Source organism: Streptomyces sp. NPDC049954 (genome assembly GCF_040656295.1).
Lineage (GTDB): Bacteria > Actinomycetota > Actinomycetes > Streptomycetales > Streptomycetaceae > Streptomyces.
Window position 1 is genome coordinate 543,029 of record NZ_JBFALS010000004.1, and the last position, 44,925, is coordinate 587,953.

41 protein-coding genes (1 of these 41 running past the window's edge) are annotated in these 44,925 nt (G+C 75.1%); 27 read left to right on the forward strand and 14 right to left on the reverse strand.

Annotation, left to right across the window (positions count from 1 at the left end; genetic code table 11):
* The 6 genes from AB0J21_RS11600 to AB0J21_RS11625 form a co-directional block, all read left to right on the forward strand.
* Positions 1-1,215 carry the end of an SDR family NAD(P)-dependent oxidoreductase gene (locus AB0J21_RS11600; RefSeq protein WP_363145656.1) on the forward strand. Its footprint begins 4,713 nt before the window's first position, so the window shows 1,215 of its 5,928 coding nt (coding positions 4,714-5,928); the start codon falls outside the window, past its left edge; the stop codon is at positions 1,213-1,215.
* 2 nt (positions 1,216-1,217) lie between these two features.
* Positions 1,218-1,691, forward strand: a complete 474-nt coding sequence (locus AB0J21_RS11605; RefSeq protein ID WP_363145657.1) for an acyl-CoA thioesterase — start codon at positions 1,218-1,220, stop codon at positions 1,689-1,691.
* A complete protein-coding gene (locus AB0J21_RS11610; protein WP_363145658.1) occupies positions 1,688-2,236 on the forward strand; it encodes a flavin reductase family protein in 549 nt (182 codons plus the stop codon). Before AB0J21_RS11605 ends, AB0J21_RS11610 begins: the two co-directional genes overlap by 4 nt.
* A gap of 164 nt (positions 2,237-2,400) precedes the next feature.
* A complete protein-coding gene (locus AB0J21_RS11615) occupies positions 2,401-3,396 on the forward strand; it encodes an aldo/keto reductase family protein (protein WP_363145659.1) in 996 nt (331 codons plus the stop codon).
* A gap of 326 nt (positions 3,397-3,722) precedes the next feature.
* A complete protein-coding gene (locus tag AB0J21_RS11620) occupies positions 3,723-4,937 on the forward strand; it encodes a cytochrome P450 (protein WP_363145660.1) in 1,215 nt (404 codons plus the stop codon).
* Between the two features lie 67 nt (positions 4,938-5,004).
* On the forward strand, positions 5,005-5,721 hold the full coding sequence (locus AB0J21_RS11625; protein WP_363145661.1) for a DUF899 domain-containing protein: 717 nt from the start codon (positions 5,005-5,007) through the stop codon (positions 5,719-5,721).
* Positions 5,722-5,790: 69 nt separating this feature from the next.
* Here the strand turns inward: AB0J21_RS11625 and AB0J21_RS11630 are convergent, their stop codons facing one another.
* Positions 5,791-6,669 (reverse strand): NAD-dependent epimerase/dehydratase family protein, encoded by an 879-nt coding sequence (locus tag AB0J21_RS11630; protein WP_363145662.1) that lies wholly within the window; start codon positions 6,667-6,669, stop codon positions 5,791-5,793.
* Positions 6,670-7,078: 409 nt separating this feature from the next.
* Here AB0J21_RS11630 and AB0J21_RS11635 point away from each other — a divergent pair, with 409 nt between their 5' ends.
* Genes AB0J21_RS11635 through AB0J21_RS11645 form a run of 3 tightly spaced genes read left to right on the forward strand, consistent with a single transcriptional unit; the run spans position 7,079 to position 10,428 of the window.
* Positions 7,079-8,077, forward strand: a complete 999-nt coding sequence (locus tag AB0J21_RS11635; RefSeq protein WP_363145663.1) for a DUF1702 family protein — start codon at positions 7,079-7,081, stop codon at positions 8,075-8,077.
* 2 nt (positions 8,078-8,079) lie between these two features.
* Positions 8,080-9,054 carry a DUF1702 family protein gene (locus AB0J21_RS11640; RefSeq protein WP_363145664.1) on the forward strand — a complete coding sequence of 325 codons (975 nt, stop codon included), beginning with the start codon at positions 8,080-8,082 and terminating at the stop codon, positions 9,052-9,054.
* A 3-nt stretch (positions 9,055-9,057) separates the two neighbouring features.
* Positions 9,058-10,428 (forward strand): cytochrome P450, encoded by a 1,371-nt coding sequence (locus tag AB0J21_RS11645; RefSeq protein WP_363145665.1) that lies wholly within the window; start codon positions 9,058-9,060, stop codon positions 10,426-10,428.
* Between the two features lie 25 nt (positions 10,429-10,453).
* Here AB0J21_RS11645 and AB0J21_RS11650 read toward each other — a convergent pair whose 3' ends face one another.
* Entirely contained in the window at positions 10,454-11,836 is a 1,383-nt protein-coding gene (locus AB0J21_RS11650; RefSeq protein ID WP_363145666.1) for an MFS transporter, read from the reverse strand.
* A gap of 433 nt (positions 11,837-12,269) precedes the next feature.
* Between AB0J21_RS11650 and AB0J21_RS11655 the strand changes: the two genes are divergently transcribed.
* On the forward strand, positions 12,270-14,330 hold the full coding sequence (locus AB0J21_RS11655; RefSeq protein WP_363145667.1) for an MMPL family transporter: 2,061 nt from the start codon (positions 12,270-12,272) through the stop codon (positions 14,328-14,330).
* Between the two features lie 142 nt (positions 14,331-14,472).
* Here the strand turns inward: AB0J21_RS11655 and AB0J21_RS11660 are convergent, their stop codons facing one another.
* Complete coding sequence (locus tag AB0J21_RS11660) at positions 14,473-15,681, reverse strand: ricin-type beta-trefoil lectin domain protein (RefSeq protein ID WP_363145668.1); 1,209 nt, start codon at positions 15,679-15,681, stop codon at positions 14,473-14,475.
* A gap of 169 nt (positions 15,682-15,850) precedes the next feature.
* A complete protein-coding gene (locus tag AB0J21_RS11665; RefSeq protein ID WP_363145669.1) occupies positions 15,851-16,468 on the reverse strand; it encodes a TetR/AcrR family transcriptional regulator in 618 nt (205 codons plus the stop codon).
* 211 nt (positions 16,469-16,679) lie between these two features.
* Between AB0J21_RS11665 and AB0J21_RS11670 the strand changes: the two genes are divergently transcribed.
* On the forward strand, positions 16,680-18,971 hold the full coding sequence (locus AB0J21_RS11670) for a glycoside hydrolase family 3 N-terminal domain-containing protein (protein ID WP_363145670.1): 2,292 nt from the start codon (positions 16,680-16,682) through the stop codon (positions 18,969-18,971).
* A 94-nt stretch (positions 18,972-19,065) separates the two neighbouring features.
* Positions 19,066-19,938: a 4'-phosphopantetheinyl transferase superfamily protein gene (locus AB0J21_RS11675; protein ID WP_363145671.1), complete on the forward strand. Its 873-nt coding sequence runs from the start codon at positions 19,066-19,068 to the stop codon at positions 19,936-19,938.
* 31 nt (positions 19,939-19,969) lie between these two features.
* Here AB0J21_RS11675 and AB0J21_RS11680 read toward each other — a convergent pair whose 3' ends face one another.
* The 3 genes from AB0J21_RS11680 to AB0J21_RS11690 form a co-directional block, all read right to left on the reverse strand.
* A complete protein-coding gene (locus AB0J21_RS11680) occupies positions 19,970-20,473 on the reverse strand; it encodes a DUF5949 family protein (RefSeq protein WP_363145672.1) in 504 nt (167 codons plus the stop codon).
* A 354-nt stretch (positions 20,474-20,827) separates the two neighbouring features.
* Positions 20,828-21,268, reverse strand: a complete 441-nt coding sequence (locus tag AB0J21_RS11685) for a hypothetical protein (RefSeq protein ID WP_363145673.1) — start codon at positions 21,266-21,268, stop codon at positions 20,828-20,830.
* 185 nt (positions 21,269-21,453) lie between these two features.
* The gene (locus tag AB0J21_RS11690; RefSeq protein ID WP_363145674.1) at positions 21,454-21,696 is read right to left on the reverse strand and encodes a chaplin; all 243 of its coding nucleotides are present in this window, start codon (positions 21,694-21,696) and stop codon (positions 21,454-21,456) included.
* 474 nt (positions 21,697-22,170) lie between these two features.
* Here AB0J21_RS11690 and AB0J21_RS11695 point away from each other — a divergent pair, with 474 nt between their 5' ends.
* The 9 genes from AB0J21_RS11695 (at position 22,171) to AB0J21_RS11735 (ending at position 33,499) form a co-directional block, all read left to right on the forward strand.
* A complete protein-coding gene (locus tag AB0J21_RS11695) occupies positions 22,171-23,355 on the forward strand; it encodes a DUF3344 domain-containing protein (protein ID WP_363145675.1) in 1,185 nt (394 codons plus the stop codon).
* A 111-nt stretch (positions 23,356-23,466) separates the two neighbouring features.
* Positions 23,467-24,723, forward strand: coding sequence for a glycosyltransferase (locus tag AB0J21_RS11700; RefSeq protein ID WP_363145752.1), 1,257 nt, complete (start codon positions 23,467-23,469; stop codon positions 24,721-24,723).
* Positions 24,720-26,279, forward strand: a complete 1,560-nt coding sequence (locus AB0J21_RS11705; protein WP_363145676.1) for an exopolysaccharide biosynthesis polyprenyl glycosylphosphotransferase — start codon at positions 24,720-24,722, stop codon at positions 26,277-26,279. The genes AB0J21_RS11700 and AB0J21_RS11705 overlap by 4 nt, the downstream gene beginning before the upstream one ends.
* Positions 26,280-26,362: 83 nt before the next feature.
* The gene (locus tag AB0J21_RS11710; RefSeq protein WP_363145753.1) at positions 26,363-27,697 is read left to right on the forward strand and encodes an O-antigen ligase family protein; all 1,335 of its coding nucleotides are present in this window, start codon (positions 26,363-26,365) and stop codon (positions 27,695-27,697) included.
* 41 nt (positions 27,698-27,738) lie between these two features.
* A complete protein-coding gene (locus AB0J21_RS11715; RefSeq protein WP_363145754.1) occupies positions 27,739-29,538 on the forward strand; it encodes a lipid II flippase MurJ in 1,800 nt (599 codons plus the stop codon).
* Entirely contained in the window at positions 29,528-30,298 is a 771-nt protein-coding gene (locus AB0J21_RS11720; RefSeq protein WP_363145677.1) for a polysaccharide deacetylase family protein, read from the forward strand. The genes AB0J21_RS11715 and AB0J21_RS11720 overlap by 11 nt, the downstream gene beginning before the upstream one ends.
* On the forward strand, positions 30,295-31,539 hold the full coding sequence (locus AB0J21_RS11725; protein WP_363145678.1) for a glycosyltransferase: 1,245 nt from the start codon (positions 30,295-30,297) through the stop codon (positions 31,537-31,539). Before AB0J21_RS11720 ends, AB0J21_RS11725 begins: the two co-directional genes overlap by 4 nt.
* Positions 31,536-32,297, forward strand: coding sequence for a lipopolysaccharide biosynthesis protein (locus tag AB0J21_RS11730; protein WP_363145679.1), 762 nt, complete (start codon positions 31,536-31,538; stop codon positions 32,295-32,297). The genes AB0J21_RS11725 and AB0J21_RS11730 overlap by 4 nt, the downstream gene beginning before the upstream one ends.
* Positions 32,294-33,499 carry a GNAT family N-acetyltransferase gene (locus AB0J21_RS11735; RefSeq protein WP_363145680.1) on the forward strand — a complete coding sequence of 402 codons (1,206 nt, stop codon included), beginning with the start codon at positions 32,294-32,296 and terminating at the stop codon, positions 33,497-33,499. Before AB0J21_RS11730 ends, AB0J21_RS11735 begins: the two co-directional genes overlap by 4 nt.
* Positions 33,500-33,555: 56 nt before the next feature.
* Here the strand turns inward: AB0J21_RS11735 and AB0J21_RS11740 are convergent, their stop codons facing one another.
* The gene (locus tag AB0J21_RS11740) at positions 33,556-34,818 is read right to left on the reverse strand and encodes a glycosyl hydrolase (protein ID WP_363145681.1); all 1,263 of its coding nucleotides are present in this window, start codon (positions 34,816-34,818) and stop codon (positions 33,556-33,558) included.
* A 126-nt stretch (positions 34,819-34,944) separates the two neighbouring features.
* Between AB0J21_RS11740 and AB0J21_RS11745 the strand changes: the two genes are divergently transcribed.
* A complete protein-coding gene (locus AB0J21_RS11745; RefSeq protein WP_363145682.1) occupies positions 34,945-36,420 on the forward strand; it encodes an ATP-grasp domain-containing protein in 1,476 nt (491 codons plus the stop codon).
* Positions 36,405-37,688, forward strand: coding sequence for an FAD-dependent oxidoreductase (locus AB0J21_RS11750; protein ID WP_363145683.1), 1,284 nt, complete (start codon positions 36,405-36,407; stop codon positions 37,686-37,688). Before AB0J21_RS11745 ends, AB0J21_RS11750 begins: the two co-directional genes overlap by 16 nt.
* Before the next feature lie 30 nt (positions 37,689-37,718).
* Here the strand turns inward: AB0J21_RS11750 and AB0J21_RS11755 are convergent, their stop codons facing one another.
* From AB0J21_RS11755 to AB0J21_RS11775, 5 genes are all read right to left on the reverse strand, one after another.
* Positions 37,719-38,804 (reverse strand): glycosyltransferase family 39 protein, encoded by a 1,086-nt coding sequence (locus AB0J21_RS11755; protein ID WP_363145684.1) that lies wholly within the window; start codon positions 38,802-38,804, stop codon positions 37,719-37,721.
* A gap of 228 nt (positions 38,805-39,032) precedes the next feature.
* Positions 39,033-39,983: a chaplin gene (locus tag AB0J21_RS11760; RefSeq protein WP_363145685.1), complete on the reverse strand. Its 951-nt coding sequence runs from the start codon at positions 39,981-39,983 to the stop codon at positions 39,033-39,035.
* Between the two features lie 105 nt (positions 39,984-40,088).
* The gene (locus AB0J21_RS11765; RefSeq protein ID WP_363145686.1) at positions 40,089-40,322 is read right to left on the reverse strand and encodes a chaplin; all 234 of its coding nucleotides are present in this window, start codon (positions 40,320-40,322) and stop codon (positions 40,089-40,091) included.
* A gap of 424 nt (positions 40,323-40,746) precedes the next feature.
* On the reverse strand, positions 40,747-41,151 hold the full coding sequence (locus AB0J21_RS11770; protein WP_363145687.1) for a rodlin: 405 nt from the start codon (positions 41,149-41,151) through the stop codon (positions 40,747-40,749).
* Positions 41,152-41,420: 269 nt separating this feature from the next.
* Positions 41,421-41,819 carry a hypothetical protein gene (locus tag AB0J21_RS11775; RefSeq protein ID WP_363145688.1) on the reverse strand — a complete coding sequence of 133 codons (399 nt, stop codon included), beginning with the start codon at positions 41,817-41,819 and terminating at the stop codon, positions 41,421-41,423.
* Positions 41,820-41,877: 58 nt separating this feature from the next.
* Here AB0J21_RS11775 and AB0J21_RS11780 point away from each other — a divergent pair, with 58 nt between their 5' ends.
* Both AB0J21_RS11780 and AB0J21_RS11785 read left to right on the forward strand, forming a co-directional pair.
* Positions 41,878-42,441, forward strand: coding sequence for a hypothetical protein (locus tag AB0J21_RS11780; RefSeq protein WP_363145689.1), 564 nt, complete (start codon positions 41,878-41,880; stop codon positions 42,439-42,441).
* Between the two features lie 115 nt (positions 42,442-42,556).
* Positions 42,557-42,967 (forward strand): rodlin, encoded by a 411-nt coding sequence (locus tag AB0J21_RS11785; RefSeq protein ID WP_363145690.1) that lies wholly within the window; start codon positions 42,557-42,559, stop codon positions 42,965-42,967.
* Between the two features lie 97 nt (positions 42,968-43,064).
* Here AB0J21_RS11785 and AB0J21_RS11790 read toward each other — a convergent pair whose 3' ends face one another.
* Positions 43,065-43,196 carry a hypothetical protein gene (locus AB0J21_RS11790; protein ID WP_363145691.1) on the reverse strand — a complete coding sequence of 44 codons (132 nt, stop codon included), beginning with the start codon at positions 43,194-43,196 and terminating at the stop codon, positions 43,065-43,067.
* A 506-nt stretch (positions 43,197-43,702) separates the two neighbouring features.
* On the opposite strand from AB0J21_RS11790, the gene AB0J21_RS11795 reads away from it, so the two are divergent.
* Both AB0J21_RS11795 and AB0J21_RS11800 read left to right on the forward strand, forming a co-directional pair.
* Positions 43,703-44,110, forward strand: a complete 408-nt coding sequence (locus tag AB0J21_RS11795) for a rodlin (protein ID WP_363145692.1) — start codon at positions 43,703-43,705, stop codon at positions 44,108-44,110.
* A 254-nt stretch (positions 44,111-44,364) separates the two neighbouring features.
* Positions 44,365-44,820: a TerB family tellurite resistance protein gene (locus tag AB0J21_RS11800; RefSeq protein ID WP_363145693.1), complete on the forward strand. Its 456-nt coding sequence runs from the start codon at positions 44,365-44,367 to the stop codon at positions 44,818-44,820.
* The last annotated feature ends 105 nt before the right edge of the window (positions 44,821-44,925 follow it).

A 44,925-nucleotide genomic window follows, 5' to 3' on the forward strand; every position in this document is an offset into this window, starting at 1 on the left:
GTCCGGGTCGCGGTGCTGGCCCGGAACGCCGGAACCGTGGAGGCCGTGATCCGCAGCAGTGAGACCGGCTTCCAGGCCGACCACTTCCGCGCCACGCTCCGCTACGACCGACCGGAGCCGGAGGACACCGGGCCCGCGCCCGTCGCCGACGACGCGCCGCGGCTCCCGCTGGCCCCGGACCGCGACCTCTACGGGCCGGTCCTCTTCCAGGGGCCGCGCTTCCAGCGCCTGGTGGGCTACCGGCGACTGGCCGCCAAGGGCTGCGTCGCGGAGATCGCCGACACGGACGGCCGACCCTGGTTCGCGCGGCACCTGGCCGCCGGGCTCGTCCTGGCCGACCCGGGCACCCGGGACGCCCTGATGCACTCGATCCAGTGCTGCGTGCCGGACGCCACGCTGCTCCCGGTGAGCGTCGAGCGCCTCCACCTGGCCGACCCGGCCGAGGCGCGAGGGCGGGACCAGGTGACGCTGCACGCGGCGGAGCGCTCCCGCACCGGCGACAGCTACGTCTACGACCTCGACGTCCGCGACCGCTCGGGCAGGCTCGTCGAACGCTGGGAGGGGCTGCGGCTCCAGGCGGTGCGCAAGCAGGACGGCACCGGGCCCTGGCAGCCCACCCTGCTCGGCCCGTACCTGGAGCGGCGCGCCGAGCGGCTGCTGCCCGCCCCCGTACGCGTCGTCGTCCGGCCCGACGAGGCGCCCGCGCAGGGGGTGGCCGCCCGCCGCGCGGCGACCGCGCAGGCCGCCGGCTGGGCGCTGGGCCGGGCCACCGAGGTGACCCACGGCCCGGACGGCCGGCCGGAGATCCCGGGCGGCCCGCACGTCTCCGCCTCGCACGGCGCGGGGGTGACCCTGGTGGTCACCGGCGAGGTACCGGTGGCCTGCGACGTGCAGACGGCCGAGCCCCGTTCCGCCGAGGAGTGGCAGGGGCTGCTGGGCGCGGAGGGGTTCGCCCTGGCCCGGCTGATCGCGGCCGAGCAGGAGGAGGAGCTGTCCCTCGCGGCCACCCGGGTGTGGAGCGCGGTCGAGTGCCTGCGCAAGAACGGCCGCGCACTCGCCGGGCTCACCGTCGACAGCACACCTCCGGGCGAGGCGCGCTGGGTGTCGCTGCGCTCGGGCACGGCCCGGATCGCGACCTTCCCGACGGCCCTGCGGACCGTCGCGGAGCCCGTGGTGTTCGCGCTCATGGCACAGGCCGAGGAGAGGAACGACTGACGATGCAGCCCTACTACGAGTACCGCCACCTGGTGGGCTTCGAGGACACCAACCTCGTCGGCAACGTCTACTACGTCAACTACCTGCGCTGGCAGGGGAGGTGCCGGGAGATGTTCCTGCTGGAGCGCGCGCCCGAGGTGCTCGCGGACATCAGGGACGACCTGAAGCTGTTCACCCTCAAGGTGGACTGCGAGTTCTTCGCGGAGATCACGGCCTTCGACGAGTTGTCGGTCCGGATGCGCCTCGACGACCTGACCCAGACCCAGGTGGCCTTCAGCTTCGACTACGTCCGCCTGCGCGAGAACGGGGCCGAGGACCTGGTGGCGAAGGGGCGGCAGCGGATCGCGTGCATGCGCGGGCCGAACACCGACACCCGTCCGACCCGGGTCCCCGAGGCGCTGCGCACCGCGCTCGCGCCCTACGCGGCGGGGGCGGGCGCGCGATCCGCCGGAGCGACGAGCGGGGCGGGAGCATGAGCGCCGAACGGCTGCCGGTGCGCCCCGGCCCCCCGCCCGTCGCCGGCCTGCCGCAGCCCGGTCACGGCCGGGGCGAACTGCGCGCCGTACTGGGCCGTTTCGCCACGGGGGTCACCGTCCTCACCGCGGGCCGGGACACCCCCCGGGGCATGACCGCGAACTCCTTCACCTCGGTCTCGCTGGAGCCGCCGCTGGTCCTGGTGTGCGTCGTGCGCACGGCCTCGATCCACGAGGCCATCCTGGAGGAGGGCGCCTTCGCCGTCTCGATGCTCTCGGGACGGCAGGAGGACCTGGCCAGGCACTTCGCCGACCGCGGCAGGCCCCGGGGCCGGCGCGAGTTCGAGACGGTCGGCACCGTCCCGGGACGGCACACCGGGACCCCGGTCCTGACCGGCGCGCAGGCCTGGCTGGAGTGCGCTCTCGCGGCGGTCTACGACGGCGGCGACCACTCGATCTTCCTGGGCTCGGTGCTCGACACCGGCCGCGAGGAGACCGACGATCCGCTGCTGTACTTCGGCGGCGGATTCCACCGGCTCGCCGTCTGAGACGTACGGCGGGCCGAGGGCGCGGGAGGCCGCCTCCGGGAGGTCTCCCGGAGGCGGCCGTGGCCGGCCGCGGCCCTCGGCTCGCCGTCCGTCCGACCGACCGGGCCCCGCGAGGGGTTTCCGGACACCCCCCAGCCGATCGGCTGAACCGAGAGGACGGAAACATGGAGTACCGCTTCGTCGGCCGCAGTGGCCTGATGGTCAGCGAGCTGGCCTACGGGAACTGGATCACCCACGGATCGCAGATCGAGGCCGAAGCCGCCCGTGCCTGCGTGCGCGCGGCGCTCGACGCCGGCATCACGACCTTCGACACGGCCGACATGTACGCCGACTCCCGCGCGGAGTCGGTACTGGGCGAGGCGCTGCGCGGTGAGCGGCGCGAGGGCCTGGAGATCCTCACCAAGGTCTACTTCCCCACCGGACCGGGCCGCAACGACCGCGGCCTGTCCCGCAAACACGTGCTCGAATCGATCGACAACTCGCTGCGCCGGCTGGGCACCGACTACGTCGACATCTACCAGGCCCACCGGTTCGACCCCCGCACCCCGATCGAGGAGACCATGCGGGCCTTCGCCGACGTGGTGCGCGCGGGCAAGGCGCTGTACATAGGGGTCTCGGAGTGGACGGCCGAGCAGATCCACGCGGGCGCCGCCCTCGCCCGGGAGCTGGGCGTGCCGCTGATCTCCTCGCAGCCGCAGTACAACGCGATCTGGCGGGTCGTCGAGACCGAGGTGGTGCCGGCCGCGACCGAGGAGGGCCTCGGCCAGCTCGCCTGGTCGCCGATGGCCCAGGGGGTGCTCACGGGCAAGTACGAGCCCGGGGGGCGGCGGCCGGACGGCTCCCGGGGGGCCGATCCGGCCAACGACATGTTCATGGGGCACCTGCTCAGGGACGAGGTCCTGGAGCGGGTACGGCTGCTGCGGCCCCTGGCGGCCGAGGCCGGGCTCACGCCCGGCCAGCTGGCCATCGCCTGGGTGCTGCACAACCCGGCCTTCGCCGCGGCGATCGTCGGCGCCTCGCGGCCCGAGCAGGTCACCGAGAACGCCGCCGCCTCGGGCGTGAAGCTGGACGAGGAGCTGCTGCGCCGGGTGGACGAGGCCCTGGCACCGGTCATCGTCCGGGACCCGAAGCTGACGGACAGCCACGAGGAGCGCCCCTGACGAGGTGACGGTGCCGGGACAGCCGTAGCCGTCGAGGCCGGCGCCGTCGGTGGCCGTCCGGCCCCCGGCCAGCAGAACACGCAGGCGAGGAAAGGGATCTCAGCAGGGCCGCACCACGGTCCGGCCGCGCCACGGGCCGGCCCGTGGCGCGGCCCGCACGTGTGCCCGGAGCCCGTCGCGAATCGGGCACGCTGCGAGAAAGCCCACGTCGCGGCCGTTCGTATGGTGACCAGGAGGGCGGGTTCGGCGTCAAGAGCCACGCCCGGGAGCCCACGGCCGCGCGTCGCGCGCCGTCGGCAGCCGTTTCAGTCCGCTGGAGGAGACCCATGGGTAAGTGCCCGATCGTCCTCGACCGCCTGGGCAAGGACATCCACGCCGAGGCGCGCACGCTGCGTGCGCAGGGGCCGGTGGCCCGCGTCGAACTGCCGGGAGGCTATCTCGGCTGGTCGGTGACCGACTACGCGATCGCCAAGCAGATGCTCGTCGACCCGCGTTTCCGGAAGAACGGCAAGCAGTACTGGCCCCCGCTGATGAACGGCGAGGTGTCGAAGGACTGGGAGATGATCACCTGGGTGATGATGGACAACATCAACACCCGCGACGGTGAAGAGCACGACCGGATGCGCCGGCTGATCGGCCACGCCTTCACGCCCCGCCGGGTGGAGGCCTCGCGTCCGCTCATCGAGAAGATCGTCGGGGAGCTCCTCGACGAGCTGGAGGCCACCCCGCCCGGTGAGGCCGTCGACCTCAAGAACCGGTTCGCCTACGCCCTGCCGGCCTGGGTGATCTGCGACATGTTCGGCGTCCCGGTCGAGGCGCGCAAGCGGATGCTCCAGGGCGCGGTGGCCAACAGCAAGACGACGATCACACCGGAGGAGGCGGAGGAGAACCTCAACCAGTGGCACGAGGCCATGGCCGAACTCGTCGCCACCAAGCGTGCCACGCCCGGCGAGGACCTCACGAGCCTGCTGATCAAGGCACGCGAGGAGGACGACGCCCTGACCGATGACGAACTTCTCGGTACACTTCACGTCATGCTGGGGGCGGGATCCGAGACGCTCGGCAACGTCATGTTGCACGCCATCGTCGACCTGCTGACCCACCCCGACCAGTTCGAGCTGGTACGCAGTGGGAAGGCCGATTGGGAGACGGCGTTCGCAGAGACGGTGCGCAAGGACGCCGCGGTCGCCCAACTGCCGTTCCGTTACGCCGCCGAGGACGTCGAGATCGGCGGTGCGCGGATAGAGAAGGGCGACCTGGTGATGATCGCCTTCGCGGGCATCGGCCGAGACCCGAAGCTGCACGGCGAGACCGCGGACGACTACGACATCCTGCGCGAGGACAAGACCAACCTGTCCTTCGGCCACGGACCGCACGCCTGTATCGGCCGTTCGCTGGCCACCCTGCAGGCGATGATCGCCCTGCCGGCGCTGTTCGAGCGGTTCCCCGGCATGGCGCTCGCGACCGCGCCCGAGGACATCCCGCCGCAGGGCACCTTCATCATGAACGGCTACGACACCCTCCCCGTCTACCTGCACTGACGCGCGGCGCCGCCGGCCCTCCGGGCGGGCGGCGCCGGTCCCGAAACGAGAAGAGGACGAAGCGAATATGGCACCCAAGGTGGTTTCTTCCGAGGAATGGCTCGCCGCCCGGCGGCAGCTGCACGAGCAGGAGCAGGCGGAGTTCGCCGCCCGTCAGGAGGTGAACGCCGCGCGTCGGCAGCTGCCGATGCGCCAGATCGACCAGGGCTACGTCTTCGAGGGCCCGGACGGCAAGGTCTCGCTGCTCGACCTGTTCGAGGGCAAGCGCCAACTGGTCACCTACCACTTCATGTTCGACCCGGAGTGGGAGGAGGGCTGCAAGCACTGCTCCTTCGTCGCCGACAACATCGGCGACCTGTCCCACCTGCACGCCCTGGACACCACGATCGCGCTGGTCTCCCGCGCTCCGTACGGCAAGATCGCGCCGTTCAAGGAGCGGATGGGCTGGACCGTTCCGTGGGTCTCCTCCCACGGCACCCGGTTCAACTACGACTTCCACGTCACCCTGGACGAGGACGTCGCGCCCGTCGAGTACGACTACATGGACAAGGCGGCGCTGGAGGAGGACGGCCGCTGGTTCACCGAGGGCGAGGCCGGCGGCATGAGCGTGTTCTGGCGCGCGGACGACGACACCGTCTACCACACCTACTCGGCCTACGGGGACGGGATCGACATCCTGCACGGCACCCTGCTGTACGCCGACATGACCCCGCTGGGCCGGCGCGACGACCTCGGCCGCGACTGGCTGCGCCACCACGACCGCTACGCCGCCGCCGGGTCCTGACACCTCCCGGCGCCGCACCGCGGTGAACGTCCCGCCCGCCGAACCGGCGGGCGGGACGTTCGCGTGCGGTCAGCGCACCGGCCGGGGACCGCGTGCGGCCAGCGCCGCCGCGCACTCCTCACGCAAGTACGCGATGGCTTCGAGGTACTTGGGGCGCCAGCCCAGCTCGCGCCGGGTCCTCTCCGAGCTGACCTCGTGGTCCATCACGTACAGCTCGACGATGTCCGCGATCTCCGCGGGCGGGTTGTCGGTCGTGGGCCGGCACACCGCCGCGCCGCCGCCGGTCGCGGCGGCCAGCTCGTCGACGGTGATGGTCTCGGCGACGCCGTTCCACGCGGTGCCCGGCGCGGCTTTCTCCGCCACCAGCGGGTACAGCTCGGCGAGGTCCGCGACGTGCACCGCGGGCCAGCGGATGCCGCGCCGTTCGTAGTACAGCCCGGCGCCCAGCGCGGCGGCCACCGGCAGCAACTGGTCCGGTACGACACCGCCGTTGTCGCCGTAGATCAGTCCGGGCCGGACGAGGATCCCGCCGCCCGCGCGCACCGCCCGCTCGACCGGCGCGCGCCAGGCCACGCACCGGGGCGGCTCGGGCACGGTGTCCTCGGAGGTGTGGCCGGGGCCGAGGACGTCGGCGCCCGAGGTGTGGATGAGCCGGACGCCGGAGGCGAGGATCGCCTCGACGCCCTCGCGTTCCGCCTCGCCCTCGATCCGGCCGGCGTGCACGACCAGGTCGAAGCCCTCGGCGGCGGTGCGCAGCGAGGCCGGGTCCGCCAGATCGCCGGGCACCGCCGGATAGCGGGGGTCGACCGGCCGTCCGCCGGGGCGTTGCAGGGCCGCGACGTGGTACCCGGCCTCGGCGAAGGACCGGGCGACGTACCGGCCGAGGTATCCGGTGGAGCCGATGACCAGGACGCGCGTGGCGCCGCTCGGCGCAGGGGTGTCAGACATCCGATGGGACTCCGTTCTGTTCTGGGAGACGTTCCTTCGAGCCGAGACGAGACGAGACGAGACGAGACGAGACGAGACGAGACGAGAGGGGAGGCGGCCGGAGGCGGGTTCGGGTGGTCTCCTGTCGGCGCCCGCGGCTCCTCGGACCCGGTGCTGTGCCGGAAGGCCCGCCCGGTCGCGGATCAAGTGATGGTGGCATCCCGCCGCCGGACGGTGACCTTCGAGATTGCCGGGTCCGGTCAACTCTAGGCGCACACAGTTGACTTGAGTGGCCGGCGGATATTCCGTGACGGCGCACTCCGGAAGTGGCCGAGGCCCCCGGGCACGGACCACGATGTCTGGCACAGGTGTCCGGGACGCAGCCGTCCCGGACCACACCGCCCGACCGACCGCCCAGGGAGAGTTGCCCATGGCCACCCCGCTCGGCTCGCTGCGCAGGCTCCTGCTCGCCCCTTCGCTGCACTCGGTCGGCTTCGCCGGCCGGGGGTTCCCGGTCACCCCGACCCCGGCCACCGCGCGGCTGGAGGCGATCCCGCAGTCGGTGGTCGTCGGCTTCGAATGGGGGATCGAGGCGCGGGGTACGGAGGAGATCGAGCGTCGACTGGCCATGGTGGAACCCGAGTTGCGCGGATTCGCGTACGAGGGGGCCGTCATGGCGTTCACCGTGCGCGACGCGGTACGCGGGCACCGGACCAGGGAGCTGATCCTCGGCCCCGGGCGCCCGCACTTCTTCCTGGCCTGCATCGGCATCGGGTTCGCCATGGCCCGGCTGCCGCGTCCGCTGTGGCGCAAGGTGATGCCCGACCTGCACGAGATCCCCTTCCACCCCACGATGAGCTGGCTGGCCGTCGACGGCTACGGCTTCGACCTGGCGTACTTCGACACGGAGCGGTGGATCGACCGCCAGTCGCGGCCCGACCCGTACCCGTGGGACGGGCATCCCGGGTACTTCCTGCGCGCCGTGGACCAGGGCATCGGGCGCGCGCTGTGGTTCATCCACGGGGGCCGCTGCGCCGCGGTGGCCGAAGCCGTCGGGCGCTTCGCCGGGGACCGGCGGGCCGACCTGTGGAGCGGCGTCGGTCTCGCGGCGACCTTCGCGGGCGGCGCGACGGCCGCGGAACTGGCCGGGCTGCGCGACACGGCCGCCCGGGCCGGGCACGACGCGGACCTCGCGATCGGCGCGGTCTTCGCGATCAAGGCCAGGCACCACGCACGGTTCGTGCCCGGGCAGACGGTCACCGGCGCCGCCGAGCTGACCGGACTGGGCGTCGAGGAGGCCGTGGACCTGGCCGACCGTACCGAGGTCGAGCGCACGGGTACCGGCCCGGTGCCGCAGTACGAGCTGTGGCGCCGCAACATCCGCGAGCACTTCGTGAGCGCGGCCGTCACCCCTTCCCACGAGGAGTAGAGATGGCGAACCAGTTCGGCCGGCTCCGCAGCCGCCTGCTGACCCCCAGCACGAACGAGACGAAGCTGTCCACCCGCGGCTTCCACGAGAAGAGCCCCGAGGCCCGCGAACGGCTGGAGAAGGTCGGCGAGACCTTCCTGACCGGCTACGCGTACGCCGCGGCGTCCTCCTCGGCCCAGGAGGCCGAGACCCGGCTCGAAAGCGTGCCACCGGAGTTCCGGGGGTTCGCCTACGAGGGCGCGGGCATGGGGATGGCGGTGCGCGACGGGCTGCCGGTCGGCGGCACCCGGCACGTGGAGCGCCTCCTGCGGGGCGAGGGCGCCAAGCACGTGTACATGGTCTACGTGGGGGTGGGCTGGGCCATGGCCCGCGTCCCGCGGTTCCGCTGGTCGCGGATGTACACCGCCGACCCCCTGCTGCGCTGGCTGGTGCTCGACGGCTACGGCTTCCACCAGGCGTACTTCCACACCGGCAAGTACGTGCACGAGCAGTACCAGGAGCCCGGCTTCCCGTGGCCGGGGGGTGGGTGGTCCCGGGCCGCGGACCGGGTCATCGACCAGGGGATCGGGCGCGCCCTGTGGTTCGTCGGCGGCACCGACGTCGAACGGGTCAGCACCATGATCAAGTCGTTCTCCGAGGACCGGCACCCGGATCTGTACGCGGGGACCGGACTGGCCGCCACGTACGCCGGTGGCGTCGGCGAGGCGGAGCTGCGGCTCCTGCGCGAGCGGGCGGGCAAGCAGGGGCGCTGGCTCGCCCAGGGCTCTGCCTTCGCGGCCACCGCGCGCCTGGAGGCGGGGCTGGGCAACGCGCACACCGCGCTGGCCACCGAGGTGCTGTGCGACGCCACCCCCGAACAGGCCGTGCGGGTCTGCCAGGAGGCGCTGCCCGACCCCTGCGTGGACGAGGGCGTCCCGGCCTACGAGCTGTGGCGCCGCGGGATCGCCGACCGGCTGGCCGCAGGCGTGGAGGGCTGAGCCGTGACCGACACCCAGTCCCGGGCGGGCGGCACCCGGCGCCGCGTGCCGCCGGGCCCCTCCCGGTGGTCCACCGTCAAGCTGCTCGACATGCTGCTGCGCGACCGGCTCGCCCTGATGCGGACGGCCGCGAACGGCTACGGCGACGCCGTACGCATGGCCATCGGCCCCAAGACCCTCTACTTCTTCAACCACCCCGACCACGCCAAGTACGTGCTGGCCGACAATCCGGGCAACTACCACAAGGGCATCGGCCTGCACCAGGCCCGCCGGGCCCTCGGCGACGGGCTGCTGACCAGCGAGGGCGAGCTGTGGCGGGAGCAGCGCCGGGTGATCCAGCCCGCCTTCCAGGCCAGGCGGATCGCGGCGCAGGCGTCCGTGGTGGCCGAGGAGACGGCGCGCATGGTCGGCCGGCTGCGGTCCAGGACCGGGGACGGGCCGGTGGACATCACCGCGCAGCTGACCGAGCTGACCCTCGGGGTGCTCGGGCGCACCCTGCTCGACGAGGACCTCGGCGGCCACGCCTCGATCGGCCACGACTTCGAGGCCGTGCAGGACCAGGCGATGTTCGAGGTCGTCACCATCGGCGCGGTCCCGCAGTTCCTGCCGCTGCCCAAGCAGTTGCGCTTCCGCGCGGCGCGGGCCCGCCTGCAGAAGGCGACCGAGGAACTGGCGGCGCACCGCGTGCCGGGCGGGCAGGACGGGGACGACGTGCTCTCCCGGCTGCTCGTGTCGGTGCGCGCCGAGCGGGACCCGCGGATCGCGCGGCGCAGACTGCGCGACGAACTGGTCACGCTGCTGCTGGCCGGGCACGAGACCACGGCCAGCACCCTCGGCTGGGCCTTCTACCTCATCGACCAGCACCCGCAGGTGGCCGAGCGGCTGCGCGAGGAGGCGCGGAGCGTGCTCGGCGACCGGCTGCCGGAGTTCGAGGACCTGCACCGGCTGGAGTACACGACCATGGTGGTCGAGGAGACGATGCGGCTCTACCCGCCGGTGTGGATGCTCTCCCGCATCGCCCAGGGCCCCGACGTCATCGCCGGATACGACATCCCGGCGGGCGCCGACGTCGTGGTGTGCCCCTACACGCTGCACCGGCACCCCGAGTTCTGGGAGCGGCCCGAACGCTTCGAACCGGACCGCTTCGACCGCGACCGGCGGGCGCAGCGCCCCCGTTACGCGTACATCCCGTTCGGCGCGGGACCGCGCTTCTGCGTGGGCAACCACCTCGGGATGATGGAGGCCGTCTTCGTGATCGCGATGGTCATGCGCGAACTGCGCCTGGAACTGCCGAGGGGCGCGTCCGTGGTCCCCGAGCCGATGCTCTCGCTCCGGGTACGCGGCGGCCTGCGCATGTCGGTGCGCGGCGCGTAGGGCGCGTCGCCGAAGCCCCGCCGGCCTACCGGAGGGGGCTTCGGCGGCTCGGTACCGCGAAGTACGTCGCGGCACCGGCCAGGCAGATCAGCCCCGCCATGCCGATGGCCGGGGCCAGGCCGTCCAGGGACCGTGCCCCCGAACCGGACGCGTGGAAGGCGGGCAGCACGCCGACCGAGGCGGCGCCGAACGAGCCGCCGAGGTTGCGCAGCGCGCCCACGGCCGGCAGGCCCGCGCCGGGCAGCGACTTGGCCGGTACGACGAGCGCGAGGGTGCGGCCCGTCGGTACGGCCAGGGCGATCCCGGCCCCGCTCAGCAGGAGCGGGAGCAGCAGCACGGTGTACGGGGAGCCGCGGTGCGCGCCCCAGGCGAGCGCGCCGAGCGAGAGCGCGGAGGTGACCAGGGCCAGGGCCATCAGCCTGCTGGTGCCCAGCCGCAGCGCGAGCGGATCGGACAGCGGGGCGCACACCAGCAGCCCGAGGCACAGCGGGGCCAGGTGCAGCCAGGCGTAGAGCGGCCGGCCGACCGGGTCGGTGGCCAGGAAGTACCGCTGGAGCAGCAGGACCGTGCAGTAGAGCGCCGCGCAGCCGCAGGCGTAACCGACGCGGACGGCCAGGAACTCCCGCGCGCGGAACCCGCCGAGCGGGATGCGGCCGGCCAGCAGGACCAGCAGCAGCACCGTCCCGAGCCCCAGCCCGAGCAGTACCGCCGCGCTGTCCCAGCCGCGCCGCGTCCCCTCGGTCACCCCCCAGGCCAGCGCGAAGCAGCCGAGGGCCGTGACGAGCGCGCTCTCCAGGTCCGGCCGCCCCGGCACGTCGTGCCGGTCGGGCCGCCAGCCCGCCGCGAGGACGAGGGAGAGCAGGCAGACCGGCACGTTGAGCCAGAAGATCCACCGCCAGTCCCCGCCCTGGGCCACCAGTGCGCAGACCAACGGGCCGCCCGCGGCGGACAGTTCGATCCCGCCGCCCGCGCACCCGGGCAGCACCAGGCCGCGCGTGCGCGGCGAGGAGAGCTGCCCGGCCAGCCTGAGGACCGCGGGCGTCACCAGCGCGGCGGCGGCCCCCTGCCCCGCCCGGCCGAGCGCCAGCCAGGCCCCGACGGGCGCGAGCGCGCAGCCCACCGAGGCGGCGGCGAGCAGCACCTGCCCAGCACACAGCATCCGCCGCGAGCCGTACCGGGTGTGGAGCGCGCAGGCCGCGGGCAGCAGCGCCGCGAACGCCAGGCTGTAGGCGATCACCGTCCACTCCAGCAGGGAGAGGGACATCTGCGGCCCCGTCCCCCACGGATCGAGCGCGATGGGCACGGCGAGGCTGTCCATGGCGACCACCGAAGCGGTGGTCGAGGCCAGCAGCGGCAGCCAGGACCCACGACTGCCGACCGCCTGCCCCCCGGTGACTCCTGCTGTCATCGCGAGTCTCGTCCCCCTCGGTCGAGCCGGGCACGGAAGAGCCAACCCGACAGAGGATAGGACCCGGGCCCGGACTGCCGATCACGGCCCCCCGGCAGCCAGTTGGGCGAACGGACGTCAGCCGCCCAGGGCCTCGGCGGACTGCTGCTTCTCCTTCTCCGCGTGGGAGAAGAGGAGGGTGGGCTCGCTCCTGCGGATGACGTCCACGTTCCGGGCCGGGGCCCGCGCGGCCGGTGAGGTGGTGAGGTGGTGAGATCGCGCCGGCCGGGCACACGCGGCATGCCGGGGCGGCGCGTCGTGGTGGACCCGGCGGCCTGCGGGACGACCGGCCGGCTGCACGGCACACTCGGCACCACGGTGACGCGGCACCACGGCGACGGCACCACGGCGACGCGAGACCACCACCCCATCACCGAGGAACAGGACGTACGACGTGCGGGCAGTCACCGAATTCGTGGTCAGGCACCGGATGTTCGTGCTGATCGCGTGGCTCGTGCTCGCGCTCGCCGGCGGGTACGCGGCGCCGAAGGCGACCTCCGCGCTGAGTTACGACTTCGGGCTGCCGGACCAGCCGGGGTACCAGGCCAATGAGCGGATCGTGCGGGACTTCGGCTCGGGCGGGGCCAACGCGCCCGTCCTGCTCGTCGTCGGGGACGGGAAGCGGCCGGTGGGACGCGCGGCGGCCGCACCTCTCGTGCGGGCCGTCGAACGCGCCGCGCCGGGCGCCCGGGTGACCTCGTACGCGCAGGAGCCCGGTCTGCTCGCGAAGGACGGGCGCACCGGGATCGTCCTCGTGTACCCGCGTCCCGTGCCGGGGCAGGACCCGTACGCGGCGGCGCTGCCCGCGCTGGAGAAGGTCGCGGCGCGGGCGCCCGGCACCGTGCGGGTCACCGGGCAGGACGCGCTCCAGTCGGGCGGGGGCGGCGGCGGGGCCGGGGTGCTCGCCGAGACGCTGTTCGGCGGGGTCGGGGCGCTCGTCGTGCTGCTGCTCGTGTTCGGTTCCGCGCTCGCGCTCATGCCGCTGCTCATCGCCGGGGCCTCGATCCTCACGACCTTCCTGATCGTGTGGGGGCTCACCGGCCTCACCGACATCTCGTTCATCGTGCAGTACCTGCTCGCGCTCATCGGGCTCGGCGTCGCGATCGACTACGCGCTGCTCGTCGTGACGCGCTGGCGCGAGGAGTGCGGGCGCGGCGCCGGCACCGTCGAGGCGGTACGGCGGGCCATGGCGACGGCCGGGCGTTCCGTGCTGTTCTCCGGGGTCACCGTCGCCGTGAGCCTCGCCGCGCTGATCGCGCTGCCCGTGCCGTTCCTGCGCGGCGTCGGCTTCACCGGACTGCTCATCCCGCTGGTGAGCGTGGCCGCCGCGCTGACCCTGCTGCCCGCGCTGCTGCTGACGGTGGGCCACCGGCTGGAGTGGCCGGGGCGCCGCTCCCGCGACTCCGACAGCCGGCTGTGGCACGGCATCGGCCGGGCCGTGGTGCGGCACCGCTGGTGGGCCTGCGCCGGGGCCACCGTCCTCCTGCTGGCGCTCGCCTCGCCCGTGCTCACGCTGCGGCTGGGCCAGTCCACGACGGACTCGCTGGCCTCGCTCGGCGGGCCCGCCGCCACCGCCGTCGAGCAGGTGGACCGCTCGGGGCTCGGCGGCGGGCTCACCCACCCCGTCGAGATCGTGACCGGGGACCCCGGCGCCGTACGGGAGGCGCTCGGCGCGGTCGACGGGGTCGCGGGGATCGTCGCACCCGGCCGCTGGTCGGCGGACGGGCGGCGCGTCGTCGACGTGTGGACGGCCGAGGACACCGCGACGGGGCCCGGCTCCGACGCGGCGGCCGCGATCCGGAAGGCCGCGGAGGGCACCGGCGCGCAGGTCGGCGGCACCCCGGCCGAGGACGCCGACTTCCTGACCGCCGTCTACGGCAACGCGCCCTGGGTGATCGCCCTCATCGTCGTCGTGACCTTCCTGCTGCTGGCCCGCGCGCTGCGCTCGTTCTGGCTGCCGGTCAAGGCGCTCGCGCTCAACGTCCTGTCGCTCGGCGCGGCTTACGGCGTCACCGTGCTGATCTGGCAGCACGGCTTCGCGACCGAGGCGCTGTTCGGGCAGTCGGCGGCCGGGTCGCTCACCATCTGGGTGCCGATCGCGGTGTTCGCGTTCCTGTTCGGCCTCTCCATGGACTACGAGGTGTTCCTGCTGTCCCGTATCCGCGAGGAGTACGACGCGGGCGCCGGCACCGGCACCGCGACGGTGCGCGGACTCGCCCGCACCGGGCGGCTCGTCACCTCGGCCGCGCTCATCCTGTTCCTCGCGTTCGTGGCGCTCTCCCGGGTCCCCACGACCGACGTCAAGATCCTCGCGACCGCCCTCGCGCTCGGCATCGTCATCGACGCGACCCTCGTCCGCGGCGTCCTCGCCCCCGCCCTCGTCGCCCTGCTCGGCAAGGCCAACTGGTGGACGGTGCCGGTGCGGAGGAGGAAGCGGGAGACCTCCGCCAAGTAGGGCCCGCGCGGGGTCCCGGGGGGCGTGGGTTCGCCACCGCCCGGGCCCGGGCCCCGCGCGTCCTTCCCGTGCCTACGACGCCGTGCCTACGACGCCGTGCTCACGACACCGTTCCTACGACCCCGTGCTCACGACCCCGTGCCTACGACACCACCTGAAGGCGGGTCCACTTCTGGTTGGCGCCGCCGTCGCAGTCCCAGATGTCCAGGGCGGTCCCGTCGGCCGAGGCGAAACCGGGGGCGTCGAGGCAGCGGCCCGACAGCGGGTTGCGGTAACCGCCGTTGTACGCCTCCCACTTCTGGTTGGCGCCGCCGTTGCAGCCCCACAGGGCCACCTTCGTGCCGTTGGCGGTGCCGGAGGCGGTCACGTCCAGGCACTTGCCGAGCGCGCGCAGCGTGCCGTCCGAGGAGGCCGTCCACCACTGCGCGTCCGTCGCGTTGCAGGTCCACAGCTGCACGGCGGTGCCGTTGGCGCTGTTGCCGCCGCTGACGTCCAGGCACTTGCCGCCGGCGCCGGAGCGCACCTGGGCGCCGTTGGGCACGGGTGTGCTGAGCCAGCCGGCCTGGTCCGCGGTGAGCAGGGCGCGGTGGAAGGCGTCGGCGACCTTGCGGTATCCGGCGTCACCCGGGTGGAGTTCGTCGGAGAGGTCGGCGGCGGTCACGGCACTCGTGTCGACGAACCCGACGTGCTTGCCCTGCGCCTGCTTGGCGCGGACGATCTCCGGGACCCGCCGGTCGTACTCCGCCCGGGTCGCCTCGATGGTCGGGTTGGTGGTGACGAACAACGGGCTGACCAGCACGGTGACTCCGGGCGAGCCGGCGAGGACGCGGTCGATCAGCGCGTCCAGGCGGTCGGAGACCGTCGGCACCTCGTACTGCTGGCCCAGGTCGTTCGTGCCGACCTGGAGCGTCACGACGTTCGGCTTGTAGCGGGCCAGGGAGCCGTCCACGATCCCGGCCACCTGGTCGATCCGCCAGCCCGAGTGCCCCTCGTGGTCGGGGTCGGCCATGGTGCCGTTGCGCAGGCCGCCGACGAAGTCGGGTTCGTAGCCGTCCGCTTCGAGCGCGTCGTGCAGCGGCCCCCGGTAGCCGTTGCCCGTGGAACTGCCCACGCCCTCCGTGATCGAGGCGCCCAGCGGCATCAGCCGTACGGGCGTTCTGGCCGCCGCGCGCGCCGGGGTGTCCTGGGCGGTCGCGAAGGCCGGTCCGGACAGCGCCGTCCCGCACGCGGCGAGGGCCAGCGCCGTCAGGGCCACGAGCGCCCCGCGCACGGACCGCCCGCGCGGACGGGCGGTCCGCCGCCGTGTCCCGGTCCGTCTTCCGTCCTGCGGTGCCTTCCTCATGGTGCTCATGTGCGGCTCCTCGCTGTGCGGTTCCCGGCGGGCTCGACGCCCGGCGACATCGTTGTCAGCGATCGGGAAGCTAGTGAGCCGGCCGGGGCGCGTCAACGGTGTGCGCACGCCGGGCCCGGGTCTGGCCGGAAGGAGCCGCCCGGCACCCCCCGATGGCCGGTAGGGGGCGTCAACCAGCCGCTTGCGCAACGAAGTTGAGCGTCAGCTGGCAGGCGATGTGGGCGCGGACCGCCTGCGCCATGTCGGTCGCCCCGTCGCTCAGCAGCCACTGGACCTGGAGGCCGTCCATGAGCGCGATGAGCTGCCGGGCGGCCACCACGGGCTCGATCCCGGGGCGCAGGAAACCGGCCGCCGCCGCCTCCTCGTAGGCGCGCAGGGCGTCGGCGACGGAGGTGCGGTACCGGCGGACGAAGTAGGCGTGCGCGGGGTGCTCGGGGGAGGTGGCCTCGGCGGCGAGCAGGGTGAAGAGTTCGACGATGCCGCGCCGGGTCGCGTTCAGCTCGGTCAGGTCGGCGAGGCGCCGCAGCCGGTCCACGCCGCGCGGTTCGCCCGCGTACAGCCACAGGTCGTCGACCGCGTCGCGGTGTTCGAGCACCGCGAGCAGCAGGGACTCCTTGGTCGGGAAGTGGTGCAGCAGCCCGGGGTGCGAGATGCCGCAGCGCTGGGCGATCAGCCGCAGCGAGGTGCCCCGGTAACCGGCCTCCCCGAACAGCGTCATGGCCTGGTCGAGGATCTCGCTCCGGCGGGCCCGGCCCTTCGCGTAGCCCTTCCGTACCTGCCCGCTCATACGCCACTCTCCCGATCCGCCGCACGGCGTGGGTCGTCCGGCTCTGGCCGGGAACCGCCCCCACCACATACTTACCAGGTGGTCGGTATTGAGCGTACGGTGGGAGGGCGGGGTGGTCGTGCGGCCACGCCGTGCGCCTGCCGCCGCCCCGGCCTGCCGAGGGGGTGTCCCGTCCGCCGAGCACGTCGTCGACGTGGTGAAAGGAACTCCTGTGGGCCCCAACCCGCCGTACCGTGACCCCTCGCTGCCCGTCGCCGAGCGGGTCGACGACCTGCTCGGCCGTATGACGCCGCAGGAGAAGGTCGGCCAGATGCTCCAGCTGAACGGGAAGGAAGGCGTACGGGAGGCGGTCGAGGACAAGCACGCGGGCTCGATCCTGCACGCCTCTCCCGAACGCGTCCTGGAAGCGGCCGAGCTGACCGAGCGCAGCCGGCTGCGCATCCCGCTGCTGGTCGCCGAGGACTGCATCCACGGCCACTCGTTCTGGCACGGCGCCACGATCTACCCGACCCAGCTCGGCATGGCCGCGACCTGGGACCCGGAGCTGGTCGAGCGCATCGCGCGGGCCACCGCCGTCGAGGTCGCGGCGACCGGGGTGCACTGGACCTTCTCGCCGGTCCTGTGCATCGCGCGCGACCTGCGCTGGGGCCGGATCTCGGAGACCTTCGGCGAGGACCCCTTCCTGATCGGTGAACTCGCCTCCGCGATGGTGCGCGGCTACCAGGGCGAGGGCCTCGACGACCCGACGGCGATCCTCGCCACCGCCAAGCACTTCGCGGGCTACTCGGAGACGCAGGGCGGCCGGGACGCGAGCGAGGCCGACCTCTCGCGCCGCAAGCTGCGCTCCTGGTTCCTGCCGCCCTTCGAGCGGGTCGCGCGCGAGGGCTGCCGGAGCTTCATGCTCGGCTACCAGTCGATGGACGGGGTGCCGATCACCGTCAACAACTGGCTGCTGAGCGAGGTGCTGCGTGGCGAGTGGAACTACACCGGCACCCTCGTGACCGACTGGGACAACGTCGGCCGCATGGTGTGGGACCAGCACATCTTCGCCGACTACACGCAGGCCGCCGCAGCCGCCGTCAAGGCCGGCAACGACATGGTGATGAACACCCCGAAGTTCTACGAGGGCGCCCTGGAGGCCCTGGAACAAGGGCTGTTGACGGGCGCGGAGATCGACGCGGCGGTGCGCCGCATCCTCACCCTCAAGTTCGAGCTTGGCCTGTTCGAGAACCCGCGCCACCCCGACTCCGCGCGGCAGGCCGAACTCATCGGCAGCGCCGCGCACGCCGGGCTGAACCTGGAGGCCGCCCGCCGGTCCCTGGTGCTGCTCACGAACGACGGCACGCTGCCGCTCGCGGGCGGACTGGAGGCCGACGCCACCGGCCGCGCGCTCCCCGCAGCCGACGGGAAGCCGCGCAGGATCGCCGTGATCGGCCCGAACGCGGACGAGGCGCAGAACCAGCTCGGCGACTGGGCCGGCTCCTCCGGTCAGGTCGACTGGCTGCCGGACGGCCAGCCGCGCGAGATGATCACCACCGTCCTCGAAGGCTTCCGCGCGCACGTCCCCGAGGGCTGGACGGTCACCCACGCGCGCGGCGCCGAGGTCCTGACCGTGGGCGCCGACCCGGCGGGCGCCTTCTTCCCCGACGGACAGCCCCGGCCCGACATCGTCGTCCCCGCCGAACCCGACGAGGCACTCGTCGCACAGGCCGTCGCGGCGGCCTCGGACGCGGACTACGTGGTGGCCGTGGTCGGCGACCGGATCGAGCTGGTCGGCGAGGGCCGCTCCACCGCGACCCTCGAACTCATCGGCGACCAGGTTGCGTTGCTCGACGCCCTGGAGCGCACCGGCACCCCGATGGTGGTCGTCGTCATCGCCTCCAAGCCGCTCGTCCTGCCGCCCTCGGCGCACCGCGCGGCGGCCCTCGTGTACGCCGCCAACCCCGGTATGGAGGGGGGCAGGGCGGTGGCCGAGGTGCTGCTCGGCCTGGTCGAGCCCACGGGCCGGCTGCCGATCTCCTTCGCCCGGCACGCGGGCCAGCAGCCGACGTACTACAACCAGGTGCGCGGCCAGCACGGCGACCGCTACGCCGACCTCACGCAGGACCCGGCCTTCGTGTTCGGCGAGGGTCTGGGCTACTCCACCGTCGCGTACTCCGACCTCGTCGTGCGCACCCCGGCGGTCGCCGAGGGCGACACGGTCCGCGCCACCGTGAGCCTGCGCAACACCGGCGGCCGGCCCGTGCGCGAGGTCGTGCAGGTCTACGTGAGCGACACCGTGTCCTCGGTGACCTGGGCGGAGAAGGAGCTGAAGGCGTACCGCGCGGTCACCCTCGCGCCCGGCGAGTCCCGCGAGGTCGCCCTCGAACTCCCGGCCGCCGACTGCACGATCGTCGACGCCGAGGGCCGCCGCATCGTCGAGGCGGGCGCCTTCGAACTGCTCGTCGGCCACTCCTCGCGCGAACAGGACCTGCTGCGCGCGGGGTTCACGATCAAGGACTGAGCCCGCGAGCGCCCGGCCGCGCACCCCCCGGGGCGCGCGGCCGGGTCCCGGTGACCCCTGTCGGAGCGGTGCCGGGTTGCGGCAGGATGGGGACGTGGCGGAGGACTTGGTGAGTGGCGGGGGTCTGCCCCCGGACCTGGCCGGCGGCGCGGACGCCCCGCTGGACACGGCGAGCGGGCCGGGTGGCTTCCCGGACCGGTCCGGCGGCCCGGACGTGGTGAACGGCGCAGGGCTGTCCCCGGACGGGCTGCGCGAGCATCCGGTGGGCGCGGTGTCGGTGTGGCTGCTCGCGGTGCCGGGCGCCGGGGAGTGGGCGCGGACCGGGCCCCGCCACCTCGACCCGGCCGAGCACGAGCGGATGCGGGCCTTCCGCCGCGAGGTGGACCGGGTGCGGTACGGCTTCGCGCACAGCGCGCTGCGGGCCGTGCTCGCCCTGTGCACCGGCCGGGAGGCCGCCGCGCTGCGCTTCGTCCGCGAGGACTGCCCGGGCTGCGGCGGACCGCACGGCCGCCCCGCGCTGGACGGGGCGGGACCGGCCTTCTCGCTCTCGCACGGCGGGGACCTTGTCGCGATAGCCGTCGCGGCGCAGGCCGTCGGCGTCGACGTGGAACCCGGCCCCCGCCCCCAGACCGTCACCGAGGTCGCCACCGCGCTGCACCCCGGTGAGCGCGCGGAGATCGGGGCGGCCACCGGGGAGGAGGGGCGCGCCGCGGCCTTCGCGCGGCTGTGGACGCGCAAGGAGGCGTACCTCAAGGGCGTGGGCACCGGGATCGGCGTCGACCTCGCCGCCGACGACCTGCGTACGGCGCCCCCCGGCTGGCGGGTCGTGGACCTGCCGGTCGTCGCGGGCCACGCGGCGGCCGTCGCCGTCCGCACCCCGTCCCCGTGCGTGGTCACCGTGCGCCCCGCGCCCGCCCCCTGGGCCGGGCGCGACGTGCTCGCCGACCGGTTCCCGCCGCACGGCTGAGGCCGGGCACGCGGGACGCGCGCCGGACGGCTCAGCGCAGGGTGCGGACCGGGAGCAGGACGTGCGCGGAGGAGGTCAGCATGGACTCGTCGCCGACGAACGCGGTGAGCGCCTCGTCGGTGATGGTGCGCCCGGGTACGGCCTCGGGCCACGGGCGGGTCGCGAAGATGAAGTAGGCGTAGCCGCGCTGACGGGCCGCCGCGAACCACTCGGGCGGCACCTCGCACTGCGCGTTGAGCTGGGGCGGCATGGTGAGCGAGGCCGAGCCCGCCTCGACCAGCAGGGTCACCGGCAGGCTCGTCGTCTCCCGGCCGTCGAGCAGCTGACCGCCGACCGGCAGCCCGGTGTCGGCCAGCAGGGCATGGGCCGCCCCGGAGACGCCCGCGTAGCCCGCCGTCCCGTCGCCGAGCGGATAGGCGAGCAGGAACGGCATGTCGTGGTCGTCGTCGGGATGCTTCCCGCTCCACGCCACGACGACGAGCGTGCCGAGTTCGGCGGGGCGGAAGATGCGCTGGGCGCTGTCGGTGGAAGTCACGGACGGACCATAGCGACTCGGCCACATTTTCCCGTCCGGCCTGTCACCCGACCGGCCTAGCCCATTCCGGCCATCACTCCAAAGGGGAGCGGGCGGAATTCTGTACGGGCGACGGGGAACGGCGGGAAATGACGGGGGGCGGTGCCCGGGACATATCGCTGCGGATTCCGGGGAGCCGCCGTCGTAAGGCCGCCCCGGGACGCGGGGAAAACGGGCCCGCGAGTCGGCGGGGGCGGCGGGAAGCAGAAACGTGAACCCCCGGGACGGGCGCTCGCGCGTTCCCCGGGGGTCTGGGCCGGCGCCTCGCGGCGCCGCCCGTCCGGCTCGGTGGCGACGGCTCGGTGGCCCAGCCGGTCAGCGGCCCAGCGGCAGGGCGCCCAGGGGCAGGCCGCCGAGGAGCTGGCCGGCGGGGCCCGCGCCGCGCTCGTCGCCGAGGAGCTGTCCCAGGGGTGCTCCGGCCTGCTCGTCACTGAGGAGCTGGGTGCCGGCCCGGTCCGTGAGGTCGGCGAGGACCTTGCCGGTCAGGACGTCGCGCGCGTTGAGCTTCTCCTTCGGGGCGAGCGGCGTGAGCTTGCCGACCACGGGCTCCAGCGTGTGTCCGGCGGAGTCCGGCACGTTCGGGTCGAGCGCGTCGCTCGCGACGGTGCCGAGGGCGCCCTGGCCCTGCTCGACCACGGAGTTCAGGCCCCCGTTGACGCTGCCGGGGGTCAGCTCACCGGCGGCGAAGGCGGGGCCTGCGGCGCCCGCCGCGGCCAGGGTGCCGGCCACGAGCGCGGCCGTCTTCACAAACTTCATGGGGGTTCCTTCAGGTGGACGGGTGAACGGGTGGACGGGCCGGAGCACGGGACGTGCTGGAGCGCTGCGGGAGGGGCGGGCCTCGCGGACCGGAGCACGAAGGCCGCCCTCCTGGCTGGAGAGCGGCCGTGTGCGTGGGCGCCGGGGGCGCACGCCGGTCGTCCTGCGGCTGCTCGCCGGACGGGTCAGGCGTTGACGCAGGTGTTGCCGAACGCCGGGTTCAGCAGGCCGACCACGTCGACGGTGTTGCCGCACAGGTTGACCGGGATGTGGATCGGGATCTGCACGGCGTTGCCGGACAGGACGCCCGGCGAGAAGGCGGCCCCGCCCTGGGCACCGGCGTCGGCGCTGGCGATACCGGCCGTGCCGGCCAGCGCGGCGGCGGCGACGGAGGACAGGACGAGAGCCTTGGCGGCGGTACGCGACATGGAGAAGCGCTCCTTGATCGATCGGGGGCGGTCGGACCGGACCGAGGCCCGGCGTGAGCAACAACGGCCGCGCACCGGCCCGGGTTGTGCCCCGAAAAGGTGAACCGCCCCGCCTCCGCCCCCTCCCCGCCCTCTCGCGCTCCCCGCGCACGCCGGGGGCCCGGCTCCGCGCCCGCCCCGCCGCCCTCTCGTACCGAGCGGCTTCCGGGGTCACCCGCGTGTCCCAGGGCGCGGGCCCATTCGAGTAGTCCGGCAGCCGATGTGAAAAGAACACTCCGGTCGCGTGATCGTGCTGAGCGATTCTCTCTGTGTGCGGGGTTACAGTCCGGTCGGTCCTTTCGCTTTCCGATTCTTTCCTGACGTTCTCTTTCCTGGCGTTTCCTTTCCGGCGTGTGCCGGGCCTTTCCGTGACGTTCGATTCCGCCGTCCTTCACCCGCCCGTCCCGAACGGCCGTCCTCTCCCGGAGAACACCCATGCGAAGTCCACGTCACCTGTCCGCCGCGCTGCGGCACGGCGCGGTCGGTGCGCTTGCCTCGCTCGCGCTGATCGCGGGCGTGACCGCGGCGGGCGCCTCGGCCCCGCCCCGTCCGGCGGCCCCGGACCGCGAGGCCGCGAGCCTGCCGATCGCCCAGCGCTGGTCGGCGGTGCTGCACGGCGGCTTCGTGCGGGCGGCCAACACGGCGGTCACCTGCCGCAGGGCGCTCACGCCGAAGGTGCCCTCGTGCGCGGAGGCGGCGGCCACGGGCGGCCAGGGGCGGGGCGCGGCCCCGCTGGTGGCCAACGGCGACTACTCGCTCTTCTACGCCGACGCCGACCGCGACCCGAACACGTACAACTCGACGCGGGCCCGGCTGCGGGTGCCCGAGGGCGCGCGGATCAGGTACGCGCGGCTGTACTGGGGCGGGAACCTGCGGGTGGGGGAGCAGAAGCCGCCCAAGGACAACGCGCGGGTGCTGTTCGCCGAACCGGGCGGCGCCTACCGCGAACTGCGCGCGGACACCGTGACCGGCCACCGCGTCGCGGGCGGCGCGGACGCCTTCCAGTCCTCCGCCGACGTCACCCGCTCCGTGCGCGCCGGCGGCCCCGGCCTCTACACCGTCGCGCAGATCAACGTCGCGAGGGGCAACTCGCCGACCGGCGGCTGGGGCGGCTGGACCCTCGTCGCCGCGTACGAGCGCGGGAGCGAGCCGCTGCGGCGGCTGAGCCTGTGGGACGGCTTCCGGACGCTGCACGCCGACGAACGCGACCGGCGCTCGCTGAGCGTCGGCCTGCCCGCCCTGCGGGTGCCGGCCGGGGCGCGGGGCAGCGCCGGGATCGTGGCCTACGACGGGGACCGCGGCCTCGACGGGGACTCCGTCACCGTACGCACCGGGAACGCGCCCGCCGTCCCGCTCGGGGACGCCGCGAACCCCACCGCCGACGTCTTCAACTCGACGGTGAGCGAGGGCGGGAGGGAGCGGGCCGGGGACCGGGTGCCGGGCCCGCCGCACACCTTCGGCTACGACTCCGACGTCCTCGACCTCACACGGGCGCTGCGGCCCGGCGGCACCGGCCTCCAGGTGCGTGTCACGGCACAGCGCGACTCGCTGTGGCTCGGCGCGCTGTTCCTCCAGACCGACGCCGAGTCCCGTACCGGGGGCGGCGGTTCGGCCGACTGATCCTTCGCCCGCCCCGCCGCCGTGGGGCGCCCGGCCCGCCGCGCCACCCGCGCCTTCCTGCCGTCCCCGTCGTCCCTTCCGTCTCTCACGAGTGGGGTCCCGCGCGTGACACTGTCAGCACCACCAGACCGAGTGGCCGTCCCGGGCCCGCCGCCGCTGCCCGCGCGCGTCCTGCACGTCGTGCAGCCCGTCGAGGGCGGGGTCGCCCGGGTCGTCGCCGAACTCGTGCGCGCCCAGCGGCGGTCGGGGATCGACGTGCACCTCGTGTGCCCCGAGGGCGGCACGCTCGCGGACGGGGCGCGGCGCCACGGCGCGACCCCGCACCTCTGGCGCGCCGGCCGGGAACCGGGCGCCGCGCTGTACCGCGAGACCGCCGAACTCGGGCGCGTCCTGGACCGGGTGCGGCCCGGCCTCGTGCACGCCCACAGCGCGAAGGCCGGTCTCGCCGCGCGGCTCGCGGTGCGCGGCCGGCTGCCGACCGTGTTCCAGCCGCACGCCTGGTCCTTCGAGGCCGTCGACGGCACCCTCGCCGCGCTCGCCCTGCGCTGGGAGCGGTACGCGGCCCGCTGGGCCGACCGCGTCGTGTGCGTGAGCGAGGCGGAACGCGACACGGGGATCGCGGCCGGCGTACGGGCCCGGTGGGCGGTCGTCCCCAACGGCGTCGACCTCACCGTCTTCCGGCCGGACGGGCCCCGGTACGCCGTCGCCGACGGGGCGCCGCTCGTCGTGTGCGTCGGGCGGCTGTGCCGGCAGAAGGGCCAGGACGTCCTGCTGCGCGCGTGGCCCGCCGTACGCCGCGAAGTGCCGGGCGCCCACCTGGTCCTGGCCGGTTCGGGGCCCGACGAGGAGGCGCTGCGCCGCGCCGCCCCCGAGGGCGTGACCTTCGTCGGCGCCACCGAGGACGCCGCCCGCTGGTACCGCGCCGCCGACCTCGTCGTGCAGCCGTCCCGCTGGGAGGGCATGGCGCTGGCCCCGCTGGAGGCGATGGCCTGCGGCCGGGCCGTCGTCCTGACCGAGGTGGGCGGTGCCCGCGAGAGCCTGCCGCCGCTGGACACCGCGCACTGCCTCGTACCGCCCGGCGAGGCGGACGCGCTCGCCGTGCGCCTGGTGCACCTCCTGCGGGACGCACCCCTGCGCGCCGCCCTCGCCGAACGGGCCCTGCGCCACGTGCGCGCCGCCCACGACGTACGGGACACGGCCGCGCGCACCACGGACCTGTACCGGTCGCCACGCCCCGGCCCGTACCGGGAGGCGGCACCGGGACCGGACACCGGCGCGGCGTCCCCGCCCGGGGACCGGACCACACCTCCCGCCCCGCGCGCGGTCCGCGCCCGGGCATCCGAGCACAGAGAGCCGACGACGACGTGAACGCGGACAGCACCCTCCCCCCGGGCCCGGCCGCCCCGACGCCGACGGGCGGCGCACCGGCCCCGGAGGCGCCCCGGCCGGCCCGGCCGCCCGCCCCGCCGGGCACCACGCGGACCGCCACCCTGTCCGCGCCGCCCGCCCGGTCGGCGCGCGGGCGGCCCGCGAAGGGCGGCTTCGCGCGGACCGTCCCCGCCGCCCTGCCCCCGGTGCGGGGCCGGTCCGCCGCCGGGCGCGCGCTGCCGCGCTCCTCGCGGCGCGCCCCGCACCCCTCGCTCGCCCTCGTCGGGGCCGACGTCCTCGGCGCGGCGGCGGGCACCTCGGTGGCCGCGCAGGGACGGCCCTGGTGGCTGTTCTGCCTCGTCCTCGGCTGCGTCGTCGGCCTCAACGTCCGCAGCGCCGCGCTGTACCGGCCCGGCCCCGAGCCCTCCGTACTGGACGAGGTGCCCGCGCTGTGCGGACGGACCTGCGTGGCCTGGTGCGTCGCCGCGGGCCTGCTCGCGGCGGTACGGCCCGGCGTCGCGCTCGGACTCGCGACGCTGGCCACCGCGTGGGCCGGGCAGTCGCTCGTGGCCTGCGCGGCCCGCGCCGCCGTGCACCTGCGCCGCACCTCCCGCCGCAGGCTGCGGCCCGTGTCCGCGCTCGTCCTCGGCGACGCGCGGGCCCACGACGTGGCCGGGGCCCTGCTGCGACAGGTGCGGCCCGTGCTGCGCCCGGTCGGCGTCGTCGCCCCCGCGCCCGCCGGACCGGGACCGCTGCCCGTCCTCGGCTCGGCGCAGGACATGCGGCGCGCGCTCGTGCAGAACGACGTGCGCGCCGCCCTCCTCGTCGGCGAACCCGCCCTGTCCCACGTGCGGTTGCTGCGCGCGTACGGCTGCGAACTGTGGCAGGTCGACGTGCGCGGCCCGGGCCACGGTCCGTCCGGCGACGGCACGCAGCTCGCCGGCTACCCCGTGCGGCGGCTGCCGCCGGGGCGGCGCCGGGCGGGGGCCGGGAAACGCGCGCAGGACGTGCTGCTCGCCGCGCCCGCGCTGCTCGCCCTGTCCCCGGTACTGCTGGCCTGCGCGCTGGCCGTGCGGTTCAGCGACGGGCCCGGCGTGCTGTTCCGGCAGGAGCGGATCGGGCTGAACGGAAAGCCGTTCACGCTGCTGAAGTTCCGCACCCTGCGCCCCGCCGACCCGCGCGAGGCGGCGACCCGCTGGAACGTCGCCGAGGACCGGCGGATGAGTGCGGTCGGCCGCTTCCTGCGCCGCTCCTCGCTCGACGAGCTGCCCCAGCTGTGGAACGTCCTGCGCGGGGACATGAGCCTGGTCGGCCCCCGGCCAGAACGCCCCTACTTCGTGGAGGAGTTCAGCCGGGCGTACGGCGGCTACCGGCACCGCCACCGCGCGCCCGTGGGCATCACCGGGCTCGCGCAGGTCTCGGGCCTGCGCGGCGACACCTCCATCGAGGACCGCTGCCGCTACGACAACCACTACATCGACCACTGGTCGCTGTGGCAGGACACCCGCATCCTGCTGCGCACCGCCGTCTCCCTCGTCCGCCCCTCGGGGAGCTGACCGCGTTGAGCCCTGCCGCCACCCTCCCGGCCACCCCCGCCGCCGCTCCCGCCGTCCCGGACCCGCGACGTCCGCCGCTCCTCGTGGAGTGGGCCCGGGCGCTGCCGCGCGGGCTGGCGCCCGTCCTGCCCGCCGTCGCCGTCCTCGCGCTGCTGTGCGTGCCGCACGCCGGGGGCGGCGAGGGCGCGACCGCCGCCGACGCCGCCTCCGCCGTCCTCGTGCTGTTCGTCGCGGTGCGGGTGCTGCGGGCCCGCGCCCGGCCGCTGAACCGCACCGCCGCCCTCGTGTTCGGCGCGCCCGTGCTCGCGCTGACCGCCGCCGCCTTCGGGGCCGCCGACCCGGCCACCGGGATCGCGGGCCTCGGCCGCTACCTCCAGATCTTCGTCCTCGTCCCGCTCGCGCTGCTCCTGCTGCTGCGCGAGGCCCGCGACTTCCGGGTCCTCGCCTGGGCGCTCGTCGGCCTCGCGCTGGTCCAAGGTGCCCTGGGCGTGGTGCAGTTCGCGACCGGCACCGGGGCCTCGTACATGGGCTCCGACATCCGCGCCGTCGGCACCTTCGGCGCGGGCGACGTGATGGGGATGGCGACCGTCGTCGCGTACGGGCTGATCGCCGCCGCCGGTCTCGCGCTCGCGCCGCCCGGCGGCGTCCACCGCCTCCAGCGGCCGGTCGCGCTGGGCTGCGCCCTCGCGCTGACCGTGCCGCTCGCGCTGTCCTTCAGCCGGGGCGCGTGGATCGCGACCGGCGCCGTCCTCGGCCTCCAACTGCTGGCGGCGGGGCCGCGCCGCGCGCTGCGCGTCCTCGCGGCGGGGACCGCCGCCGGGATCGTCCTCGTCGGCGGTTTCGGCGTCGGCTCCGCGATGCTCCAGGAACGCGTCACGAGCATCACGCAGGTCACCGCCGCGCCGGACCGCTCCGTCAGCGACCGCTACACGATGTGGGCGGCGGCGGCCGGGATGTGGCGCGAGCACCCCGTGACCGGCGTCGGCCTCAAGGGCTTCCCCGCGCACCGCGACAGCCACGCCTCGCTCGGACTGTCGGCGGGCAGCGACACGGCGGGCGCCGGCCAGGCGTTCCGGGTCCAGCCGCTGCTGTCCCCGCACAACATGTACCTCCTGGTCCTGGGCGAACAGGGGCTGCTGGGGCTGCTCGCGCTCGCCGGGGGCTGGGCCGCGCTCGCGGTGTGCGCCCTGCGCCGCCTCGCCCCGGCCCTGCGGCGCCCGGGGACCGGCCGGCCCGCGGACTGCGGGCTCGTCGCGTGCGGGCTGCTCGGGTGGCAGCTCGTCGACTTCGCGTACGCCGACATCGGCGGCCCCGCGACCGTCATGACGGCGATCGGCCTGGGCCTCGCCGCGTGGTGGGCTCTGCCGGGGACGTCCCGCACCGGCTCCGTCCCGGCGGCGAGGGGCGGTGCGAGGTGAGCGCCGGGCCTCAGGCCGGCGGGCCCCGGGCCGCCGCGCCTCTGGGTGGTGGGCTCCGGACCGCTGGGCCTGGAACCGCCGGGCCTGGGACCGCTGGGCCTCAGGCCGGCGGGCCCCAGACCGCTGGACCCCGGATCGCCGAGCCTCAGGCTGGTGGGCCCCGGGCCGCCGGACCCCGGGCCGCCGGACCCCGGGCCGCCGGACCCCGGGCCGCCGGGCCTCCGCCCCCCGCGCCCCCCGCCCCCAGCCCCCCGAAGCGCTCTCCCGACGAGCCCTCCGGCCGGTTCCTCGCGCGGGCCGCCATGGTCACCGCCGTGCTCACCGTGGCCGGTTCCGTGCTCGGGCTGGTCCGGGACCAGGCGCTCGCGCACTTCTTCGGCGCGGGCCCCGAGACCGACGCCTTCCTCGTCGCGTGGACGCTGCCCGAGATCGCCTCGACCCTGCTCATCGAGGACGGCACCGCGCTCGTCCTCGTCCCCGCGTTCTCCGTCGCGCTCGCCCTGCGCGCCACCCGGGCCGGGGAGGGGCCCGACCCGGTGCGCGCCCTGGTCCGTTCGACGCTGCCGAAGTTCGTGCTCGTCCTCGGCCTGGTCGCCGCGCTCCTCGTCGTCGGCGCCCCGTGGCTCGTCGGACTGCTCGCGCCGGGGCTGCCCGAGCGGGCGCTCGCCGTCGACTGCACCCGGTACACCGCGACCTGCGCGCTCAGCTTCGGGCTGGCCGGGTACTGCGCCGCCGCGCTGCGCGTGCACCGCCGCTACCTGTCCCCGGCCTCCATCTACGTCGCGTACAACCTGGGGATCATCGCGGCGATGGCCGTGTTCGGGGCGCTCGGCGGCTGGGGCGTGCGCGCCGCCGCCCTCGGGGTCGCGGTCGGCGGCGGCCTCATGGTGCTCGTGCAGGTCCCCTTCCTCGTCGCCGAACTGCGCCGCTCCCGCACCATCGGCACCGCCTCGCACGTCCCGCGCCACCAGAAGCTGTTCGACCCGGCGCTGCTCGGCCCCGTGCTGTGCTTCGCGCTCGCGCGGCAGTCCCAGGTCCTGGTGGAACGCTTCCTCGGCTCGGAGCTGCCCGCCGGGGCCATCTCGCACCTCAACTACGCGCAGAAGGTCGCGCAGGTCCCCATGGTCCTGTCGCTCATGCTGTGCACCGTCACCTTCCCCGTCGTCGCCCAGGCCCTCGCCGACGGGCGCGCCGAGGACGCCAGACGCCGCGTGGAACGGGACCTCGCGCTGGCCGGCTGCATCGTGCTGCTGGGCGCCGCGACCGTCGTGGCCTGCGCCCCGCAGATCGTCACGCTGCTCTTCCAGCGCGGCGCGTTCACCGCCGCCGACACCGCCGCGACCGCCTCCGTGATGCGGGTGTACGCCCTCGGACTGCTCGGCCACACCCTCGTCGGCGCCCTCATCCGCTCCTACTTCTCGGCGCCCCGCACGACCTGGTACCCGGCCGCCGCGATGCTCGGCGGACTCGCCGTCACCGCCGGCTGCGGGGCGCTCGCCGCACCGCACTGGGGCGTCCTCGGCATCGCCGTCGGGAACGCGCTCGGCATCAGCGCGACCGCCGTCCTCATGCTCACCGGACTAAGCGGCCGCACCGTCGCGATCCGTACCCGGGCCGTCGCCGGGGAACTCGGCAAGCTCGTGCTCGCCGCCGTGTGCGGCTGCCTCGCGGCCCGCCTCGCCGCCGGCTGCTTCGCCGCGCCCCTCGCGGGGCTCGCCGCCGGGGCCCTCGCCCTGGCCCTCGTCTTCGCCGCCGTCGCCCACACCGTCCGCGCCCACGACGTGACGGCCGCCCTCACCTCCCTGTCCGCCCTCGCCAGAAAGCGCCGCGATGCCCGCTGAACCCCCAGTCGCGAAACGCCCCCCGCTGTGGGTGCTGATGTACCACTCGGTGTCCGAGGTACGGGAGGACCCGTACCGCGTGACCGTCACCCCGGACCGGCTCGACGCCCAACTGCGCTGGCTGCGGCGGCGCGGACTGCGCGGAGTCGGCGTCGGCGAACTGCTCGCCGCCCGCGCCGAGGGACGCGGCGCGCACCTCGTCGGCCTCACCTTCGACGACGGGTACGCCGACTTCCTGAGCGCCGCCGTCCCCGTCCTGCACCGCCACGACTGCACGGCGACCGTGTTCGCGCTGCCCGGCCGGCTCGGCGGCGACAACGCGTGGGACCCGCTCGGCCCCCGCAAACCCCTGCTGACCGCCGAGGGCCTGCGGCAGGTGGCGGGCGCCGGGATGGAGATCGCCTCGCACGGGCTCACCCACGTCGACCTGACGAGCGCCGACGACGACGTGCTGCGCGCCGAGACCCACGACTCCCGCGCCCGCCTCGCCGCCCTCACCGGCACGGAGGTCCAGGGCTTCTGCTACCCGTACGGCACCCTCGACCACCGCGCCGCCGAGGCCGTACGCACCGCCGGGTACCGCTACGCCTGCGCCATCGACCCCGGCGCGCACACCGGCCCCTACGCCCTGCCCCGCGTCCACGTCGGCCAGCACGACACCGGGCCCCGGCTCCACCTCAAACGCCTCCTGCACCCGCGCCGCCGCCCCACCTCCCGCACCGCCGGGTACGACGAGCCGCGCCCCGAGGTGACGGTATGAGGGTCCTGCACCTCATCACCGGGCTCGGCGTGGGCGGCGCGGAACAGCAACTGCGGCTCCTGCTGCCCCGGCTGGACGCCGACTGCGAGGTCGCGACGCTCACCCGGCCGGGGCCGGTCGCGGACGGGCTGCGCGCCGACGGCTTCCGCGTCCACCACCTCGGCATGGCCGGCAACCGCGACCTCGGTGTCCTGCCGCGCCTCGTGCGCCTGATCCGCTCCGGCCGCTACGACCTCGTCCACACCCACCTCTACCGGGCCTGCCTGTACGGGCGGATCGCCGCGCGGCTCGCCGGGGTGCGCGCGATCGTCGCGACCGAGCACTCCCTCGGCGAGCACCTCATCGAGGGCCGCCGCCTCACCCCCGCCGTCCGCGCCCTGTACCTCGCGGGCGAACGGCTCGGCTCCACGACCGTCGCCGTGTCCACGACGGTCGCCGACCGGCTGAACGACTGGGGCGTCCCCGAACACCGCCTGCACCTCGTGCCCAACGGCGTCGACCCGGCCGCCTTCCGGTACGAGGAGGCCGCGCGCACCGCCGCCCGCGCCCGGCTCGGGCTGCCCGGGGGCGCCTACCTCCTGGGCGGTGTCGGCCGCCTCGTTCCCGGCAAACGCTTCGACGCGCTCGTCGAGGCCGTGTCGGCGCTGCCACCCGAGCACCACCTCGTCCTCGTCGGCGGCGGACCCGAGGAGGACCGACTGCGCGCGCTGGCCCACCGCCTCGGCTGCGAGCGGCGGGTGCACCTCGCGGGGGAGCGCGACGCGGCCGGGCTGCGCGAACTGCTGTGCGCGATGGACGTGTTCGTGTCCCCGTCCGGCGAGGAGGCGTTCGGCCTCGCCGTCGTCGAGGCGCTCGCCGCCGGACTGCCCGCGCTCTACGCCCGCTGCCCCGCCGTCGAGGACCTTCCCCCGGCCGCCGCCCCGGGCGCGCACCAGGTCGGCAACTCCCCGGCGGCCCTCGCCGACGCCCTGCGCTGGGGCCGCGCCTCCGGCTACGGCCACGGCCTGCCCGACCAGGCCAGGTTCCCGGTGCCCGAGGCCGTACGCCACTACGGCATCGACCGCAGCGCCGCCCTCCTGACCGGGGTCTACCGCCGCACCCTCGCACGCACCGGCCAGGACCGGAACGGCACCACGAACCGTCCCGGCCCCCGCACCCCGCACACCCCGCCGACCCTTCGAACACCCCCAACACCTCCAACGCCTCGTACGCCGAGCACTTTGGGAGCGAAGACCTCATGAGCGAAGACCGCACCCCCGAGCCGGGCCCCGGCGAGGGGCCGGAGAAGAAGAGGACGAAGCGCCTCACCGGGCGCCTGCGCCGACGCCTCGTCACCCTGCCCGCCCTCGCCGTCCTCGCGGGCTGCGCGGCGCTCGGCGCGGGCGGCGGCGCCGTCTACGGACTGCTGACCCCGCCCCAGTACGCGGCCACCGCCTACGTCCTCGCCGTCCCCGGCACCGGCGGTGACTCCGCGTCGGCGCTCGGTTTCGCGCAGGCGTACGGGAAGGTCGCGACGCAGGTCGCGATCCTCGGCGACGCCCAGATCGAGGCGGGCGTGCCGGTCGCGACGCTGCGCTCCAGCGTCACCGCCGAGACCTCGCCCGACGCGCCCATGGTCGCGATCACCGCGACCGCGCGCGGCGGAGCGGCCGCCGCCGACATCGCCAACGCCGTGTCCGGCTCCCTCGTGACCGCCGCCGGGCACAGCGCCGACGCGACCCGCGTCACCCTCCAGGCCTTCTCCCGCGCCGTCGCCCCCAGCACGCCGGCGACCCCGGGCCCCGTCCTGACCACGGCGGTCGGCGCGTGCGCGGGCGGTCTGCTCGGCGCGCTCGGCCTCCTGGTGCGCCCGCGCCGCGCCCGCGCCGGGGAGTCGCGAGGCGTCCCGGCCGGAGCCGTCCCCGCGCCCGCGCACGGCGGCGGCACCCCGCCCGGCGCCCCGGAGTCCGCGGACACCGGCCGCGCCCCCGCCACCGCAGGGGGGACCAGGGCGCGATGACGCACGTACACCTCGCGACGCCCACCGAGGCCCTCGGCAACACCGGGGCCCCGGTGGCGGGGCTCGCGGCCGGGGGCCGCGCCCGCTGGACCACCGAGTGGTGCACCCGCCCCGAGACCTTCGCGCTGCTCGCCCCCGAGTGGCGAAGGCTGCACCGCGCCTGCCCGGCCGCCACCCCGTTCCAGAGCCACGCCTGGCTCCACTCGTGGTGGCGGTCGTACGGTTCGGGGCGCGGGCCGCGCGTCCTGCTGGTGCGGCGCGCGGGCGAACTCGTCGCCGCCGCACCGCTCATGCGGGCCCCGGGCCCGCTGCCCGCGCTCGTCCTGCTCGGCGGCCCGGTCTCCGACTTCGGCGACGTCCTGATCGACGCCGCGCACCAGGCCCCCGCCGCCCGCGCGCTCGCCGCCGCGCTGCACCGGGCCGCGCGGACCGCCGTACTCGACTTGCGCGAGGTGCGGCCGGGCGCGGCCGTCGAGTCGCTCCTCGCGCACTGGACCGGTCCCCTCGCGCGCCGCGCCGACTCGGTGTGCCTGGAACTGCCCGCCGTGGCGATGGACGAGCAGCTGGCCCGGCTCCCGAGGTCCACCGCGCAGCGCGTCCGGGCCAAGCTGCGCAAGACCGACGCGCTCGGCGTCGAGAGCCGGGCCGTGCCCGCCGAGGAGGTCCCGGCCGCCGTCCGCGCCCTGCTCGACCTGCACCGCCTCCAGTGGCAGGGCCGCCGGGTGACGCCCGAGCACCTGCGGCCCCGCTTCCGCGACCACCTCGTGCGCGCGGTCACCGCGATGGTGCGCTCCGGGGACGCGGCCGTTACCGAGTACCGGCTCGACGGGCGGGTCGTGGCCGCCGATCTCACGCTGCTCTCCCCGTCCCTCGCGGGCGGCTACCTGTACGGCGCCGACCCGGGCCTGCGCTCCCGCAAGGCCGACGTCACCTCGATGCTCCTGCGCACCTGCGCGCGGTACGCCGCCAGCGACGGCCGTACGACGCTGAGCCTGCTGCGCGGCACCGAACCGTACAAGGAGCACTGGCGCCCCGAACGCGTCGTCAACTCCCGGCTGCTGCTGGCCCGGCGCCGCACCGCCCCGCTGCTGTGGCTGCGCACCGCCCAGGCCGACGCCCGCAGCCGCGCCGCCCGCTGGGCGAAGGCACGCGCGGCACGGGCGGCCCGTGCCGCCGAACGTGAGGGGCGGCCCGGCGCGTGAGGAAGGCGGCCCCGTCCGTACGCGGCCCCGCCCGTACACGGGGCCGCCCCACCCCCTCAGTCCCGGAGCCAGGAGAAGCGCACGCACAGCCGTCCGCCGAAACGGCTCTGGAACCACCCGCCCAGATCGACGGGCAGACAGCCCGCGTTCTCGTCCTCGCCCGGCGCGGACTCCCCGCTCTCCTGCTCGCCCGGGGTGCGGGCGCCGGCCGAAAAGGCCGCCCGGTACACCTCGGCCGCCGCCCGGTTGCTCCCGCACTGCCACACGCCGTGCGGGCAGTAGTCGGAAAGGGTCTGGTAGAGCGGCGGATGCGCGGCCATCCACGCGATCATCCGGCGCATGTACTCCGTGTTGTCCCCGTTGCGGAAAAGCCCCCATTCGGGGTACGAGACCGGTTTCCCGTGGTCCTTCGCGAAATCCACGTGGTCCTGGAGACCGTACGGCTCGGAGATCTGCCGGTCGAAATCCATGTCCTTCGGCTGGTCGTAGGAATCCATGCCGATGATGTCGACCGTGTCGTCGCCCGGATAGCACTCCGTCCAGCCGATCGCGTCCTTTCCGCGGGCCGGTGTGAAATCGAAGCGGAACTTCTGCCCGGGAACGGAACGCATCGCGCCGGCAATACGGTTCCAGTAGTGCTTCCACGCCTCGGGATCGGGGCCGCAGCGGTGCGCGTACGTCGTCCCGTTCATCTCCCAGCCGAGCACGAGCACCGTGTCCGGCACCCCGAGGGACACGAGCCGCCGGGCCAGGGCGCGGAAGTGCTCGTCGTAGTCCCCGCGCGCGCCCTTGCGCAGCTTCCTGGCGACCAGCGGATCGGGGAGCCACGCCTCGTTCCGGTCCAGCATCGGGACGTTGAGGACGAGGGTGCGCTGCGGCTTCGCACGGCGCCAGCGCGCCCAGTCGGCGAGGAAGGAGGGCCGCCCCTCGATGTTCGCCCACACGTCCCCCGGCAGGTAGGTGTGCCCGACGGTCGGCTCCCGCCCGCCCAGCCAGCGCGCGAAGCCGCTCATCCGCTCGATGCCGCGCGGCCCGTAGTCGAGATACGCGCCGAAGCCGGGGGACGCCGCCGGGCCCGGGCCGGAAGGGCCGGTTTCGGCCCCCTCCGGAACAGGAAGAGGCGCGGCGTCCCGATATTCCCCGCCGTTTCCGCCCCCGCCTTCCGGGGCGGAAGCAGAGGCGGCCGGTACCGTCGCGAAGGCGACCGCGCCGAAAGGGGCGGGCGTGCAGGCGAGCGCCGCGAGAATTCCCGCTGCGAGGGCAGCACGTCTTCTCCGGCCGGGCCGGGAGGGTCGTGGCCGGAAGGGTTCCTGGGTCATCGCCGTCTCCTGGGAATTGTCCAATTGGTGGTCCGTCTGGTGGGTGGCATTCATATGTATTCCTATTGCGCCGATCGAGGGCGTAATCCGTTCGGCGAAGCGATCCCTCGCCCGGGTGAGCCGCCGGTGGGACGCGGAAGAAGCCCCGCCGGGGCGTACGCGCTCGATCCGGAGGTGCCCGCCGTCCTCCTGCGGATCGACCACAACCCCTTCCACCACGGCACTCTGGGCGCCGCCCGCTCCCTGGGCCGCGCCGGAGTCCCCGTGCACGCCGTCGCCGAGGGCGGCCGCGGGCCGCTCGCCCGTTCGCGCTACGTCCAGCGGACGTACCGTCAGCCCCCGGCCTCGGAGGGCACACCCGGGGTCCTCGCCGTCCTGCGCGAGGCGGCGGCCGGGCTCGGCGCCCCCGCCGTGCTCCTCCCCATGGACGACCTCGGCGCCATCGAGGCGGCCCGGCTGCCCCCGGCGCTGGCCGCCCGCTTCCTGCTCCCCGACCAGCCGCCGGGGCTCGCCGCCCGCGTCGCCGACAAGGCCGAACTCGCCGGGGTCTGCGCCGAGGCCGGGGTCCCGCACCCGGAGACCGTACGGCCCACCGGGCCCGCCGAGGCCGAGGCCGCCGCCCGGCGCCTGGGCCCGCCCGTCGTCGCGAAGTGGAGCAGGCCCTGGCTGCTGCCGCCCGGCCGGGGACTGCGCTCCACCACCGTGCTGCGCTCCCCGCGCGAGGCCGCCGCCCTGTACGAGCGCACCCCCGAGGCCGGAAGCGCCCTGCTGCTCCAGCAGTTCCTGCCACCGGGGCCGGGCGGTGACTGGTTCTGCCATGCCTACGCCGACCGCACGGGGCGCCTGCGGGCGGGCGGCACCGGCCGCAAACTGCGCTCCTGGCCGCCCGGCGCGGGCCTCACCGCCGTCGGACGCTGGGAGCACGACGCGCGGATCGCCGACAGCGCCCGCCGCCTCGTCGAGACCCTCGGCTACCGGGGCATCCTCGATCTCGACCTGCGGATCGACGCTGCCACCGGCGCCCCGCACCTGCTGGACTTCAACCCGCGCCCCGGCGCCCAGTTCCGGCTGTTCACCGACCGGGGCGGACTCGACGTCGTCCGCGCCCTCCACCTCGACCTCACCGGCCGCCCCCTGCCCGGCCGCGCGCCCGCACCCGGCCGCCGCTTCACCGTCGGCAACTACGCGCTGCTGTCCGCGCTCAAGAGCCGTACGGGCGCTGCGGGCGCGAGGCGCGGCCCGGCGGCCACCGGCGACGGCGGCGGGCCGGGGCGCGGTGGGCGCGAGAGCGCGTGGTGGGCGGCCGACGATCCTGTACCGGCCCTCGTGATGGCCCTCGCCTGGACCGTGCACCTGGCCCGCCGCGCGACCACCCGCCGCCCCCCGGCCACGACCGCCCCCGGCCTCCCCCCGGCCACCGGGCCCACCGGTGAACCGGCCGGGCCCACCGCCGTCACCGAAGCCACCGACTCCCCCGAAGCCACCGCCGTCACCGAGCCCACCGAACCCACCGAACCCACCGACCCCACGGGACCCGCCCGATCCGCCGTATCCGCGGCGGACACCGAGAAAGCGAGCAGCACCTCATGTACGACCTCGTAGTGGTCGGCGCGGGTCCCTACGGACTGTCGGTCGCCGCGCACGCCGCCGCAGCCGGGCTGCGCACGCGCGTGTTCGGCCGGCCGATGGCCTCGTGGCGCGACCACATGCCGCCCGGCATGTTCCTCAAGTCCGAACCCTGGGCCTCCCACCTGTCCGACCCCGCGCGCCGCTTCGGCCTCGACGCGTACTGCGCCCAGCGCGGGCTGAGCGCCCGGCACGGCGAACCGCTGCCCGTCCCGGTCTTCGCCGAGTACGGCCTGTGGTTCGCGCGGCAGGCGGTCCCGGGCGGCGTCGACGCACGCATGATCAGCGAGGTGCGGGCCCTCGCGGGCGGCGGTTTCCGGCTGCGCGCCGAGGACGGCGGGACGCTGCTCGCCCGCACCGTCGTCCTCGCGGTCGGCGTCATCCCCTTCACCGACCTGCCCCCGGTCCTCGCCCCGCTGGAGCGCGCGTACGCGACGCACAGCAGCGACCACCACGACCTCGGCCGGTTCAGGGACCGCGACGTGACCGTCGTCGGCGGCGGGCAGGCCGCCCTGGAGACGGCCGCGCTCCTCGCCGAACAGGGCACCCGCACCCGGGTCCTGGCCCGCGCCGCCGACCTCGCCTGGAACACCGTCCCGCCGCCCTGGCGGCGCCCGTGGTGGCAGACGGCCCGCGCCCCGCACAGCGGCCTCGGCAGCGGCTGGCGCAACTGGTGCTACTCCGGACTGCCCGGCGCCTTCCGCCGCCTGCCCGCCGCCACCCGGACCCGGATCGCCCGCGAGGCGCTCGGGCCCGCCGGGGCCTGGTGGCTGCGCGAACGCGTCGAGACCGGCGTGGAGGTCCTGCTGCACCGCGAGATCCAGCACGCCGTCCCCGAACACGGCCGGCTCCGCCTCGCCCTCAGCGCGCCCTACGCCGCCGAACCGGAGATCCTGCACACCGACCACGTCATCGCCGCGACCGGCTTCACGCCCGCCGCCTCCCGGCTGTCCCTGCTCGACGAGGAGACCCGCGCCCGGCTCGTCACCAGCGCCGAGGACGGCTCACCCGAGGTCGGCCCCGGCTTCGAGTCCTCGGTGCCCGGACTGTTCATGGCGGGGCTGCTCACCGCGGCCTCGTTCGGCCCCTCGATGCGCTTCGTGCTCGGCGCCCAGTACACGGCGGGCCGCCTCGTGCGCGGCGTCCGTACGCGACTGCGCTCGGGACCGCCGCCGCTCGCCCCCGCCCTCCCGCGCCCCACGACGGCGGGGCCCGGCACCCCGGCGCGGACGCTCAGGGGCTGACACCCCCGCGGACCGGGGCGTTCCGGCTGCTCACGGCGGACCCGAACCGAGCAGCCAGAACGCCCCGTAGCCCGCGGCGACCAGCGCAGCCGCCGTCACCACGGCGTACGCGGCCCGCGCCGACCGCATCCGGTGCAGCGCGAGGGCGAGCGGGAACAGTACCGGAAACGCGGGGATCATCAGACGCGGCTTCGAGCCGAAGTACCCGGACGTGCACAGCGCGAGGAGCAGAACGACCCCCGTGTACACGAGCAGCGGCCACGGCTGACCCTGCCTCACCCCGCGCACGTACAGCCACACCAGCAGCGCCACGCCCACGAGCAGACCGAGGCCGCCCGCGAAACCCGGACCGCCCAGCAGCCCGCCCACGAAGCGCGCGAACGCGAGACCGCCGTCGAAGCCGTTGCCCCAGTCGCCCTGCACCGACAGGTAGCCCAGCGGTCCGTGACCCGCGCTCAGTCCCGCCCACAGGACGTAGCCGCCCGCGCCCAGCGGAGCGAGCACCGCCCCGGCCGCCGCGCTCCGGGAGCCGCGCCCCGCGCGCACGGCGAGCGCCACGCCCACCCACACGGCGAGCGTCACCGCGAGACCCACGGGCCGGGTCAGCCCGGCCGCCGAGGCGAACAGACCGGCCCACACCCAGCGTTCCCGCAGGACGCACCACAGCGCCCAGGCCGCGAGCGCGGTGAACAGCGACTCGCTGTACGCCATCGACTGCACGACCGACACCGGCAGCACCGCCCACAGCGCCGCCGCGAACACCCCGGCCCGCTCCCCGTACAGCGAACCCGCGATCAGGTACACGGCCCAGGCCGCGCCCAGTGAGGCGAGCGCGCTCACGACGAGCCCGGCGTCCCCCGGAGCGAGCCCCGTCACGGTGGACAGGCCCTTCTCCAGCCACGGCAGCAGCGGGAAGAAGGCCATGTCGGACAGCACCCGGCCGTCCGGCGCCGTCAGCGTGAAGGAGTAGCCGTGCTCGACGACCCGCACGTACCACAGCGAGTCCCAGCGGGCGGCGAGCACCTTGTGCGCGCTGCGGCCCTCGGCCGCCGCCCACACGGCGAGCGTCACGAGGCCCAGCGCCCGCACGGCCGCGAGCACCAGGACGGCACGCACCGCGCCCCGCACGGGAGGAAGACGTGCGGGGCGCGGGCGGTCGGAGGCGGCCTCAGGCGTCCGCGTGGCGGTGGCGGGGGACCCGTCCGCCGGGGCCGCCGGGTCCACTGGGTCCACGGGTTCGCCTGGGTCCACGGGGCCTGATCACCGGTTTCTGCTTCTCGCGTCGGACGGGGCTCGCGGCCCGCGCGGCGTCTGCGCCGGCCGCGGACCACGACGCCCGCGACCTTACCGGCGGGCCGCCCGGGACCCGCGCCGGTACAGGACGGCGCCACCGGCCGGCAGCGCGGCGCTCGCGACCCCGGCGAGCAGCACCCCCGCGCCCGCGCCGGTCTCGGCGAGGTGCGGCCGCGCGGGCACGGCCCGGGGCGGGGTGTACGCGGCCGCCCGCGCGGCCGGGCCGTCCTCGCTGCCGAAGTGGGCGAACCAGCTGAAGCCGCTGTCCTCCCCCTCGTGCTCCTCGTGCGACGCGGGTGCCTGAGGGGCGGACGGACGCGGGGCGGGGTGGTGCGGAGCGTGGTGGTGCGCGGCCGGCGGCTTCGGCGCGTTGGCGCACGCGTTGCCGAACACCGGGTTGAGCAGCGCGAGCACGTCGACCGTGTTCCCGCACAGGTTGACCGGTACGTCGACGGGGGCCTGGAGCAGGTTGCCGGACAGCACCCCGGGCGAGCCGGCGGCCACGCCCTCGGCCGCGGCCCCGCCGGAGTGGTCCGCGTGCGGGGCCCGTTCCTGCGGCCGGGGCGCCGCGTGCCGGCCGTGGTACTCGCGGTACTCGCGGTCCCCCGGGTGCCCGGACCGGGACTCGGAGCCGGGCACGGAACGCGCCGCGTGCTGGGGCGCGGACCGCTCGTGCGCGACGCGCTCGGGGGCGGCGTGCCCGGCCGCGTCGGCCCGGCCCTCGTCGCCGTTCCCCGCCTGCGCGCCACTCCCGCCCTCGCCGCCGTTCGCGCAGCCGTCGGCGAACGCCGGGTTGCCGAGGCCCGCGACGTTCACGCTGTCGCCGCACACGTTGACCGGGACGTCCACCGAGGCCTGGACGGTGTTCCCCGACAGGATTCCCGGGGAGTTCGCCGCCACGGAGTCCGCGGCGGCGGCGAAGGCGGGGGAACCGTTCAGGGACAGGACGCCGGACGCCGCGGCTGCGGTGACCAGCATTCCCCTGCTCAGGGCATGGCGCATGACGAGTCTTCCTGCTGGGGATCGGACACCGGCCCCGGAACGCGGCGGGCGTTCCGGGGCCGGCGGGGTGCCGGCCGCTCAGCGGGCCGGACGTGACGCGTGACGTCAGGCGTTCACGCAGGTGTTGCCGAACGCGGGGTTCAGCAGGCCGATGACGTCGACGGTGTTGCCGCAGACGTTCAGCGGGATGTGCACCGGGACCTGCACGAGGTTGCCCGAGAGGACACCCGGCGAACCGATCGCGGCGCCCTCGGCACCGGCGTCGGCGAACGCGGGGGAGGCGAGGCCAACGGTCATGAGGGCACCGGCGACGATCACGGCGGACTTCTTGAGCTGCATGGTGGTTCCTTTCTCTACGGTCAGACAGCTGTCGGGCGCCGGTCCGGAGCGGAGTACCGCGTCCCGGCCGTCCTGCGGCCGGGTGGGCACCACCCGGTCCGGCGTGCTCTGTCAACGACGGCGCCCGGCGGAGGAAACCCCCGCGCGCACAACCGTCCGTGGGGATTCACTCGAACAGCGTGGGAACACGGAAGCCCGCACAAGATAAACGGAAAAAACCTTCACATGATTTATCTGCCGGGAGGCTGGAATCCGGGCAGCGGAAAACCGCCGTCCCGCCACCGAGGAGAACCCCGGGGAAATTGCGCGGGAAAGGCGGGGCCGGCGGCGGAGGGCCGGCGGAGGGGCTGTGGCAGGGGCCGGTCCGGCCGGCCGGCGCCCCTGGCGGAGGTGCCGGCCGGCCGCCGGTGAGGCGGTGGTGGCCTCAGTTGCCCACGCCGTTGCCCGACAGGACCGGGATGTCCTCCAGGATGTGCGACAGCGGCTCGTCGCCCTTGACCTGCGAGGAGTTCTCGGTGCACTGCTGGTTCTGCGGGGAGGACAGGACGTTGACGTCCTGGACCGTGACCGGCACGAGGCCGATCAGCGAGCCGAGGTTGGCCTTGACGGGCAGGCCGATGCAGGGCTTGTTCAGCGAACCCTGGACCAGGGACAGCTGGGGGCTCTGGTCGCCCTTGGTCGAGGCGTTGCCGAACGCGCTCTTGGCGCCGTTGCCGGACAGCGTGGTGGCACCGCCGTCGTCGGCGATGGCCATGGCGGGGGCGGCCATGCCGATGATTCCGACGACCGAGGCCGCGGTGGCGGCGGCGGCCATAACCTTCTTGATCATGTGAATTCCCGTTCTGAGACGCCCGGTCTCATGTCCTAGACGTTCGGAGAACTTCGCAGACGTGCCGAGGCGGGGTGGGGCGAGCTGGGACAGGTCCGGCGGGACTGGCGTGCCGGGCTGCGACATGGGCAACTGGTCCGGGGCGCATTGGTTTCGCCGCTCGCGCCGTTTCACTCGTTCAGCGTGTGTTTTCCGCTGCATTCGCAAGGATTTCGGACTGCCCTCGGCGTGGTGTTCCTGATCTGCTTGTCAGCCGGTTGTTTATCATCTCAACTGCCTTGATGCGGCCCGCCGAATTCACGGCAGTTCCCGCTCTCTTCATCGCTCAGGGAGGAATCCGTGATGGCCACGCGCACCGCCGTGCAGAAGACCGCCCGCCCGGCCCGCGGCAGGACGGCCGAGAGGACCCCGGACAAGGCGCCCGCGTCGGTCAGGCCCCCCGCCAGGTCCGCCGCCCAGTCCCCGGGCGGATCACCGGGGAAGACCTCCCCGGGCGGATCGCCGGGGAGGACCCGGGGCAAGCCACCGGCCGGGTCCACGGGCAGAACCGTGGCCAGGGCGCTGTCCGGGGCCACGGCGAAGTCCCGTACGAAGTCCCCGGCCGCCGCCGCTTCCGGGAAGCCCGCCGCCGCTCCCGCGAAGCCCGCCACCGCGCGCAAGTCCGCCAAGCCGTCCTCCGGCAGGTCTGCGAGCGCCTCCCTCGCGAAGTCCGCCGGGACCTCTGCCGTGAAGCCCGCCGGGAGGACCGTCCCGAAGGCCGCCGGGAAGTCCGCGGCCGGGACGACGGCCAAGTCCCCGGCGCGCGGGGGCGGGAGGCAGGCGCGGACTGGCGCGGGACGGGCGGTCTCCACGGCGGCCTCCTCGAAGGCCGCTCCCGCGCGGGAGCAGGGCGCGGCGCGCCGGCGCGCGGGCCGGGCCTGGAGCGAACGGGAGCTGCGGCTCGTGGACCGGCTCGCCGAACTGCACGCCGAACTCGACTCGGTGCAGCGGGACCGGGCGGGCCTCATCGCCTACGTGCTGCGGCTGCACGCGGGCAGCGTCGCGGCGCCGGACGCGCGGGGCTGGTCGGCGGTGCACGTGGACACGGCGGCGGGCCGGCTGTCCTGGCAGGTCGCGCCCGAGGACGCGGACCTGTTCCAGGACTCCGAGCCCGCGCAGGGCGTCCCGAAGGCGCTGACGGCGGGCACCGGCGCGGGGCGCGAGCAGTCCGTGGAGACGCTGACCCGGCTGTCCTTCCTCCACCTGCACCGCCGCCCGAACCGCCCGGAGCGCACCGGCCGCCGCGCCTGAGGAGACGCCGGGCACCCTTCGGCTCGCTCGTACGGGTGAACGCCCACAACTCCACCCCGGGATGCCGAGTTACCAGGCTGCTCCGGGACGGGGCCCGTATCGAAAGGGAACACTCGTGTTCAAGAAGGCAATGTCCGCCGCGGCCGTCGCCGCCTCCCTCGTCGGCGTCGGTGCGGCCGCCGCCGCTCCCGCCATGGCCATCAGCGACGACGGCGGCGCCACCACGCTGTCCGGCAACGGCGCGCAGCAGGCGTACGGCAACCAGGCCACCTACGGCAACATGAGCCCGCAGATGGCGCTCGTCCAGGGTTCGCTGAACAAGCCCTGCATCGGTCTGCCGGCCAAGGTCAACGCCGGTTCGCTGATCGGCCTCGTGCCGATCACGGTGCAGGACGTCAACGTCCTGTCCTCCCCGCAGAACCAGCAGTGCACCGAGAACTCCTCGCAGGTCAAGGGCGACGAGCCGCTGTCGCACCTGCTGGAGGACCTGCCGATCCTCTCCGGGAACGGCGCGGGCAACCGCTGACCCGACCTCGCCGCGCCCCGCGCGCGGCACCACCGAGGACCGCCGCCCCGGCCAGGGGCGGCGGTCCTCGTGCGTACGGTCCTGGTGCGCGGGACCCTCAGCGCGGCCAGGGGTCGCGGTGGGCCAGCGCGTTCCACTCGGGGTCCGGCCGCCCCGGGACCGTACGCCCCTCGGCGGTCCACAGCTCCCACAGCCGCGCGAACTCCGGTTCGGTACGGGTGTCGGGCACCGGCCCCGGCTGCTGGGCGCCGTAGCCAGGCGGGGGCGGGACGGAGGGCGGCGGCGGAGGGTACGCGGCGGGCTCCCGGGCGACGGGAGGGGGCGCGCTCGCGCGGGGCGGCCGTGCCGGTGGCGGGGCCTGTTCGGAGGACTGCCGGCTGACAGGGATGAAGCCCTGCCGTTTCCATCCGCCTCTGGATTCAGATTCCGTCATGCTTCCTCATCGTCGACCGTCTCGCCCCGTGTCGAGGCCGTCACCCCCAGGGTCCACCGTTTACCGCCCGGTGCGGGGCGAAAGGGAGAATTCCGCGCGTCGCCCGCCCCTGGCGCCGGTGGGGTCCGCCCCGGGCGGACCGCGTGCCGGGTGCCCCGGGGTAACGGTCTGCGCGCGGGTCGCCCCCGGACGTGCGGTTGTACTGGGCCGTTCGGGTGGCGGGCCGGAACCCGGGGGCGGGGCGGCTGGTTGGGCGGGCTGGGATCCCACCGTCGGGGTCCGCTCTCGAAAGGGGACATCACATGAAGAAGCTGTGGGCAACCGCCGCAGTCGCGGCCTCGGTCGTCGGTGCCACCGCCTCCGTCGCCGCCCCCGCCATGGCCATCGCCAACGACGGCGGCGCCACCACGCTGTCCGGCAACGGCGCCCAGCAGGCGTACGGCAACCAGAAGACCTACGGCGACATGAGCCCCCAGCTCGCCCTGGTCCAGGGTTCGCTGAACAAGCCCTGCATCGGCCTGCCGGCCAAGGTCAACGCCGGTTCGCTCATCGGCCTCGTGCCGATCACGGTGCAGGACGTCAACGTCCTGTCCTCCCCGCAGAACCAGCAGTGCACCGAGAACTCCTCGCAGGTCAAGGGCGACGAGCCGCTCTCGCACATCCTGGAGGACCTCCCGATCCTGTCCGGCAACGGCGCGGGCAACCGCTGACCGACGCCGCCGCGCGCCCGCACGGGCGCCCGCATCGCGTGCCCGAGGGCCCGGCGCCGCTCCACCGGAGCGGTGCCGGGCCCTCGGCGTGCGCGGGGCGCGTGCGTGGCGGGATCTTTTCCCCGGGTTCATCCGTTGGGGGGAGAGGGTCGCACGGGCCCTGGTAGCTTCTACACTTCTGTAGATACAAGCTGGTGGTGCGGGCGCTGACGCTCCGGTGACACCGGCGCAGATGAACGAGATTCGGAGTTCTCATGGCCCTGTGGGATCGCATCAAGGATTCCGCCCAGACGATGCAGACGCAGCTCGTGGCGAAGAAGAACGACCTGAAGAGCGGCGCCTTCCGGGACGCGAGCATGGCGATGTGCGCGCTGGTCGCCGCCGCCGACGGCAGCATCGACCCCTCGGAGCGGCAGCGGGTGGCCCAGCTCATCGGCACCAACGAGGTCCTGCAGAACTTCCCGGCCGACGACCTGCGCCGCCGTTTCGAGGCCAACCTCGACAAGCTCACCGCTGACTTCGCCTTCGGCAAGGTCAGCGTGCTCCAGGAGATCGCCAAGGCCAAGAAGAAGCCGGCCGAGGCCCGCGCCGTCGTGCAGATCGGCATCGTCATCGGCGGCGCCGACGGCGACTTCGACAAGACCGAGCAGGCCGTCGTGCGCGAGGCGTGCTTCGCCCTCGACCTCCCGCCGCACGAGTTCGACCTCTGAGGTCCGCTTCCCCGCACGGGACTTCGGCATGAGGAGGGGCCCCCGGGACCATGCGCAGGGTCGTGACGACCTGCTTGAGCTGCTGGACCGCTCGGGTGCCGGCGC

Excerpts from the sequence above, each read along its gene's own strand:
- AB0J21_RS11695 (WP_363145675.1), top strand. The coding sequence starts at position 22,171 with ATGCGAAGTCCACGTCACCTGTCCGCCGCGCTGCGGCACGGCGCGGTC.
- AB0J21_RS11765 (WP_363145686.1), bottom strand. The coding sequence starts at position 40,322 with ATGCAGCTCAAGAAGTCCGCCGTGATCGTCGCCGGTGCCCTCATGACC.
- AB0J21_RS11800 (WP_363145693.1), top strand. The coding sequence starts at position 44,365 with ATGGCCCTGTGGGATCGCATCAAGGATTCCGCCCAGACGATGCAGACG.
- AB0J21_RS11730 (WP_363145679.1), top strand. The coding sequence starts at position 31,536 with ATGAGCGAAGACCGCACCCCCGAGCCGGGCCCCGGCGAGGGGCCGGAG.
- AB0J21_RS11620 (WP_363145660.1), top strand. The coding sequence starts at position 3,723 with ATGGGTAAGTGCCCGATCGTCCTCGACCGCCTGGGCAAGGACATCCAC.
- AB0J21_RS11615 (WP_363145659.1), top strand. The coding sequence starts at position 2,401 with ATGGAGTACCGCTTCGTCGGCCGCAGTGGCCTGATGGTCAGCGAGCTG.
- AB0J21_RS11690 (WP_363145674.1), bottom strand. The coding sequence starts at position 21,696 with ATGTCGCGTACCGCCGCCAAGGCTCTCGTCCTGTCCTCCGTCGCCGCC.
- AB0J21_RS11605 (WP_363145657.1), top strand. The coding sequence starts at position 1,218 with ATGCAGCCCTACTACGAGTACCGCCACCTGGTGGGCTTCGAGGACACC.
- AB0J21_RS11760 (WP_363145685.1), bottom strand. The coding sequence starts at position 39,983 with ATGCGCCATGCCCTGAGCAGGGGAATGCTGGTCACCGCAGCCGCGGCG.
- AB0J21_RS11735 (WP_363145680.1), top strand. The coding sequence starts at position 32,294 with ATGACGCACGTACACCTCGCGACGCCCACCGAGGCCCTCGGCAACACC.
- AB0J21_RS11750 (WP_363145683.1), top strand. The coding sequence starts at position 36,405 with ATGTACGACCTCGTAGTGGTCGGCGCGGGTCCCTACGGACTGTCGGTC.
- AB0J21_RS11770 (WP_363145687.1), bottom strand. The coding sequence starts at position 41,151 with ATGATCAAGAAGGTTATGGCCGCCGCCGCCACCGCGGCCTCGGTCGTC.
- AB0J21_RS11630 (WP_363145662.1), bottom strand. The coding sequence starts at position 6,669 with ATGTCTGACACCCCTGCGCCGAGCGGCGCCACGCGCGTCCTGGTCATC.
- AB0J21_RS11625 (WP_363145661.1), top strand. The coding sequence starts at position 5,005 with ATGGCACCCAAGGTGGTTTCTTCCGAGGAATGGCTCGCCGCCCGGCGG.
- AB0J21_RS11635 (WP_363145663.1), top strand. The coding sequence starts at position 7,079 with ATGGCCACCCCGCTCGGCTCGCTGCGCAGGCTCCTGCTCGCCCCTTCG.
- AB0J21_RS11720 (WP_363145677.1), top strand. The coding sequence starts at position 29,528 with ATGCCCGCTGAACCCCCAGTCGCGAAACGCCCCCCGCTGTGGGTGCTG.
- AB0J21_RS11795 (WP_363145692.1), top strand. The coding sequence starts at position 43,703 with ATGAAGAAGCTGTGGGCAACCGCCGCAGTCGCGGCCTCGGTCGTCGGT.
- AB0J21_RS11685 (WP_363145673.1), bottom strand. The coding sequence starts at position 21,268 with ATGAAGTTTGTGAAGACGGCCGCGCTCGTGGCCGGCACCCTGGCCGCG.
- AB0J21_RS11640 (WP_363145664.1), top strand. The coding sequence starts at position 8,080 with ATGGCGAACCAGTTCGGCCGGCTCCGCAGCCGCCTGCTGACCCCCAGC.
- AB0J21_RS11660 (WP_363145668.1), bottom strand. The coding sequence starts at position 15,681 with ATGAGCACCATGAGGAAGGCACCGCAGGACGGAAGACGGACCGGGACA.
- AB0J21_RS11665 (WP_363145669.1), bottom strand. The coding sequence starts at position 16,468 with ATGAGCGGGCAGGTACGGAAGGGCTACGCGAAGGGCCGGGCCCGCCGG.
- AB0J21_RS11725 (WP_363145678.1), top strand. The coding sequence starts at position 30,295 with ATGAGGGTCCTGCACCTCATCACCGGGCTCGGCGTGGGCGGCGCGGAA.
- AB0J21_RS11610 (WP_363145658.1), top strand. The coding sequence starts at position 1,688 with ATGAGCGCCGAACGGCTGCCGGTGCGCCCCGGCCCCCCGCCCGTCGCC.
- AB0J21_RS11740 (WP_363145681.1), bottom strand. The coding sequence starts at position 34,818 with ATGACCCAGGAACCCTTCCGGCCACGACCCTCCCGGCCCGGCCGGAGA.
- AB0J21_RS11650 (WP_363145666.1), bottom strand. The coding sequence starts at position 11,836 with ATGACAGCAGGAGTCACCGGGGGGCAGGCGGTCGGCAGTCGTGGGTCC.